At 65.7% G+C, this 55,838-nt stretch carries 54 protein-coding genes, 1 pseudogene and 1 riboswitch (1 of these 56 running past the window's edge); of the genes and pseudogenes, 39 read left to right on the top strand and 16 right to left on the bottom strand.

All coding sequences use genetic code 11. The annotated features are described in order from the left end of the window. Both F9929_RS18425 and F9929_RS18420 read left to right on the top strand, forming a co-directional pair. On the top strand, positions 1 to 449 hold the 3' end of the coding sequence (locus F9929_RS18425; RefSeq protein WP_152048021.1) for a CobW family GTP-binding protein. Its footprint begins 703 nt before the window's first position; only the last 449 of its 1,152 coding nucleotides appear in the window; the start codon falls outside the window, past its left edge; its stop codon occupies positions 447 to 449. Next, the gene (locus F9929_RS18420; RefSeq protein WP_152048114.1) at positions 449 to 1,426 is read left to right on the top strand and encodes a WD40 repeat domain-containing protein; all 978 of its coding nucleotides are present in this window, start codon (positions 449 to 451) and stop codon (positions 1,424 to 1,426) included. Before F9929_RS18425 ends, F9929_RS18420 begins: the two co-directional genes overlap by 1 nt. Positions 1,427 to 1,493: 67 nt before the next feature. Here F9929_RS18420 and F9929_RS18415 read toward each other — a convergent pair whose 3' ends face one another. Continuing rightward, entirely contained in the window at positions 1,494 to 2,081 is a 588-nt protein-coding gene (locus tag F9929_RS18415) for a GNAT family N-acetyltransferase (protein ID WP_152048020.1), read from the bottom strand. Positions 2,082 to 2,171: 90 nt separating this feature from the next. Beyond that, the gene (gene odc2, locus F9929_RS18410) at positions 2,172 to 3,305 is read right to left on the bottom strand and encodes an ornithine/lysine decarboxylase (protein ID WP_152048019.1); all 1,134 of its coding nucleotides are present in this window, start codon (positions 3,303 to 3,305) and stop codon (positions 2,172 to 2,174) included. 546 nt (positions 3,306 to 3,851) lie between these two features. Here odc2 and F9929_RS18405 point away from each other — a divergent pair. From F9929_RS18405 to F9929_RS18390, 4 genes are all read left to right on the top strand, one after another. Then, positions 3,852 to 4,787, top strand: a complete 936-nt coding sequence (locus F9929_RS18405) for a LysR family transcriptional regulator (RefSeq protein ID WP_235919417.1) — start codon at positions 3,852 to 3,854, stop codon at positions 4,785 to 4,787. A gap of 76 nt (positions 4,788 to 4,863) precedes the next feature. Further along, entirely contained in the window at positions 4,864 to 5,382 is a 519-nt protein-coding gene (locus tag F9929_RS18400) for a L,D-transpeptidase (RefSeq protein WP_152048018.1), read from the top strand. A gap of 70 nt (positions 5,383 to 5,452) precedes the next feature. After that, positions 5,453 to 6,121 (top strand): DUF1007 family protein, encoded by a 669-nt coding sequence (locus tag F9929_RS18395; RefSeq protein WP_152048017.1) that lies wholly within the window; start codon positions 5,453 to 5,455, stop codon positions 6,119 to 6,121. Continuing rightward, positions 6,112 to 7,188: a nickel/cobalt transporter gene (locus tag F9929_RS18390; RefSeq protein ID WP_193227825.1), complete on the top strand. Its 1,077-nt coding sequence runs from the start codon at positions 6,112 to 6,114 to the stop codon at positions 7,186 to 7,188. The genes F9929_RS18395 and F9929_RS18390 overlap by 10 nt, the downstream gene beginning before the upstream one ends. Here F9929_RS18390 and F9929_RS18385 read toward each other — a convergent pair. Continuing rightward, positions 7,185 to 7,943, bottom strand: coding sequence for a gamma-glutamyl-gamma-aminobutyrate hydrolase family protein (locus tag F9929_RS18385; RefSeq protein ID WP_152048015.1), 759 nt, complete (start codon positions 7,941 to 7,943; stop codon positions 7,185 to 7,187). The genes F9929_RS18390 and F9929_RS18385 overlap by 4 nt on opposite strands. Positions 7,944 to 8,203: 260 nt before the next feature. Between F9929_RS18385 and F9929_RS18380 the strand changes: the two genes are divergently transcribed. Continuing rightward, positions 8,204 to 9,319 carry a TRAP transporter substrate-binding protein gene (locus F9929_RS18380; protein ID WP_152048014.1) on the top strand — a complete coding sequence of 372 codons (1,116 nt, stop codon included), beginning with the start codon at positions 8,204 to 8,206 and terminating at the stop codon, positions 9,317 to 9,319. A 24-nt stretch (positions 9,320 to 9,343) separates the two neighbouring features. On the opposite strand, the gene F9929_RS18375 is transcribed toward F9929_RS18380, so the two are convergent. Then, on the bottom strand, positions 9,344 to 11,251 hold the full coding sequence (locus F9929_RS18375) for a methyl-accepting chemotaxis protein (protein ID WP_152048013.1): 1,908 nt from the start codon (positions 11,249 to 11,251) through the stop codon (positions 9,344 to 9,346). A gap of 275 nt (positions 11,252 to 11,526) precedes the next feature. On the opposite strand from F9929_RS18375, the gene F9929_RS18370 reads away from it, so the two are divergent. The 4 genes from F9929_RS18370 (at position 11,527) to F9929_RS18355 (ending at position 14,775) form a co-directional block, all read left to right on the top strand. Then, entirely contained in the window at positions 11,527 to 12,063 is a 537-nt protein-coding gene (locus F9929_RS18370; RefSeq protein WP_235919416.1) for a regulatory protein RecX, read from the top strand. A 118-nt stretch (positions 12,064 to 12,181) separates the two neighbouring features. After that, the gene (locus F9929_RS18365; RefSeq protein WP_152048011.1) at positions 12,182 to 12,748 is read left to right on the top strand and encodes a type 1 glutamine amidotransferase domain-containing protein; all 567 of its coding nucleotides are present in this window, start codon (positions 12,182 to 12,184) and stop codon (positions 12,746 to 12,748) included. Positions 12,749 to 12,894: 146 nt separating this feature from the next. Next, on the top strand, positions 12,895 to 13,146 hold the full coding sequence (locus tag F9929_RS18360; RefSeq protein WP_152048010.1) for an aa3-type cytochrome c oxidase subunit IV: 252 nt from the start codon (positions 12,895 to 12,897) through the stop codon (positions 13,144 to 13,146). 99 nt (positions 13,147 to 13,245) lie between these two features. Then, positions 13,246 to 13,335: riboswitch (glycine riboswitch) on the top strand. Between the two features lie 153 nt (positions 13,336 to 13,488). Continuing rightward, positions 13,489 to 14,775 carry a D-amino acid dehydrogenase gene (locus tag F9929_RS18355; protein ID WP_152048009.1) on the top strand — a complete coding sequence of 429 codons (1,287 nt, stop codon included), beginning with the start codon at positions 13,489 to 13,491 and terminating at the stop codon, positions 14,773 to 14,775. A gap of 40 nt (positions 14,776 to 14,815) precedes the next feature. On the opposite strand, the gene aroB is transcribed toward F9929_RS18355, so the two are convergent. Next, entirely contained in the window at positions 14,816 to 15,937 is a 1,122-nt protein-coding gene (aroB, locus tag F9929_RS24530; protein WP_235919415.1) for a 3-dehydroquinate synthase, read from the bottom strand. After that, positions 15,934 to 16,530 (bottom strand): shikimate kinase, encoded by a 597-nt coding sequence (locus F9929_RS24525; protein ID WP_235919413.1) that lies wholly within the window; start codon positions 16,528 to 16,530, stop codon positions 15,934 to 15,936. Before F9929_RS24525 ends, aroB begins: the two co-directional genes overlap by 4 nt. A gap of 191 nt (positions 16,531 to 16,721) precedes the next feature. On the opposite strand from F9929_RS24525, the gene F9929_RS18345 reads away from it, so the two are divergent. From F9929_RS18345 to F9929_RS18330, 4 genes are all read left to right on the top strand, one after another. Further along, positions 16,722 to 16,898 (top strand): histidine kinase, encoded by a 177-nt coding sequence (locus F9929_RS18345; RefSeq protein WP_152048007.1) that lies wholly within the window; start codon positions 16,722 to 16,724, stop codon positions 16,896 to 16,898. Beyond that, on the top strand, positions 16,895 to 17,851 hold the full coding sequence (gene xerD / locus F9929_RS18340) for a site-specific tyrosine recombinase XerD (RefSeq protein ID WP_268915671.1): 957 nt from the start codon (positions 16,895 to 16,897) through the stop codon (positions 17,849 to 17,851). The genes F9929_RS18345 and xerD overlap by 4 nt, the downstream gene beginning before the upstream one ends. 58 nt (positions 17,852 to 17,909) lie before the next feature. Beyond that, positions 17,910 to 18,863: an acetyl-CoA carboxylase carboxyltransferase subunit alpha gene (locus F9929_RS18335; RefSeq protein WP_152048006.1), complete on the top strand. Its 954-nt coding sequence runs from the start codon at positions 17,910 to 17,912 to the stop codon at positions 18,861 to 18,863. 235 nt (positions 18,864 to 19,098) lie between these two features. Then, a complete protein-coding gene (locus F9929_RS18330; RefSeq protein ID WP_152048005.1) occupies positions 19,099 to 20,085 on the top strand; it encodes a L,D-transpeptidase family protein in 987 nt (328 codons plus the stop codon). 374 nt (positions 20,086 to 20,459) lie between these two features. On the opposite strand, the gene F9929_RS18325 is transcribed toward F9929_RS18330, so the two are convergent. Both F9929_RS18325 and secA read right to left on the bottom strand, forming a co-directional pair. Then, positions 20,460 to 20,939, bottom strand: coding sequence for a copper chaperone PCu(A)C (locus tag F9929_RS18325; protein WP_193227824.1), 480 nt, complete (start codon positions 20,937 to 20,939; stop codon positions 20,460 to 20,462). Next, positions 20,936 to 23,671 (bottom strand): preprotein translocase subunit SecA, encoded by a 2,736-nt coding sequence (gene secA, locus F9929_RS18320; RefSeq protein ID WP_152048003.1) that lies wholly within the window; start codon positions 23,669 to 23,671, stop codon positions 20,936 to 20,938. The genes F9929_RS18325 and secA overlap by 4 nt, the downstream gene beginning before the upstream one ends. A 348-nt stretch (positions 23,672 to 24,019) precedes the next feature. Between secA and F9929_RS18315 the strand changes: the two genes are divergently transcribed. The 6 genes from F9929_RS18315 to F9929_RS18290 all read left to right on the top strand — a co-directional run bounded on the left by F9929_RS18315 (position 24,020) and on the right by F9929_RS18290 (position 28,011). After that, the gene (locus F9929_RS18315) at positions 24,020 to 24,928 is read left to right on the top strand and encodes a peptidylprolyl isomerase (protein ID WP_152048002.1); all 909 of its coding nucleotides are present in this window, start codon (positions 24,020 to 24,022) and stop codon (positions 24,926 to 24,928) included. A gap of 33 nt (positions 24,929 to 24,961) precedes the next feature. Next, a complete protein-coding gene (argJ, locus tag F9929_RS18310; RefSeq protein ID WP_152048001.1) occupies positions 24,962 to 26,200 on the top strand; it encodes a bifunctional glutamate N-acetyltransferase/amino-acid acetyltransferase ArgJ in 1,239 nt (412 codons plus the stop codon). Continuing rightward, positions 26,181 to 26,969 (top strand): GNAT family N-acetyltransferase, encoded by a 789-nt coding sequence (locus F9929_RS18305; RefSeq protein ID WP_235919412.1) that lies wholly within the window; start codon positions 26,181 to 26,183, stop codon positions 26,967 to 26,969. Before argJ ends, F9929_RS18305 begins: the two co-directional genes overlap by 20 nt. Before the next feature lie 13 nt (positions 26,970 to 26,982). Next, a complete protein-coding gene (locus tag F9929_RS18300) occupies positions 26,983 to 27,393 on the top strand; it encodes a (deoxy)nucleoside triphosphate pyrophosphohydrolase (RefSeq protein ID WP_407922255.1) in 411 nt (136 codons plus the stop codon). Positions 27,394 to 27,532: 139 nt separating this feature from the next. Then, complete coding sequence (locus tag F9929_RS18295; protein ID WP_152047998.1) at positions 27,533 to 27,835, top strand: hypothetical protein; 303 nt, start codon at positions 27,533 to 27,535, stop codon at positions 27,833 to 27,835. After that, positions 27,832 to 28,011, top strand: coding sequence for a Flp family type IVb pilin (locus F9929_RS18290; protein WP_152047997.1), 180 nt, complete (start codon positions 27,832 to 27,834; stop codon positions 28,009 to 28,011). Before F9929_RS18295 ends, F9929_RS18290 begins: the two co-directional genes overlap by 4 nt. 9 nt (positions 28,012 to 28,020) lie before the next feature. Here F9929_RS18290 and F9929_RS18285 read toward each other — a convergent pair whose 3' ends face one another. Next, positions 28,021 to 28,941: a methyltransferase domain-containing protein gene (locus F9929_RS18285; RefSeq protein WP_152047996.1), complete on the bottom strand. Its 921-nt coding sequence runs from the start codon at positions 28,939 to 28,941 to the stop codon at positions 28,021 to 28,023. Between the two features lie 166 nt (positions 28,942 to 29,107). Between F9929_RS18285 and F9929_RS24745 the strand changes: the two are divergent. The 7 genes and pseudogenes from F9929_RS24745 to F9929_RS18255 all read left to right on the top strand — a co-directional run. Further along, positions 29,108 to 29,179: pseudogene (locus tag F9929_RS24745) on the top strand (double zinc ribbon domain-containing protein); the annotation flags it as partial. A gap of 69 nt (positions 29,180 to 29,248) precedes the next feature. Beyond that, a complete protein-coding gene (locus tag F9929_RS18280; protein ID WP_328596007.1) occupies positions 29,249 to 29,749 on the top strand; it encodes a ComF family protein in 501 nt (166 codons plus the stop codon). 41 nt (positions 29,750 to 29,790) lie between these two features. Continuing rightward, complete coding sequence (gene grxC / locus F9929_RS18275) at positions 29,791 to 30,048, top strand: glutaredoxin 3 (protein ID WP_152047995.1); 258 nt, start codon at positions 29,791 to 29,793, stop codon at positions 30,046 to 30,048. Between the two features lie 21 nt (positions 30,049 to 30,069). Further along, positions 30,070 to 30,921 carry a carbon-nitrogen hydrolase family protein gene (locus tag F9929_RS18270; RefSeq protein WP_152047994.1) on the top strand — a complete coding sequence of 284 codons (852 nt, stop codon included), beginning with the start codon at positions 30,070 to 30,072 and terminating at the stop codon, positions 30,919 to 30,921. Further along, entirely contained in the window at positions 30,918 to 31,322 is a 405-nt protein-coding gene (locus F9929_RS18265) for a DUF1178 family protein (protein WP_152047993.1), read from the top strand. The genes F9929_RS18270 and F9929_RS18265 overlap by 4 nt, the downstream gene beginning before the upstream one ends. A 4-nt stretch (positions 31,323 to 31,326) precedes the next feature. After that, positions 31,327 to 31,617 (top strand): DUF1289 domain-containing protein, encoded by a 291-nt coding sequence (locus F9929_RS18260; protein WP_152047992.1) that lies wholly within the window; start codon positions 31,327 to 31,329, stop codon positions 31,615 to 31,617. Between the two features lie 35 nt (positions 31,618 to 31,652). Next, complete coding sequence (locus tag F9929_RS18255; protein WP_152047991.1) at positions 31,653 to 31,937, top strand: DUF1289 domain-containing protein; 285 nt, start codon at positions 31,653 to 31,655, stop codon at positions 31,935 to 31,937. A gap of 83 nt (positions 31,938 to 32,020) precedes the next feature. Here F9929_RS18255 and F9929_RS18250 read toward each other — a convergent pair whose 3' ends face one another. The 5 genes from F9929_RS18250 to F9929_RS18230 form a co-directional block, all read right to left on the bottom strand. Continuing rightward, the gene (locus tag F9929_RS18250; RefSeq protein WP_152047990.1) at positions 32,021 to 32,503 is read right to left on the bottom strand and encodes a Dps family protein; all 483 of its coding nucleotides are present in this window, start codon (positions 32,501 to 32,503) and stop codon (positions 32,021 to 32,023) included. A gap of 146 nt (positions 32,504 to 32,649) precedes the next feature. After that, the gene (locus F9929_RS18245) at positions 32,650 to 33,120 is read right to left on the bottom strand and encodes a hypothetical protein (RefSeq protein WP_152047989.1); all 471 of its coding nucleotides are present in this window, start codon (positions 33,118 to 33,120) and stop codon (positions 32,650 to 32,652) included. Positions 33,121 to 33,220: 100 nt separating this feature from the next. After that, the gene (gene ubiG / locus F9929_RS18240; RefSeq protein WP_152047988.1) at positions 33,221 to 33,967 is read right to left on the bottom strand and encodes a bifunctional 2-polyprenyl-6-hydroxyphenol methylase/3-demethylubiquinol 3-O-methyltransferase UbiG; all 747 of its coding nucleotides are present in this window, start codon (positions 33,965 to 33,967) and stop codon (positions 33,221 to 33,223) included. A 74-nt stretch (positions 33,968 to 34,041) separates the two neighbouring features. Further along, a complete protein-coding gene (locus tag F9929_RS18235; RefSeq protein WP_152047987.1) occupies positions 34,042 to 34,878 on the bottom strand; it encodes an EamA family transporter in 837 nt (278 codons plus the stop codon). Positions 34,879 to 34,887: 9 nt separating this feature from the next. Next, entirely contained in the window at positions 34,888 to 36,765 is a 1,878-nt protein-coding gene (locus F9929_RS18230) for a cation:proton antiporter domain-containing protein (RefSeq protein WP_152047986.1), read from the bottom strand. A 294-nt stretch (positions 36,766 to 37,059) separates the two neighbouring features. On the opposite strand from F9929_RS18230, the gene F9929_RS18225 reads away from it, so the two are divergent. The 6 genes from F9929_RS18225 to clpB all read left to right on the top strand — a co-directional run bounded on the left by F9929_RS18225 (position 37,060) and on the right by clpB (position 47,153). Continuing rightward, complete coding sequence (locus F9929_RS18225) at positions 37,060 to 38,319, top strand: aspartate kinase (protein ID WP_152047985.1); 1,260 nt, start codon at positions 37,060 to 37,062, stop codon at positions 38,317 to 38,319. A gap of 156 nt (positions 38,320 to 38,475) precedes the next feature. Further along, complete coding sequence (gene ptsP, locus F9929_RS18220) at positions 38,476 to 40,692, top strand: phosphoenolpyruvate--protein phosphotransferase (RefSeq protein WP_152047984.1); 2,217 nt, start codon at positions 38,476 to 38,478, stop codon at positions 40,690 to 40,692. Positions 40,693 to 40,771: 79 nt separating this feature from the next. After that, the gene (prfA, locus tag F9929_RS18215; protein ID WP_152047983.1) at positions 40,772 to 41,851 is read left to right on the top strand and encodes a peptide chain release factor 1; all 1,080 of its coding nucleotides are present in this window, start codon (positions 40,772 to 40,774) and stop codon (positions 41,849 to 41,851) included. Beyond that, positions 41,848 to 42,756 (top strand): peptide chain release factor N(5)-glutamine methyltransferase, encoded by a 909-nt coding sequence (gene prmC, locus F9929_RS18210; protein WP_235919410.1) that lies wholly within the window; start codon positions 41,848 to 41,850, stop codon positions 42,754 to 42,756. The genes prfA and prmC overlap by 4 nt, the downstream gene beginning before the upstream one ends. 287 nt (positions 42,757 to 43,043) lie before the next feature. Then, on the top strand, positions 43,044 to 44,300 hold the full coding sequence (locus F9929_RS24520; RefSeq protein WP_235919409.1) for a DUF4167 domain-containing protein: 1,257 nt from the start codon (positions 43,044 to 43,046) through the stop codon (positions 44,298 to 44,300). 237 nt (positions 44,301 to 44,537) lie between these two features. After that, positions 44,538 to 47,153 carry an ATP-dependent chaperone ClpB gene (gene clpB, locus F9929_RS18195; RefSeq protein ID WP_152047982.1) on the top strand — a complete coding sequence of 872 codons (2,616 nt, stop codon included), beginning with the start codon at positions 44,538 to 44,540 and terminating at the stop codon, positions 47,151 to 47,153. A gap of 67 nt (positions 47,154 to 47,220) precedes the next feature. Here the strand turns inward: clpB and F9929_RS18190 are convergent, their stop codons facing one another. Then, a complete protein-coding gene (locus F9929_RS18190) occupies positions 47,221 to 47,610 on the bottom strand; it encodes a PRC-barrel domain-containing protein (protein WP_235919408.1) in 390 nt (129 codons plus the stop codon). Positions 47,611 to 47,701: 91 nt separating this feature from the next. Between F9929_RS18190 and F9929_RS18185 the strand changes: the two genes are divergently transcribed. The 5 genes from F9929_RS18185 (at position 47,702) to mgrA (ending at position 53,524) form a co-directional block, all read left to right on the top strand. Continuing rightward, on the top strand, positions 47,702 to 48,538 hold the full coding sequence (locus tag F9929_RS18185) for an aldo/keto reductase (protein ID WP_152047981.1): 837 nt from the start codon (positions 47,702 to 47,704) through the stop codon (positions 48,536 to 48,538). A gap of 153 nt (positions 48,539 to 48,691) precedes the next feature. Then, positions 48,692 to 49,987: a L,D-transpeptidase family protein gene (locus F9929_RS18180; protein ID WP_407922256.1), complete on the top strand. Its 1,296-nt coding sequence runs from the start codon at positions 48,692 to 48,694 to the stop codon at positions 49,985 to 49,987. A gap of 88 nt (positions 49,988 to 50,075) precedes the next feature. Continuing rightward, complete coding sequence (locus F9929_RS18175) at positions 50,076 to 51,221, top strand: L,D-transpeptidase family protein (protein ID WP_235919406.1); 1,146 nt, start codon at positions 50,076 to 50,078, stop codon at positions 51,219 to 51,221. Next, positions 51,218 to 52,345, top strand: coding sequence for an extensin-like domain-containing protein (locus tag F9929_RS18170; protein ID WP_193227822.1), 1,128 nt, complete (start codon positions 51,218 to 51,220; stop codon positions 52,343 to 52,345). Before F9929_RS18175 ends, F9929_RS18170 begins: the two co-directional genes overlap by 4 nt. Before the next feature lie 132 nt (positions 52,346 to 52,477). Beyond that, positions 52,478 to 53,524 carry an L-glyceraldehyde 3-phosphate reductase gene (gene mgrA / locus F9929_RS18165; RefSeq protein WP_152047978.1) on the top strand — a complete coding sequence of 349 codons (1,047 nt, stop codon included), beginning with the start codon at positions 52,478 to 52,480 and terminating at the stop codon, positions 53,522 to 53,524. Positions 53,525 to 53,566: 42 nt separating this feature from the next. Here the strand turns inward: mgrA and F9929_RS18160 are convergent, their stop codons facing one another. Next, positions 53,567 to 55,492, bottom strand: coding sequence for a M23 family metallopeptidase (locus F9929_RS18160; protein WP_152047977.1), 1,926 nt, complete (start codon positions 55,490 to 55,492; stop codon positions 53,567 to 53,569). Between the last annotated feature and the right edge of the window lie 346 nt (positions 55,493 to 55,838).

Raw genomic sequence — 55,838 nt, 5'->3', positions numbered from 1 at the left:
ACTGCGACCACGACCATCACGGCCACGGCCACGGCCACGATCATCACGATCACCACCATGGTCACGACCACGCTCATCACGATCATGGCGGGCACGACCACGATCCCGCGCACGAGCATTTCGCGCCCATCCACGACGTGACGGTGAATTCGGTGTCGCTGCGCGCCGGCGAGATGGACCAGCGCAAGCTGTTCCCGTGGATTCAGAAGATCACGCAGGAGCAGGGGCCGAACATCCTGCGCCTGAAAGGGATCATCGCCTTCGCCGACGACCCGGACCGCTACGTGGTGCAGGGCGTCCACATGATCATCGAAGGCGATCATCAGCGGCCCTGGCGTGCCGACGAGAAGCGCGAAAGCCGTCTCGTCTTCATCGGCCGCGAACTGGACGCGAAGGCTCTGGAAGCCGGTTTCCTCGCTTGTCTCGCAAAGCAGCCGGCCACGGCCTGATGCCCTCGGTCGCGCCGTATGCTTTCGGCGGCTTCGTTCAGGAAGCCGCCTTTCTGAAGGATGAGCCGGTCTTCGCGCTGGCCGACGGCACCTTGCGCTTTCCCGCCGGCGGCGAGCGCGTGGTGGAAGCGCATGGCGGCGGCATCACAGCCACGTTCTTCGACGCGGGTGGCGACCGACTGCTGACGGGCGGCGAGGACGGGCGGGTGGTTGCGACCTCTTCGCCCGATCTGAGCCAGGAAGTCGGCAGTGCCGGCCGCAAATGGATCGACACCGTTTGCGCCGGCCCGAACGGCGCGGTCGGCTTTTCCACGGGCCGCAAGGCTTACGTGCGCACGACCGACAGCAAGACGCGGGAGATCGATCTGCCGCGCACGGCCGAGGATCTCGCCTTCGCGCCGAAGGGCCTGCGCCTCGCCGTGGCGCGCTACGACGGCGCGTCCTTGTTCTTCGCCGGCACGGAAAGCCCGCCGACACAGCTCGAATGGAAGGGCGCGCATATCGGCATCGCCTTCTCGCCGGACGGGCGCTTCCTCGTCACCCGGATGCAGGAAAACGCGCTGCACGGCTGGCGTCTCGACGACGGCAAGCACATGCGCATGACCGGCTATCCGGGCAAGGTGAAGAGCTGGTCCTGGTCGGCCAAAGGGCGTTTCCTCGCGACTTCCGGCGCCCCGGCCGCGATCCTCTGGCCCTTTTCCGGCAAGGACGGCCCGATGAACAAGGCGCCGTTGGAACTCGGCACGCGCGGCAATTCCATGGTCACGGCCGTGGCCTGCCATCCCGATGAAGACATGGTCGCGATCGGCTATGTCGACGGCATGATCCTCGCCGTGCGCTTCTCCGACTCCCGCGAAGCGGTGCTGAGACGGGAAGGGACGAGCGCGGTGACCACCATGGCCTGGGACCGGGCGGGCCGACGCCTCGCCTTCGGCACGGAAGAAGGCGAAGCCGGTCTCGTGGATCTGGCTGGTTAGAACAACGAGGCCCTCTAGAATCGAGGGCCTCGCCTGACATCGTGGCTTGATAGGTGGGTCTGCCGCCTCAGGCGACGAGAGCCGCGTTTTCCTCGACCGCATCGATGAGCCGGCCGGTGGGGCGGATCATCCCGCTCGCACCTTTCAACGTATTGTCGGCAAGTTCCAGGCCGAGCATCCGGTGGCGTTCGAAGGGACCCGGCATCGCGAGGCCGGAAGCCTTCGCCGCCGAGAAGCCGAAGCGCTCGTAATAATCGGGGTCGCCGACGAGCAGCACCGCCCGGTGGCCGCGCCAAGCGGCTTCCGCGATCGCGCGGCGCATGAGGCGGGTGCCGAGGCCGAGCCCTTCCGAGCCCTTGGCGACGGCGAGCGGTCCGAGCAGCAGAGCCGGCCGATCGTCGTCACCGGCCGCGACGCTCCACAGCCGCACCGTTCCGACCAGCGTCCCGTTCTCGTCCTTGGCGACGAAGGCGAGGCCCTGCGCCGGCAGGCGATCGCGGCGGATCGCTTCCGACGACTTGCGACGGCGCATCGGACCCATCGCCGCATCGAGAAGAGCCTCGCGTGCGGGCATGTCCGAGGGCGTTTCCTCCATGATGGAGACGAGCGAAGAAACCGGCACGGGGCCGGAAAGAAGAAGAGCTTCCGCGAGCATGGAAATTCAACCCCGAAATGGGAGCCGAAGAAGGATGCGCCGGCAGTCGAGCTCCGGCGCAGGCGAAAGGCCCGGCGCCGGAGCGTCGGGTCAGATCACGTAGGCTCTGAGCGGTTCGAAGCCGTTGAAGGCGACGGCCGAATAGGTCGTCGTGTAGGCTCCGGTGCCCTCGATCAGGATCTCGTCGCCCACCGTCAGCGACACGGGAAGCGGGTAGGGCTTCTTCTCGTAAAGGACGTCGGCCGAATCGCAGGTCGGGCCGGCGAGAACGCAGAGGCTCTTGGCGTCCGCGTCGCGCTCCGTCACGATCGGGTAGCGGATGGCCTCGTCCATGGTTTCGGCGAGACCGCCGAACTTGCCGATGTCGAGGAACACCCAGCGGTTTTCGTCCGCCGCCGACTTCTTCGACACGAGCACGACCTCGGCCTTGATGACGCCCGCGTCGCCGACCATGCCGCGGCCCGGCTCGATGATCGTCTCGGGGATGCGGTTGCCGAAATGGCGTCGCAGCGCTTCGAAGATCGAGCGGCCGTATTCGGCAGCCGAGGGCACGTCCTTCAGGTAACGGGTCGGAAAACCGCCGCCCATGTTGACGAGGGTGAGCTGGATGCCGCGATCGGCCAAGGCGTCGAACACGAAGGCGGCGTCGGCGACGGCGCTATCCCACGCATCGACGTTGCACTGCTGCGAGCCGACATGGAAGGACACGCCGGTCGCCTTCAGGCCGAGCGTTTCGGCATGGGCCAGAACGTCGATCGCCATGGCCGGCACGCAGCCGAACTTGCGCGACAAGGGCCATTCGGCGCCCTTGCCGTCGGTCAGGACGCGGCAGAACACGCGGGCGCCGGGAGCGGCGCGGGCGACCTTCTCGACTTCTTCCACGCAGTCCACGGCGAAGAGCGACACGCCGAGCTCGAAGGCGCGGGCGACGTCGCGCTCCTTCTTGATCGTGTTGCCGTAGGAAATGCGGGACGCGGTCGCGCCGGCATCCATCGCCATCTCGATCTCGGCCACCGACGCGCAGTCGAAGGACGAGCCGAGCGAGGCGAGGAGGCGCAGGATCTCGGGGGCCGGGTTGGCCTTCACGGCGTAGTAGATCAAGGAATCCGGCAGGGCGCGCCGGAAGGCGTTGAAGTTCGCCTCGACCACGTCGAGGTCCACCACGAGGCAGGGGCCTGCGGGACGGCGGGTGGCGAGGAAGTCGATGATGCGCTGCGTGGCCATGGCGTCGATCCTTGGAATCGGCGTTCAAAAGGGTGCGGACAGCCGCGTGCCTTCGCTTGGCGCCGAAAGGGCGCGCGCGAATTCATGCGTCATACCGCGACGACTTGGTGGCTTCACGCAAGGGAATGCGCGTCGCCGTTCAGGTTGTCTGCCTTGGCGTGGAGGGCTTGAACCCGCCGCACTTGGGCAAGGAAGGTGTGCCTCTTCAGAATTCCCGGCTTTGGAGACCGGGAGAGACCAAAAAAGCCCGCACCGTCGTTGCTTTAAGGCGTCCTCGACTTCGCATTGGCTGCGAGGTCGACTGGAGGCGATCTCCAGGACCGGCCCGATTGCCCTCGCATTTGAGGATCGGGGGACGCCCACAGGCTCGTGCGACTTTGGGCAAGCGGCGATATATGCGGGGCGACCGTCACAAACAACAGGTAAAAAGCCTTTCCGTTGATTTTTGCCGCCCAGCGTCGGATGGAGAAAAGGCACTGTTCCGTCCGCGCAACAATCGGCAAGCTTCGGCACAGTTTCGCTCCCTTCGCCAACCTCGGAGACGTCGTGGACACGCTCACCCGAATGCGCGCTTTCATCGCCGTGGTCGAGAACGAGGGCTTCTCGGCGGCGGCGCGCAAGACCGGCCGCTCCAAGGCGCTTCTTTCCAAATATGTGCGCGAACTGGAGGACGAACTCGGCGTTCTCCTCGTCAACCGCACGACGCGCCAGATCGCGCTGACGGCGGCGGGGGAGGTTTATTTCTCGCGCGCGTCCGCCGTGCTCGCCGAACTCGACAACCTGAACGAGGAAGCCCGCGAAGCGACCGGCGAGGCGAAGGGGCGCATCCGGGTCAGCGCGGCGCGCACCTTCGGCGATGCCGAGCTTGGCCGCTGCCTCGTGGATTTCGCCGTCGACCACCCGAACATCTCGCTCGACATCCATCTCGACGACAACTTCGTGGACCTTCTGAACGAAGGCTTCGATGTCGCCATCCGCATGACGCGGCTTGCCGATTCGGCGATGATCGCCCGCCGGCTGGCGGACCTGACCCTTCGCCTTTGCGTCAGTCCCGACGCGCTGGCGCGGCTCGGGAGCCCGGCTCATCCGCAGGATCTGGCGGCGCTTCCCGCCGTAATCGATTCCAATTCGCGCATGTTCTCGAACTGGGCGTTTCGCGATCCGCGAAGCGGTGCGCCGCTCGCCGTCGCTGTATCAGGACAGTTCACGGCCAACAGCCCGGTGACGGTTCGGGCCGCCGTTCGCGCCGGGCTCGGCTTCGGTTTGATCCCCGAATTCGTGGTGCGCGAGGATCTGCGCTCCGGCCGGCTCGCCAGCGTTCTCGACGAGTTCCTGCCGCAGGATGCCGGCATCTATGCCGTTTTCCCGCATCGCCGCCATCTGCCGACGCGCGTCCGGCTGCTGGTGGACTATCTGGCCGCCTGGTTCCGTCGCAATTCCTGCGATGCGGTGGAGAGTGAAGCAGAACTCACGAATCGCTAACCAGTATCGCGGACAATTCGCGGCTCCGGCCGTCGGGACTTTTCGGTTCGGAACACGGGAATGCGAGGAGTGGACCATGCGGCACTGGGCGGTTCTGGGCGTCGGCCTTCTGGGGCTTCTCCTGCCGGGCGGCGCGGAGGCCGCCACGCCGTCTCGCGCGCGTTCTAAGGAAACCACGATCGACGAGCGCTTCGAGCCCGGAACCATCGTGATCCGCACGAGCGAGCGCCGGCTATACCTCGTCACCGGGCCGGCGACGGCCTTGCGCTACGACATTGCCGTCGGGCGGCCGGAAGAGCAATGGTTCGGCAAAAGCTGGGTGTCGAAGAAACGCCTCGACCCGATCTGGATTCCGACGCCCGACATGCGCGCCAAGAAGCCGGAACTGCCGCAATCGGTGGGGCCTGGCCCGAAGAACCCGCTCGGCGTCAGAGCGATGAATCTCGGCTGGGGCATGTATCGCATCCACGGCACCAATTCGCCCAATTCCATCGGCAGCGCCGCTTCGGCCGGCTGCTTCCGCATGCGCAACGCCGACGTTCTCGATCTCTTCGAGCGCGTCAATGTCGGCGCGCAGGTGGTGGTCGAAGAGTAGCCACCCTTCCCGATTTCGGCCATGCTTGTGCGCGACAGCTCCGCGCGTCGAGGGGCCGGCGATCGGGGAAATGGCATTGTTGAAGCATCTGGCGCGTCCCGTCATCGCGCTTGGCGTCATCGCGCTCGCAACAAGCATCGCGAATGCCCATCCGCATGTCTTCGCGGACGCGCGCATGGAGATCGTCGGCAATAGCGACGGCACGCTTCAGGCGGTGCGCAACATCTGGCGGATGGACGAGATGTTCTCGACCTCCGTGGTTCTCGACTACGACAAGAACAAGAACTCCAATCTCGATGACGACGAGTTGCAGGCGGTCGCCGACACGGTGAAGGAATCGATCGCCGAATATTCCTTCTACACCTTCGTGCAGAAGGCGGACGGCGGGCAGGTGAAGATGCAGCCGCCGGAGGAGATTCGCGCGCTCTACCAGGACGGCCAGCTTCTGATCTTCTTCGAGATGAAACCCGCCGAGCCGGTAGACCTGAAATCCACGCCAATCAGCGTCGCCAATTTCGACGAGACATTCTTCACCGCCTTCGAGTTCGCCGACGACGGCTTCCAGCTCATCGGCCTGCCTGCCGCTTGCACGAAGGAGGTCACCGTGCCGGACGAGGACGAGGCGGCGCAGCAATGGATGGCGTCCATCGCCTCCATTCCCGCCGATGGCGAAGTGCCGGAAGACGGCGCGAAATTTGCGCAGGTGCTGGCCACGAAGGCGTCGATCAAATGCGGCTGAAGCCTTTCCACCTCCTCGCCTTCGCGGCGCTCGTCTCCGTTCTGACGGTCGCCGAGCCCGCTCTCGCGCGCTCCTCGCTCGGCATCGGCACGGCCGAGTCGGGCGGGATGCCGACCGGTCCGTTCGCCGGCATGTTTCTTCAGATCAACGCCTGGCAGCGTGAATTCCTGATGGCGCTGAACAAGTCGCTGGTGGGCTTGAAGTCGGGCACCGGCGGCGCGACGCTGCTCGTCGGCATGTCCTTCGCCTATGGCGTCTTCCACGCGGCCGGCCCCGGCCACGGCAAGGCGGTGATTTCCTCCTATCTTCTGGCCGACAAGGTGCAGCTTCGGCGCGGCATCCTCCTGTCCTTCGCCTCGTCTCTGCTTCAGGCCTTCGTGGCGCTCGGCGTCGCCTGTGCCGGGTGGTTCGTCCTGCGCGGTTCGGGCGTGTCGATGACCGACGTGTCGCAATGGCTGGAGGTCGGCTCCTTCGCGCTCGTCGCGGCCTTCGGCGGCTGGCTTCTCTCGCGTAAAGTCGTTCAGATCGCGCGGCGGCCGCGACGGGTGCGGATGAAGGCCTTGTTCGGGCGCAATGACGGTTTCGCCGGCAGCGCGCTGGCTTTCGCCGCGCCGGGAAGCGCGCCGGCCATGCCGATCATGCGGCCCGCTTCCGGGGCCTTCGCGGCGGACGTCTGCGAATCCAGCGACGAGGACGATTGCGGCTGCGGCCGGCCCCACATCGCCGATCCTTCGCGCTTGTCCGGCGAGCGCCTGTCCTTTTCCGGCGCCGTATCGGCGGTTCTGGCCATCGGCATCCGGCCCTGCTGGGGCGCGGTCAGCGTGATGGCCTTCGCGCTGGTGAACGGCCTTGCCTGGGCGGGCGTCGCATCCGTCTTCGCCGTCGCCTTCGGCACCGCGCTGACCGTATCCGCCATCGCGGCGCTGACGGTGCTCGCCAAGGGCGTCGCCTTGCGCCTCGGGCGTGCCGGCGGGCGCTCGCGGCTCGTGATCGACGCGCTGGAGATCACCGGCGCGTCGTTCGTGCTTCTTCTCGGCCTGCTTCTTCTGGGCGGCGCTCTGGCTTAAGCCTGCCGGTTCTTCGCATATTTTCGGCATTCGTCGCCGAAGGCGCGGAAGATCGCGGCAGAGGGCGCGTCGCTCGTCGCGAAATATTCCGGGTGCCATTGCACGCCGAGGGCGAAGCCCTTCGCGCCATCCACCGAGATGGCCTCCACGGTTCCGTCCGGCGCAGTGGCTTCGACGCTGAGGCCTGCCCCCAGACGGTCGATGGCCTGGCGGTGAAGGGAGTTCACGCGGATCGCCGTTTCGCCGACAATGCCAGAGAGCGTTTGCCCGGAAACCGAAACGTCCTGCCGGATCGCGAAGCGTCCGTCCTGTTCGGGATGTTCCGGGGCGCGGTGGTCCATCCGACCATCCTGCTCCTGGATCTCGGTGGCGAGCGAGCCGCCATGCACGACGTTGAGTTCCTGCAGCCCCCGGCAGATCGCCAGAAGCGGCACACCCATCTCGATCGCGCCGCGCATCAGGGCGTCCGTCAGCCGGTCGCGATCGGTGTCGAAGGGCTCGTGGGCGGGGGACGGCTCGACGCCGTAGCGCGACGGGTGAACGTTGGAGGCGGAACCCGTGACGAGAACGCCGTCGACGCGGGCGAGGATGGACGCCACGTCGAACTCTTCGGCGAGAGCCGGCACGATCAGGGGCACGACCCCGCCGACGCGAAGCGCCGCCTTCAGATAGGTGTCGGGGCTCGCATGCCAGCTGTAATTGCCGAAGTCGCGGACATCGGCGGGAACGGCGACGAGCGGAGCGTCGAGCGGCATGGCCTTCTCCTTTGAACGGCGCGAGAAGCACCACGCCTGATGGTCGCCGTCAACGGTCGCGGCAGGGTGGGGCCGCCTCGATGGCGCGCGCCTTTCGCCGGGCTTTACCCGCCTCTTGTCGGCGGCTATGCCTGCCTCCGCCTTCAAAAAGCACGGTTATCCTTCGATGCAGGGCTAAGGTGCCGATTCGGCGCGTCCAGCGCGGGTCGGCGGATTTGCCGCTCGTCGTCAGATCTCGCGGATAAGGAAATCGAGGGTTGATGAACCGTCGTCGTTTCATTCGGGGTGGAGCGTCCGGCGCGTTGGGGGTGGCGGGCGTTTCCGCGCTCGCCGCGCCGGCCTTGGCGCAAAGCGCGCCGAAGGTCCGATGGCGCTGTGCCTCGTCCTTCCCAAAGTCCCTCGACGCGATCTATGGCGCGGCGGAGGATGTCGCGCGCTATGTCCGCGAGGCGAGTGACGGGGCGTTCGAGATCCAGACCTTCCCGGCCGGCGAGATCGTGCCCGGCCTTCAAACCGCCGACGCCGTTTCGGGCGGCACCGTCGAGATGTGCCATACGGCGTCCTACTATTCGGTCGCCAAGGACCCGACCTGGGCGCTCGGCGCGGCCGTGCCCTTCGGCCTCAACGCGCGCGCCCTGAATGCTTGGCTTCATGCGGGCGGGGGGCTCGACCTCCTCAACGAATTCTTCGCGACGCAGGGGCTGCATTATCTGCCGGGCGGCAATACCGGCACGCAGATGGGCGGCTGGTTCCGGCGCGAAATCAACGCCGTGCAGGACCTGAAAGGGCTGAAGATCCGCGTCGCCGGCCTTGCCGGACAGGTTCTCGCCAAGCTCGGCGCCGCGCCCCAGCAGATCGCGGGCGGGGAAATCTATCAGGCGCTGGAGCACGCCACCGTCGACGCGGCCGAGTGGATCGGCCCCTATGACGACGAGAAGCTCGGCTTCGTGAAGGTCGCGCCCTTCTACTACTATCCGGGCTGGTGGGAGGGCAGTCTGTCGCTCTGCTTCTTCGTCAACAAGGCCGAGCACGAGAAACTGCCGGCCGCTTACCGCAGCATTCTCGCCACCGCTTCGCGCGCGGTGACGCTGGAAATGCTGGCGAAATACGATCTCAAGAATCCGGCGGCGTTGAAGCGGCTCGTCGCGGCGGGCGCGCAGTTGCGTCCCTTTCCGCAGGATGTCCTCAACGCCTCCTTCGATGCCGCCAATCAGGTCTATGGCGAGATCAACGGCAAGAATGCCGCCTTCAAGAAAATCTACGATTCCATGATGGCCTTCCGGGCCGAGACCTACCTTTATCAGCAGGTGCCCGAATACACGTTCGACACCTTCATGATGATCAAGCAGCGCGAAGGCGCGCTTGGCGGGCGCTGAGGCGCCGCCGAGCCTCCAACACGCTCAGAACTCGGCCCAGTCCGCCGTTTCAGGTTTCGCCTGCGCCGTTTGGCGCATCTGCCTGACGGGAGCGGGCGCTGTGCGTGCCGTGCGCCGGGCCGGTGACGCCGGGGCTTGAACGCCGGGCGCGGCGGAGATGCGGAAGACTTCCGTGGTTCGCGCGAGCTGCTCGGTTTCGCCGGACAGCGACTGCGCGGCGGCGGTCGTTTCCTCCACCATCGCCGCGTTCTGCTGCGTGACCTTGTCCATCTGGTCGGCGGCCGTGGAGACTTCGCGCAAGCTCACGGCATGTTCGCGGGCGCCGGCCGCGATCTCCGCGATGGCTGCCGCGACACCGCCCACCTGTTCCACGATGCCGGTCAAGGCACGGCCGGAAGCGGAAACGAGTTCGACGCCCGTCCCGACCTGTACCGAGGACGCCGAGATCAGGGTCTTGATCTCCTTGGCGGCTTCCGCCGAGCGTTGCGCGAGGCCCCGCACTTCCTGCGCCACCACCGCGAAGCCGCGACCCGCCTCGCCGGCACGGGCGGCTTCCACGCCCGCATTCAGGGCGAGGAGGTTCGTTTGGAACGCGATCTCGTCGATGACGCCGATGATCTTGCCGATCTCGGCCGAAGATCGCTCGATCTCGCTCATCGCCGCGACAGCCTTGCCGACCACGGTGCCGCCGCGTTCGGCCTCGGTCTGGGCGAGCGTCGCGGCGGCGCGCACGTCGTCGGCGGCCTGCGCCGTGTGGTTCACGCCGCGCGTCACTTCGGACAGGGCGGCGACGGTTTCCTCAAGGCTCGCGGCCTGCTGCTCGGTGCGCTGCGACAGGTCACTTGCGGCGATCGTGATCTCTTCGAGGCCGACCCTGATCGATGAGATCGAACCGACGACGGAGCCGATCGCGGTCTCCAATTGGCCGACGGACGTGTTGAAGATCTGGCGGATCGGCTCGAACTCCGCCGCGACAGCGCTATCCATGCGGACCGTGAGGTCGCCGGCGGCAAGCCTTTCGAAGCCGGCCTCGACGCCATGGACGAAGGCGCGCAGGTCTTCCGCCTTGGCGTGTTCGATCGCCGTCTGCCGGTCGCGCTGCGCTTCCTGATCGCTGGCCTGGCGTGCCTTATCGGCCCGGAGGCTCTGTTGCTCGATCATGGAATGGCGCAGACTTTCGATGGCGCGGGCCATGCGGCCGATCTCGTCGCCCCGATGCTTCTGGGGAACTTCGAGATCGGTTCGGCCATCGGCCACCTCGCCGACGATCGCCGTCATGCGTTTCAACGGGGCGAGCATCCGGGCCGTGGCCCAAAGCAGCGCAGCGCCGACAAGGGTGACGAGCACAACAGAGATCACCGAAAGCGCCATGCGCAAGCGGTTCACGGACAGAAGGAACTCGGCCTTGGGGATGCCGACATAAAGCACGCCGATCGTTTCGCCCGCCGCGTTCTTGATCGGATCGTAGGCGACGAAGAAGGGCGTGCCGAGGATTTCGGCCTCGCCGCGATAGGTTCGGCCGGCGCCGAGCACCGCGTCCTGCACCGGGCCCTTGGCGAGCTTCGTGCCGACGGCGCGCGAGCCGTCCGGCTTTTGGACGTTGGTGGTGATTCGCGTGTCGCCCATGAACACGGTCGCCGTGCCGCCCACCAGTTCCTTGATCTTATCGACCGGTTCGGTGAAGCCGTTCAACGCGCGCTCACCGGCATAAAGCGTCTCGCCGTCGCGCCGGAAGCCTTGCCCGTAGCCGCTCAGGACATGCCACGCGATCCGCATGTTCGTTTCTTGTTCGCTGGCGGCGTCCTTGCCCGCTTCCTGCGTCATCACCATCCCGGCGATGACGACGACGAGCAAGGCGAAGGTCGATAGCCCGGTCAGCGCCAGTGCGACGATCTTGGCGGGGAGGGGGATATTTCCGATCCTTGTCGTCATCGTTTTACCGGGTTCTTCTCTATTGACGTTCCGCTTCACCGCTCCAGAAGGCCGGATAATTATGAAAAAATGTCTATATATCAGTTGGTTGTCCTGCTAACCAATCCGGCGTCCGACGTTTCGCTGTCCAAGCCTCGCACTTCCGAGGGCAAGTAAATGCGGGCGATGCGGCTGGTTTTCGTTCGCGTCCGACTGCCCCTCGGCGGATAATGAGCTAGCTTCATCCCGCTGCGACGAGGGCTGGATGAATGCGAGGCGCAAGGGATTCCGATAGAGTGGCGAAGCCTCCGCGCCCCAAGCCCATCAACGGCGACTGGCTGTTTCGCGCCGCCGCCCATTACCTCGAGCGCTATGCGAGCTCGGCCGATAATCTCCGCCGCGTCCTGCGCCGCAAGATCGACCGGCGTCTCGAAACGCATGACGATCCGCCGGACGATGACGCGCGGGCGGCCCATGCGCAACTGATCGAGGAAACGCTGGAGCGTTTCGCCGAACTGCGGTTGGTCGACGACAAGGCCTTCGCCGAAGCCAAGCTGCGCAGCCTTCGGCGCGTCGGCGCTTCCAGCCGGCAGGCGGCGGCGAAACTCAGCCAGAAGGGCGTCGACCGCACGACGGTCGAGGATGCGCTGCGGGACGACGAGACCAGCGACCGCGAAGCCGCGCATCGCTACGCCAAGCGCCGCCGCTTCGGGCCGCACCGGATGCGGGACCGCAAGGAAAGGCGCGAGCGCGACATCGCAGCCATGATGCGCGCCGGCTTCGCCCTGGCCGATGCGCGGGCCGCGATCGACGGCGAACCGGAGGAGGACTGACGAGAATCGCGGAACGATCCGCGCTTTCCCTCCGTTAGCGGGCCATGATGACACCGATGAACGAACCGAACGCCTTCGGGCGAAGGCTTCGTCTCGGGCGACACGGAAGGAAAGCGCAATGCCGAAGATCAACGAGGCCAAGATCGCCATTCTCGCCACGGACGGCTTCGAACAGGTCGAACTCACCGAGCCGCAGAAGAAGCTGCAGGAGGCCGGCGCCACGGTTCACGTCCTATCCGTCAAGGAAGGCTCGATCAAAGGCTGGGACGAGACCGATTGGGGCGAGGCGGTGAAGGTCGACCGTCTGGTGACGGAAGCGAAGGTTTCCGACTACGACGCGCTCGTTCTGCCGGGCGGCCAGATCAACCCGGACAAGCTGCGCACCGAAAAGGCCGCGGTCGCCTTCGTTCGAGACTTCTTCGATACGGGCAAGACGGTTGCCGCCATCTGCCATGGCCCGTGGCTCCTGATCGAGGCGGGCATCGCGAAAGGGCGGGAACTGACCTCATTCGAATCGATCAAGACGGATGTCCGCAATGCCGGCGGCAACTGGGTAGATCGCGAGGTGGTGGTCGATCAGGGGCTTGTCACTTCCCGCAAGCCGGACGATCTGCCGGCCTTTATCGGCAAGATCATCGAGGAGATCGAGGAAGGCCGCCATGAGGATCGCCGCAAGGCGGCTTGAGCGAGAAACTGTTCCGGAAAGAGGCCGGCGCATGGAGCGTCGGCTTTTTCGTCTCCATAGGCGCGTTGCCCGAAGGCTGCGATTTCGTGTAGCGTGGCGACCGGGCGGCACATGCGGCGAGAACAACCGGTGCCGGGGAGGAAGACATGGCAGAACATCCCGGCTTCGATCGGAACGCCGTCGGCGAAATGGATTATCCCGAGCACGAGCGCACCTATGCGCGCTTCCTGTGGCTGGTGAAATACGGCACGATCGGGGTGGTCGGCATCCTTGTGTTCATGCTCGTCGCGCTGATCGCCAATGGTGGTTTTATCGGCGGCATCGTCACGGCGGCTATCTTCATCGCCGTTGCTTCCTTTGTAATGCGGACGGGCGAAACCCATTCGATGAAGCATTGACGTTTCGATAGGCATTTGCCCACGCTGATCGTGGATGGAGCAATAAAACGCCGATCGAGCCTTGCCCGAGATCACCGAAGGGCGTATCTCCAAGCATCCCAGCGACGTGCGGGAGAGACTGGCCGAAAGGCCGGCGCCGAAGGAGCAACCGCCCCGGAAACTCTCAGGCAAAAGGACCGCACGCAGCATAGAACATCCGGAGAGTGGTGACCCATCCATGGGCGCCCGCCGAAGGAGAAAGCGCAGCGGAAAGAGGTTTTCCGCGCGTGAAGCTCTCAGGCTCGTGACGGAGGGGCGATTCGACAGGAAACCTTGCGTGGGTTTCCGGAACAAGGATCGCCCATGACCTCCGTTGCCGTTGTCGGTGCCGGCATCACCGGTATCACCACCGCCTACAAGCTGCGCCGCCTCGGCTTCGACGTGACGGTCTTCGACCGCCAGTCCTATGCGGCGATGGAAACCTCCTTCGCCAATGGCGGACAGCTATCCGCCTCCAATGCAGAAGTCTGGAACCATCCCTCGACCTTCCTGAAGGGCATGAAGTGGATGCTGCGCAAGGACGCGCCGCTGCTCGTCCATCCCGCGCCCACCTGGCACAAGCTGTCCTGGATGGCGGAATTCGTCGCCGCGGCCCGCAATTATCGCGAGAACACGATCGCGACCGTCCGCATGGCCATCGCCGCCCGTGAGCATCTGATCGAGATGGCGAACGAAGAGGGCGTCGACTTCGATCTCGTGAAGCGCGGCATTCTCCATGTCTACGAAAGCAAACCCGAGTTCGAGCATGGCCTCAAGGTCAACGAGATGCTGCGCGAGGGTGGCCTCGACCGCCGCGCCCTGACGCCGGACGAGATCCACGCGATCGAGCCGGCCATCAAGGGGCGCTTCCACGGCGGCTTCTTCACCGAAAGCGATTTCACCGGCGATATCCACAAATATTCGCGCGGGCTGGCGGAAGCCTGCCGCCGGCTCGGCGTGACCTTCCGTTACAATGTGCAGATCGACAAGCTGGCGGCGACGGGCGAGGGCATCCACATCGACCTGTCGGTGAAGGGGCTGCCGGAACATGCGCGCTTCGACAATGTGGTCGTCTGCGCCGGCACGCAGAGCCGCCGCTTCGCCGCGATGCTCGGCGACCGGGTGAACATCTATCCGGTGAAGGGCTATTCCGTCACCGTGGTCATGGACGACGACGAAAGCCGCGCCGCCGCGCCCTGGGTCTCGATCCTCGACGACAAGGCCAAGATCGTCACGAGCCGTCTCGGGCCGGACCGCATGCGCATCGCCGGCACGGCCGAGTTCGCCGGCGAGAACCGCGATATCCGCATGGCGCGCATCAAGCCGCTGGTGGATTGGTGCCGTCATCGCTTCCCCGACATGGGAACGGCGGCGGTTCTGCCTTGGGCGGGCCTTCGCCCGATGATGCCGAACATGATGCCGCGCGTCGGCGCGGGCAAGCGGCCGGGTGTCTTCTACAATACGGGCCACGGCCATCTCGGCTGGACGCTCTGCGGCATCACGGCGGAGATGGTGGCGAACACCGTCCAAGCTGCCTCGCGCCGCACGAGCGTGCCCGTCGGCAAGGCCGATCCGGCCAAGATCGAAGGCTTGGCGCATTCGGTTCACTGAGTGAGACGGGGCGGTCCGCGACGGGCCGCCCCTTTTCACATCAGGCGGAGAGTTCTTCGATGAGGAAGCTTTCCAAAGCGACCGGATCGACATCCTTCGCGACGAAGGCCTGACCGATGCCATGCGTCAGGATGAAGGTCAGGCGCTCGCGGCTGACCTTCTTGTCCTGGCGGATCGCGGCCATCAAATCCGGCACGGACAACGCCTCGCCCGGAATCTGATCGACCCGCGTCGGGAGGCCCGCCGCGCGAAGGTGCGCCGATGCCCGCTCCGCATCCTGGCCCCGGCAAAGCCCGAGCCGGACCGAGAAGCGATGCGCCATCGCCATGCCGATGGATACGCCCTCGCCATGGACGAGCCGCTCCGGATCGTAGCGAACGGCCTTTTCCAAGGCGTGGCCGAAGGTGTGGCCGAGATTGAGAAGGGCGCGGCGGCCTTCCTCGCGCTCGTCCTCGGCGACCACCGCCGCCTTCGCCCGGCAGCTTTCGGCAATCGCCTCGGCCCGCGCCTGTCCCCCTTCGAAGATCTCGGCGCGCTTGCGCTCCAGCCATTCGAAGAAGTCCGGCCGGTCGATCAGGCCGTATTTGGCAACCTCCGCATAGCCGGCTGCAAACTCGCGGGGCAACAAGGTGTCGAGCACCTCCGTATCGGCGAGAACGAAGCCCGGCTGGTGGAACACGCCGACGAGGTTCTTGCCCTGCGGCGAGTTGATGCCGGTCTTGCCGCCGACGGAGGAATCGACCTGCGCCAGAAGCGTGGTCGGCACCTGGATGAACTGCATGCCGCGCCGGACGATGCCGGCGACGAAGCCGGAAAGATCGCCGATCACCCCGCCGCCGAAGGCGATCACGGCGTCACCCCGCTCCAGGCGCGCATGGATCACCTTTTCCACGACTTCCTGAAGATGGGTGTAGCTCTTGGTGGTTTCGCCGGCCGGCAGGACGATCTCGGTCGCCTGGATTCCGGCCTCCGAAAGCGATCGCATGAAACGGGCGAGATGCAGGCCCGCCACCGTCGCGTCGGTGACGACGGCGGCGCGAAGTCCGGGAAAGCGCGACGCGATCTCCGCGCCCGCCCGCTCGATCAGGCCCTGACCGATCAGGATGTCGTAGCTGCGCTCCCCGAGCTCGACGCGTACCGTTTCCACCGAACCGTCCTTCACGCTCTCGCCATCTCTTCGAGGTGCCCGGTTCCCGGCAGGTGCCGGTCGAGCGCCGCGACGATCTCCTCGGCCACGACCTCGCGCTTGACGTTGCGCGAATGGACGTTGACGTCGGCCAGCCCGTAGACGGGATAGCGCTTCTCCATGAGGTCGCGCATGGTGGCGCGCGGGTCGGCCGTTTTCAGAAGCGGGCGGTTGCCGCGCCGCATGACGCGCTCCATCAAGGTGTCGAGATCGGCTTTCAGCCAGACGGTGACGGCGGAGCCGAGAAGGGCTGCGCGCGTCGCCTCCGCCATGAAGGCCCCGCCGCCGGTCGCCACGATCTGCGGGCCTTCGGCGGCGAGCCGCGTCACGACCCTGGCTTCCAGCGCACGGAACTCCGCTTCGCCATAGGCGGCGAAGAGTTCGGCCACCGTCATGCGGGACGCGGCCTCGATCTCGTTGTCGCTGTCGAAGAAAGGCAGGGACAGCCTTTGCGCCAAGCGGCGGCCGACCGTCGACTTGCCGGCGCCCATGAGCCCGACCAGCACGACGGAACGCGAGCCGAGCCGCGTCACGATATCCTCCGCCTTTGGCAGGCTGCCTTGTTTCATGGAACGAAGAACTCCTCCTCTTACCGGGGAACAGCAATTCGTGCCGAGCGTCAAGTTCTGGTGCCGCCGCGACACAGGTCTGGTCTCTCCTGACCTCGCAGGGGCGGCCATGCCTTGCGCGTTTTTCCACGGTCGGCGAAGAGGTTGCGGGAAGCCATTGAAACACCGCTGAGGGATATCCCGGCCCGCCAATGCCAACCCTCGTCCGCCTCCTCAGCACGATCGCCCTTCTCGCCGGCATTGTTCTGGCCGTGATGACCGCGCTCGTTTATTTGGTGGAGCCTGTGCCTCATCGCGTCGTCATCGACGTGCCCCTGACGCTTCCGGGCGACAGCGCGGAAGCGGTCGGCGAGAACATCACCCAGTGAGTGCCGCTTCGGGTCGCGCCGGCCTCGATATCGAGTCCTTTCTCGAGATGATGGCGGCCGAGCGGGGCGCGGCGCTCAACACGCTGTCCGCTTATCGCCGGGATCTGGAGGACGTCGCGGTCTTTCTCGCCGCCAAAAAACGGTCCTTATCGCTCGCCGATGCGGAGGACGTGCGGGCCTATGTCTCGCATCTGTCCGCCCAGGGCTTCGCTGCATCCAGCCAAGCGCGGCGGCTGTCCTCGCTCCGCCAGTTCTTCAAGTTCCTTTATGCCGAGGGAATGCGGACCGACGATCCGATGGGGACGATCGAATCGGCGAGGAAAGCGCGGCCTCTGCCCAAGATCCTGTCGGAGGAGGAGGTGGACCGGCTGCTGGGCTGCGCCGCTGCGGAGGCTGCGCGCGACGATCTTGCGCCCACCGCCGTCGCCCGTGCCCGCCGGATGAACGCGCTCGTGGAAATCCTCTACGCGACGGGCCTGCGCGTTTCGGAACTCGTCAGCCTTCCGCGCTCGGTGCTGCGCTCGAAGAGCCGGATGATCGTCGTGAACGGCAAGGGCAACAAGGAACGCATGGTGCCGATCGGCGAACGGGCGCGCGATGCGTTGGCCGCCTTCGGTGAGGCGACACGCGCGCTCGGCAAGCCGGCGACCGGCGAGGTCTGGCTGTTTCCGGCTTTGTCCGAAAGCGGACACATGACGCGGCAGGCCTTCGCGCGTGACCTGAAGGATCTGGCGGTCAAGGCCGGCATTTCCCCGGCGCGGGTGTCTCCGCATGTCCTGCGCCACGCCTTCGCCAGCCATCTCCTGCAGAACGGCGCCGATCTTCGCGCCGTGCAGGAACTTCTCGGCCATTCCGATATCTCCACGACGCAGATCTATACCCACGTCCTTGAGGAGCGCTTGATCCGCCTCGTTTCCGACCATCATCCGCTGTCGGAAGCGGCGCGGGACTGAGCCGTTTCTTGACAGCGGGGTCAGGGTCCTTCATGTGCCGGGCAACCAAGCAGGTCCGATGCACAACTATCTCGATTTCGAAAAGCCGGTCGCCGACCTCGAAAGCCAGATCCTCGCGCTGAAGGGCCTTGGCGGCGGCGGTGACAGCGTCGATGTCAGCGAAGAGATCAAGCGTCTCGAAACGCGCTCGCGCGAGGCGCTGACCGATCTCTACAAGAAGCTGACGCCCTGGCAGAAGACGCAGGTCGCGCGCCATCCCGACCGGCCGCATTGCGTCGACTACATCGCCCGGCTCATCACCGATTTCACGCCGCTGGCCGGCGACCGCTACTTCGCCGAGGATCATGCGGTGATCGCGGGCTTCGGCCGTTTCGAAGGCGAATCGGTCGCTGTGATCGGGCAGGAAAAGGGCTCGGACACCCAAACCCGCATCAAGCACAATTTCGGCATGGCGCGGCCGGAAGGCTACCGCAAGGCCGTGCGCATCATGGAACTGGCGGATCGCTTCAAGATCCCGGTCCTCACCCTCGTCGATACGGCCGGCGCTTATCCCGGCATCGGCGCGGAAGAGCGCGGACAGGCGGAAGCCATCGCGCGCTCCACCGAGGCTTGCCTCAATCTGAAGGTTCCGCTCGTATCCGTGGTGATCGGCGAGGGCGGTTCGGGCGGGGCCATCGCGCTCGCCACCGCCAATCGCGTCCTGATGCTGGAACACGCGATCTACAGCGTGATCTCGCCGGAAGCGGGTGCCTCCATTCTTTGGCGCGACGCCACGCGCTCGCGCGACGTGGCGCAGGCGATGAAGATCACGGCGCAGGACCTCAAAGGCTTCGGCGTGATCGATGAGATCGTGTCCGAGCCGATCGGCGGCGCGCATCGCGAGCCGGACGCCGTGATCGAGCAGACGGGCGAAAGGCTGCAGGCCGCGCTCGTGGACCTCGGCGGTCTCGACGGCGACGCGCTGCGGCGCCAGCGCCGCGAGAAGTTCCTGTCGATCGGGCGCGAACTTTAAGTTTTCGACCGGGCGTGGCTTTTCGGTAACGCCGTCCGACTCCTCAAATTCGCCGTCGTCGTTCACAATAGGACGCGACGGAGCCGGAGCGATCCGGTTTCACGGAACCGACCGCGAGGGGATTTGCGGGGTTAACGTTCCGTTTACGCGACGGGTGCAAAAAGGCCGAAGAACCCTGCCATCCATCCGGCAGGTCCGAGAGGGGAAGGGCATGCGGGTCGGACGCCTTGCGAGAATGGCTATGCTCGGAATGACGCTGATGGCCGTCGCTTCCTGCCAGAAGGGGGGCGCCGATCTCGGCGACCTTCTCGGCGCGGCCGCGCCCATCCCGCCCAAGCTCATGGCCGAGATCAAGGCCAAGGACATGGGCGGCAAGTCGCCCATCCTGGTGCGGCTCTACAAGGAAGAATCGCAGCTCGAAATCTGGAAGCAGAAGAGCAACGGCGAATATGCTGTTCTGAAGACCTATTCGATCTGCGCCTGGTCCGGAAAGCTCGGCCCCAAGAAGACGGCGGGCGACCGCCAGGCGCCGGAAGGTTTCTACACCGTCGCGCCGGGCCAGATGAACCCGGATTCGCAGCACCATCTCGCCTTCAACATCGGTTATCCGAACCAGTTCGATAAGGTGAATGGCGGCACCGGCGAGCATCTGATGGTGCATGGCTCGTGCAACTCGTCCGGCTGCTACGCCATGGACGACTGGCAGATGGAAGAGCTCTACGCGCTCGCCCGCGAAGCCTTCGCCGGCGGCCAGCGCTCGTTCCAGATCCAGGCCTATCCGTTCCGCATGACCCCTAAGAACATGGCGCGCCATCGCCAGTCCGAGCACTACGCTTTCTGGAAGGTGCTGAAGGAAGGCTCCGACCGCTTCGAGTTGACGAAGAAGCCGGTGACGGTGGGCGTTTGCGAAAAGCGCTACGCCTTCGATCCCAAGCTCGGCGAAGGGCAGGTGCTGCTGCCGACCGGGCCTTGCCCAACCGAAGAAGAGCCGGTGAACGTCGCCGCCAAGCGCATCGCGGACGAAGCCGAGGAGGAAAAGCTCTTCGCCACCATGAAGCCCACCGACTTCGCGACCGTCTCCACCTTCGCCTATAAGCCGGGCATGCCGATCACGGCGGAAGCCTATGCCGCCGAGCAGCATCGCCGGCCGGGTTTCGACCGCCTTGGCAAGCCGGTCGAGGAAAAGCGCCGCAGCGTCTTCGCCCCGATGACGACGCCCTAAGAAGCGTCGTCTTCCTCTTAGAACCGGGGACAGAACCTAGCGGAGGAGGGCTGATGAGGACTTTTCGTTCCTGGCGAGGCGCCGAGCGCAGTCCATGCAGCGCATGGGCGAGCATCGGCAACGGTCCGAAGGACGGGCGAGACAAGCGGCTCGCCCCGCAGGGGGCGGAAAGGCCCGTCAGACCGACCCGTTGGGTTCTGTCCCCGGTTCTTATAGGCTATCTGAAAAATCCTCGGGTCGGTTCGACGGGTCTTTTCCGCCGCCGCATCGTCACCGATCCTCGCCGATGCCGCCGGCATCGACTGCGTTCGGCTCCTTGCGGACGACGAAAAATCCCTCGTCGCCCCTCCGCCGGGGACTTCTCAGACAGCCTCTTATCGAACGGGAAGGCGAAGGCCGATAGCGCCGGCCTTCTCGAAGGTCACGGTCAGCGAGACTTCGCCGCCGGCCCGGAAGGGCTGAAGCACGTTTCTGAAATCCACGAAGACATCGTCCGGGCTCATCCGAAGGGTCTGACCGGGCGCCAGCGTCAGGTCGCCGGCGGGCGCGAGCGTCCCGTCCGGGCCCTTCCGGTAAAGCCGCGTTTCGCGGCTCGACGGGGAGGACAGAGCCGTGATGCGATCGGGCTCGGGGCCGCGATTGGTGATCGTCAGATAGGCCTGTCCGGCCGAGGTGCCGGCGGCAACGGGTTTCGCCGAACCGTCCTCGACGCGGATCGCGCCTCTAACGACGGGCTGGAAGGCCGTTCCCATCGCAGCGAGCGGGTTGCCTTCAGCCCCGGCACCAGCCGGGGCGAGGAGGGTGGCGGCAAGAATCGCCGCCGTGGCCGTGCCGAGCCGGGCAGCGTGCCTCACGCCTGAACCGCGTAGGCGCCGTGGCAGTGCTTGAACTTCTTGCCGGAACCGCAGGGGCAGGGCTCGTTGCGCCCGATATGACCCCATGTCTCCGGCTTGTCCGGATCGACCACCAGCCGCTCGGCTTCCGGCGGATTGAAGTCCGCCGACAGGATGCGGCCGCCCTCGCCGAACTCGTCCTGGCCGGTCGTGACGTCGATATGATGCGCTTCCATCGGGGGCAGGGGCGCTTGCGCCTCTTCGTCCTGGCGCATCAGTTCGACGCGGGCGAGTTGCTGCGTCACGCGCTCGCGCATCGTGCCGAGCATCGACTGGAAGAGCTCGAAGCTTTCCGACTTGTACTCGTTCAAGGGATCGCGCTGCGCGTAGCCGCGGAAGCCGATCACCGAGCGCAGGTGGTCGAGATTGACGAGATGCTCGCGCCAAAGGGCATCGATGGTCTGGAGAACGACGGAGCGCTCCACATAGGCCATGACTTCCGCGCCGAACCGCTCTCCCTTCTCGGCCGACGCCTTATCGGCGGCTTCCGTGAGGCGCTGGCGGATATCGCTTTCGTCGATGCCTTCTTCCTCCGCCCAGGCCTTGATCGGCAGGTCGAGGTTCAAAAGCTCCTGCGTTTCCGCCTGGAGTTCGGTTGTCGACCACTGTTCGGGGTAGGCGCGCTCGGGAATATGGCGCGCGACGAGACCCTCGATCGTCGCGTGGCGCATGTCGGTGATGGATTCGGTCAACCCTTCCGCATCCATCAGTTCGAGCCGCTGCTCGAAGATGACCTTGCGCTGGTCGTTCATCACGTCGTCGTATTTCAGAAGGTTCTTGCGGATGTCGAAGTTGCGCGCCTCGACCTTCTTCTGCGCCTTTTCCAGAGCCTTGTTGATCCAAGGGTGGATGATGGCCTCGTCTTCCTGCAGGCCGAGGCGCTGGAGCATCGTGTCCATGCGCTGCGATCCGAAGATGCGCATGAGATCGTCTTGGAGCGACAGGTAGAACTTCGACTGGCCGGGATCGCCCTGACGGCCGGAGCGGCCGCGAAGCTGGTTGTCGATGCGCCGCGATTCGTGGCGCTCGGTGGCCAGAACATAGAGGCCGCCGGCCGCCAGCGCTTCTTCCTTCAAGCGCTGGATGTCGGCCTCGATCTCCTTGATCCTGGCCTCGCGTTCCGGCCCTTCCGGCACCTCGGACAATTCGTGCTCGATCCGCATCTCCAGATTGCCGCCGAGCTTGATGTCGGTGCCGCGCCCGGCCATGTTGGTGGCGATCGTCACCGCGCCGGGAACGCCGGCCTGCGCGACGATATAGGCTTCCTGCTCGTGGTAGCGCGCGTTCAGAACCTGGAAGCCGGTCATGCCGTCCTTCTTCAGGCGCTCGGCGAGATATTCGGACTTCTCGATGGAGGTCGTGCCGACGAGGATCGGCTGGCGGCGCTCGGCGGCCGTTTTGATCTCCTTGACGATCGCACGGTACTTCTCTTCGGCGGTGCGATACACCTCGTCGTGGTCGTCGATGCGCTTGACGGGCAGGTTGGTCGGCACCTCGATCACGTCGAGGCCGTAGATGTCGCCGAACTCGGACGCTTCGGTGGACGCCGTGCCCGTCATGCCGGCGAGCTTGTCGTACATGCGGAAGTAGTTCTGGAACGTGATGGAGGCGAGAGTCTGGTTCTCGGGCTGGACCGTGACGCCTTCCTTGGCTTCCAGCGCCTGATGGAGGCCTTCGGAGAAGCGGCGGCCCGGCATCATGCGGCCGGTGAACTCGTCGATGATGACGATCTCGTCGCCCCGCACGATGTAGTCCTTGTCGCGCTGGAAGAGCTTGTGGGCCTTCAACGCGTTGTTGACGTGGTGGACGACGGCGACGTTCTCGATGTCGTAGAGCGACGAGCCGTGGAGATGGCCGGCGGCTTCCAGCATCCGCTCAAGCTTCTCGGTGCCGTCCTCGGTGAAGGACACCTGCCGCTGCTTCTCGTCGAGTTCGAAATCCTCCGCGCCGAGCTGCGGAATGAAGCCGTCGATGAGGCGATAAAGGTCGGAGCGGTCGTCCAGCGGGCCGGAAATGATGAGCGGCGTGCGCGCTTCGTCGATGAGGATCGAGTCCACTTCGTCGACGATGGCGAAGAAGTGTCCGCGCTGCACCATCTGGCCGCGCTCGTACTTCATGTTGTCGCGCAGGTAGTCGAAGCCGAGTTCGTTGTTGGTGGCGTAGGTGATGTCGCAGGCATAGGCCGCGCGACGCTCCTCATCGGTGAGGCCATGGACGATCACGCCGACGGACAGGCCGAGGAAGCGATAAACCTTCGCCATCCATTCGGCGTCGCGCTGGGCGAGATAGTCGTTGACGGTGACGACGTGGACGCCCTTGTCGGCCAGAGCGTTCAGATAGACCGGCAGGGTGGCGACGAGGGTCTTGCCTTCGCCGGTGCGCATTTCCGCGATGGCGCGCGAATTCAGAACGATGCCGCCGATCATCTGAACGTCGAAGTGACGCATGCCGAGCGCGCGTCTTGCGCCTTCGCGCACGGTGGCGAAGGCGGGAATCAGAAGGTCGTCGAGGGACGTTCCCGCCGCGACCTTCGCCTTGAACTCGGCCGTGCGGGCGCGAAGCTGGTCGTCGGTCAGCTTTTCGAGCTCGGGCTCGAGCGCGGCGATCGCCTTGATCGCGGCTTCGTGGCGACGCACCACCCGGTCGTTGGACGAGCCGAAGATCGCGCGCGCGATGGAGCCGAAACTGACCATGAATTGGCCTTTCCAAAGAGAGCTCGGATGGAGCCCAGGCATGCCGGATGCCGAAAGACCGCGCCTCGCGTCGCCTGGGCCGTCGCGGCGACAAGGGCAACGACGGTCTCCCGATAAACGGGACCGACGGCCTGTCGATGCCTCTCCTTCGACGGGCACCGCGCGGCGCAAGGGCGGCTGGACTTCGGCGGCGCCGGAGAGATAAGAGGGGGTCAAAGCGATGTCAATCTCGCGCGAAGGCATGGTCGTGGCCTCGAAAAGACCGTAATGGCGGCACTTCCAGCCTTTCTTGAGGTTCGGCACCCGGCCGTGACCTCCCGATCGTTTCCCCAAAGGAACCACTTCTTCATGACCCGTTCGCTTGCCCACCTTCTCGCAGCCTCGGCGCTCGCCCTCGTCGGTTTTGGTGGAACCGCCTTCGCCGCCGATGGCGACGTGGTCGCCAAGGTGGGCCCGTCCGCCATCACCGAGAAGGATCTCAGCCTCGCGGAAAGCGATCTCGGCGAGCAGTTCGCGCAGATGCCGCCCGAGCAGAAGCGGCTCGCCGTTCTGTCCGCGCTGATCGACATCAAGGCGCTGGCGCAGGAAGCCGAGAAGGCCAAGCTTCAGGACGACGCCGAGGTGAAGGAGCGCATCGCGTTCCTGCGCGAGCGCGCGCTTCACAACGCCTATTTCCAGAAGCAGGGCGTCGACGGCATCACCGACAACGAGTTGAAGGCGCGCTACGACGCCGAGGTGGCGAAGGTGAAGCCCGTGGACGAGATCCACGCCAAGCACATTCTGGTCAAGACCAAGGAAGAAGCTGACGCCGCCATCAAGGAACTCGACGCCGGCAAGAGCTTCGACGAGGTCGCCAAGGAGAAGTCTTCCGGCCCGTCCGGTCCCGAAGGCGGCGATCTCGGCTTCTTCGGCCCCGGCCAGATGGTGCCGCCCTTCGAGAAGGCCGCCTTCGCGCTTCAGCCCGGCCAGTACACCAAGGAGCCGGTGCAGACCCAGTTCGGCTGGCACGTCATCCAGGTGGTCGAGAAGCGTCCGCAGGAACTGCCGAAGTTCGACGACGTGAAGGATCAGCTTCGTCAGCTCGTCATGCGCGAGAAGTACGTGGAACTGGTGAAGAAGGCCCGCGACGACGTGAAGGTCGATTACGTCGACCCGAAGCTGAAGGCGCAGGTCGAAGCGATGGAAAAGGCCGCCAAGGACGGCGCTCCCGCTCCCGGCGGCGAGGCTCCGTCTGCCGTTCCGACGCCCGCGCAGTAAGAAACCGCACACCTTCCAAGGACGACGCCGCCCATGGCCGCAAACGCCCCGATCTCGCCGCTTGCCCCCAAGACCTATCCGGAAATGCCGGAGATCCGAGGGCTTCGCATCGCGACGGCGGAAGCGGGCATCAAGTATCGGGGCCGCACCGACCTGATGCTGATGGTGCTGGACGAGGGAACGAGCGTCGCGGGCGTCTTCACGCGTTCGCGCTGCCCTTCGGCGCCGGTGGACTTCTGCCGCGGCAACCTGTCCGGCGGACGGGCGCGGGCGCTGGTGGTGAATTCCGGCAACGCCAACGCCTTCACCGGCAAGCGCGGCCGCGAGGCGACGGCGGTGACGGCCGAGGCCGCCGCCAAGGCCGTCGGCTGCGATCCGAGCGAGGTGTTTCTGGCATCCACCGGCGTCATCGGCGAGCCGCTCGACGCCGCGAAGTTCTCGGGGCTCCTCGAAGGCCTCGGGGCAGAGGCCGTGTCCAACCGGTGGCGCGACGCCGCAGAGGCCATCATGACCACCGACACCTATCCGAAGGTGGCGACCCGCCGCGTTTCGTTGGGCGGTCGGCCGGTCACGATCAACGGCATCGCCAAGGGCGCTGGCATGATCGCGCCCGACATGGCGACCATGCTCTCGTTTCTGGCGACGGACGCCGCGATCGCCCCAGCCGCTCTGCAGGACATGCTGCGCTTGGGCGTGGAGCCGAGCTTCAACTCGGTCACGGTGGATTCCGACACTTCCACCTCCGACACGCTGCTTTTCTTCGCCACGGGCGCGGCCGGCAACGACCTCGTATCCTCCGCCGACGATCCGTCGCTCGCGGAGTTCAAGACGGCGCTGTCTGAACTCCTCCTCGATCTCGCGCGGCAGGTCGCTCGCGACGGCGAGGGTGCGCGCAAGGAAATCCAAGTGAGCGTGCGCGGCGCGGAAAGCGATGCCTCCGCCAAGCGCATCGCGCTCTCCATTGCCAATTCGCCGCTGGTGAAGACGGCGGTGGCGGGCGAGGACGCCAATTGGGGCCGCGTCGTCATGGCAGTCGGCAAGTCCGGCGAGCCGGCCGACCGCGATCTCCTGACGATCTCCTTCGGGGATATCCGCGTCGCCCATCACGGCGAGCGCGATCCCAGCTACGACGAGGCTGCCGCCTCCGCCGCCATGAGGCAAGAAGAAATTCGCATCGGCGTCGATCTCGGATTGGGCGGGGGCGCCTGGACCGTTTATAGCTGCGATCTCACCAAGGCCTATGTCGAGATCAATGGCGATTACCGAAGCTGAGGCGCTGCACCGGCTCGCCATCATCCGCCGCCTGGAAGCCGCGAGCTTTCGCGCCTTTCCCGCGACGAGCACGGTTTACGACGGCACCTGGGCGGTGCGGCTGACGGGCAGCTACGGGGCCAAGCGGCTGAATTCCGTCAACCCGCTCGACCCGTCGGACCATCTCGACGTCGCGGCCCGCATCGAGCGGGCGCGGGCGCGCTTCGACGCGGCCGGCCGGCCGCTCCTGTTCCGCTTGTCGCCGCTCGCGCCGCAGGCACTGGTGGACCATCTCGATGCGGAAGGCTGGTCGGCCTTCGACCATTCGGTGGTCTTCATGGCGGAACTGGCCGAAGCGGCCCTCGACGTACGGGTGGAGCGCATTCCGATGCGCGATCTTCCCCGCTATGTCGCGGCGAGCCTTTCCGTTCACGACAAGCCTCTCGACCAGAGCGAGGGCTTGTCGGAGGTGCTGACGGCCATCAAGCCGCCGGCGGCCTTCTTCGTGCAGGAATGCCCGCGCGGCGAGCCGATCGCCGTCGCCATGGCGATCCACGACAACGACTTGGCCGGCGTTCTCGACGTCGCGGTCTCGCCCGACTGGCGACGCCAGGGCATTGCCCGCGATCTCGTCGCCAACGCCCTGCGCTATACGGCGCTCAAGGGCGCGCGGATCGGCTGGCTTCAGGTGGAAGCGGCGAACGAGGCGGGCATCGCGCTTTATCGCGGGCTCGGCTTCCGCGAGGCCTATCGCTATGTCTACCGGGCTCCGCCGGGCGATGCGCGTTGAGAAACGGTTGACCATGACACGCAAGAAACTCGTGCTCGTCGTCGCCTGCGCGCTGATCGACGCGGACAACCGCGTGCTCGTCGCCGAGCGGCCGGCCGGCAAATCGCTGGCGGGCCTGTGGGAGTTTCCGGGAGGCAAGGTGGAGCCCGGCGAAGTGCCGGAGGCTTCGCTGATTCGCGAACTCAACGAGGAACTCGGCATCGTGACGCAGGTCGCCTGTCTCGCGCCGCTGACCTTCGCGAGCCACGAATACGAGACGTTTCATCTACTTATGCCGCTCTACGTCTGCCGACGCTTCGAAGGCATACCGCAGGCGCGGGAAGGGCAGCGCCTGCGCTGGGTCCGCGCGGGCGCGTTGCGCGATCTGCCGATGCCGCCGGCCGACGCGCCGCTGATCCCGTTCCTGACTGATCTCCTGGGGTAAACGCGCCCGCCCGCGAATGCGGCAAAAAGGCCGTAAACGCCCGCGCCCATGCTTAAAGCCTTCTTCACCGCTCCGGCGCAATTGTCCGTACCCAAGCGAAGCCTTGAGGCGGACAAGGCGGTGGACGAGGGTTCAAGACATGAAACGACCGGCCAGACCAAGAAGGGGGCGTCGTGGCACGCTCGCCGAAGCGCGGCGCGGGTTGACGCGCGCGCTTCTTCTTTTCGGCTCCATCGGCGCGGCCTTGATCCTCATCGTCGTGCCTGACAGCGCCCGCCATGGGCGCGACGAGGGCGACGCAGAGCCGGTGCTGGACCGCACGATGACGGGTTCCGTCGATACCGCAAAGGACCACGATCCCCAGGAATGGGCCGATGCACGGAGCGATGCCGGCCCTTGTCTCATGTTCCCTGACGGGACGCAGCGCGGAGCCTGCCAATGAGAATCGCCACCAAGGAAAAACTGCGCCGCTTCGCGGGGTCCGAAACGGCGGCGGTCGCCATGGAATACGGGCTGATCGTTGGATCGATCTCCTTCGCCGTTCTGGCGGGCTTCGGCGCGGTGAACACCGAACTCACCCGCCTTCTCGCCGCGCTCGCGGCCGTTTTCCACGGCTGAGCGGAAGGTTCAGCCGAGGTCCTCGGATCGGTCGCGCAGGGCATCGGCGAGGCTCGCCTTCGCCGATCCGGGCTTCAAGGGCTTCTGCTGGCTTTCGTGCGGCTTCCAGCCGGACAGGTAGACAACGTCGAAGGTGGCGCGCACCCGCCCGTCGCGGTCCGAAAAGCGCTCCGCATAGATGGCGGCCGCGCGCAGGAAAAGCGCGCGGGACGGGGGACGGCGGCTTCGCTCCACCAGCATGTTGGTGGAGCCGATCGCGCGAAGGTCGCGCATCAGCGCGAACATGGAATCGTAGCGCACCGTCAAGCGGTCCTGGTCGGCGACGGGCAACGCGAAGCCGGCCCGCTGCAGAAGGGCTCCTGCGTCCCGGACATCGATAAAGGGTGCGACGCGCGGGGACGCGCCGCCGGTGAGTTCGGTTTCCGCGGCCAGAAGCGAGGCGCGCAATTCGCCGAGCGTTTCGCCGCCGAGCGTCGCGCCGAGGAATAGGCCGTCCGGCTTCAAGGCCCGCCGGATCTGGATCAGGGCGCCGGGCGTGTCGTTGGTGAAATGGAGGGCCAGGGGCGAGACGACGAGATCGAGGCTGTCGCCTTCGAGCGGCAGGAATTCGTCGTCGGCGACGAGCGCGTTCGGCCAGCCGCTCAGGAGTGCCGGGTCGCGCTCGATGCGCAGAAGCTCGTCGGTTTGCCCGCTGTTGCGGATCAACGCCGCCGTTTCGCCCGTATGACCGCCGATCTCCGCAGCCTTGGCGAAACGGCGCTCCACCAGCGACAAGCGTTCGGCCAACTCCGAGGCGACCGCGCGAAGAAGATAGCGCGCGCCTTCGTCATTGTTCTTCAGCGCCCTGAGACGTCGGCGGTCGAGAAGCGCGCGGTCGAAGACATGGGCGGCGCCGCTCGTGCGGCTTTGGTCGGATGAGGTCGTCGGCATGGGATTGTAGCTGCAGGGAAAGCTTGTATCGTCAAGTCCGATATGGGGAGCGTGAAGCGGGCGAATGGGCGGAGATTGGCGCTTGGGTCCTATCATGGCGGGGCTGGCGGACGCGATCTTTCCCCCGGCCTGCGCTCTTTGCCGCTAGGCGGTTTCTCGGACCCATGCGCTTTGTGGGCCCTGCTGGGGCCGGATGCGCTTCATCGAACGCCCCTTCTGCGAGCGTCTCGGCACGCCTTTCGCCCGCGATCCGGGGGAGGGCGCGGTGTCGCCGGAAGCCATCGCCGATCCGCCGCGCTTCGAGCGGATGCGCGCCGCTCTTCTTTACGACGAAGCGGCGGGGCGGATGGCATCGGCCCTCAAATACGGCGATCGGGGCGAACTCGCTCCCTTGATGGCCGGTTGGATGGGGCGTGCCGGGGCCGAGCTTCTCATCGACGCCGATTGCGTCCTGCCCGTGCCGCTTCACCGCTTCCGCCTTCTCCGCCGACGCTTCAACCAGTCGGCCGAGCTTGCCCGGCGCATCGCGAAGGCGGACGGTCGCCCTTATCGACCGCTCGCTCTCGTGCGCACCCGGCACACGCGCCGGCAGGTCGGGCTCGGCTCCACGCAGCGGCGCGACAATGTGCGCGGAGCTTTCCTCGTCCCCGAGAAGCACCGCGCCGCGATCCGCGACAAGCGCGTGCTTCTGGTGGACGACGTGTTCACCACCGGCGCAACGATCGATGCGGCGACGCTGGCGCTTCTTCGCGGCGGGGCCAAGGCGGTGGACGTCCTCGTCTTCGCCAGGGTTGCAGGCCCTTCATGAACCGTCCATATCCCGCTCGATCGATCACCGAAGTGAACACCATGGCCGAAGTCACCATCTATACGCGCGAGTTCTGCGGCTACTGCGCCCGTGCCATCCAGCTTCTGAAGAAGAAGGGCGTCGAGTTCGACCAGAAGGACGCGACCTATTCGCCGGAACTGCGCGAAGAGATGATCCAGCGCTCCAAGGGCGGCAGCACCTTCCCGCAGATATTCGTGGGCGCCACGCATGTCGGCGGCTGCGACGATCTCTACGCCCTGGACCGTGCCGGCAAGCTCGATCCGCTTCTCGCAGCTTGATCCTTTCGGAGCGCTCGCACCATGACCGTTCTCACCGCAGCCGTTCTTCAGATGCGTTCGGGCACCGACCCCCGGCGCAACGTTTCGGCCATGCGCGAGCTGGTAGCCGAGGCGGCTGGGCAGGGCGCGACCTATCTCCAAACGCCGGAAATGACGGGCATGGTGCAGCGGGACCGGGACGGGCTGATGGCCGAGATCCGCGCGGAAGGGGAGGACCCCGTCCTCCTCGCCGCGTCCGAGCTTGCCGCCACGCACAGCGTCCATATCCATGTCGGCTCGGTCGCCGTGCTTCTGCCCGACGGCCGCGTGGCGAACCGCTCCGTCCTGTTCGGCCGGGACGGCGCGGCGCTCGCGTCCTACGACAAGATCCATATGTTCGACGTCGATCTGGCGAACGGCGAAAGCTGGCGCGAATCGCGCACCTATCGACCGGGCGAGGCGGCGGTGGTCACCGACCTCGATCTTGGCGATGGCGCGGCGCGTCTCGGCTTCGGCGTTTGCTACGACATGCGCTTTCCACAGCTCTTCCAGGCAGAGGCTCTGGCGGGGGCGGAGATCCTGACCGCGCCGGCCGCCTTTACGCGCCAGACCGGCGAAGCGCATTGGCACGTGCTCCTGCGCGCCCGTGCGATCGAGAACGGCGCCTTTGTCGTCGCCGCAGCGCAAGGCGGCGTCCACGAGGACGGGCGCGAGACGTACGGGCATTCGATCGTGATCAATCCCTGGGGCCGGATCGTCGCGGAGGTCGTGGGAAGCGAGCCGGGGATCGCGCTGGCGCGCATCGACACGTCCGAAGTGGCCGCCGCGCGTCAGCGCATTCCGAACCTGAAGAATGCGCGGCCCTTCGAGCGACCGCCGGAGGCGGCTGCGTGATCACCTATGCCCTGCGCTGCACGCCCAGTGAGCACGGCTTCGACGGCTGGTTTCGCTCCAGCGACGATTTCGAGCGCCAGCGGGGTCTCGGCCTCGTCCTCTGCCCCGTCTGCGGTTCGGCGAAAATCGAAAAGGGGCTGATGGCGCCGGCCGTTTCCGGGACGCGCGAAACGCCGGATGCGGCCGCGACGTTCGCCAAGCTCCAGGCGATGTCGCGGGAATTGCGCTCGAAGTCCGAATATGTCGGCAACCGCTTCGCCGAAGAAGCGCGCCGCATCCATTACGGCGAGAGCGAGGTGCGCGGCATTTATGGCGAGGCGAGCGGACCGGAAGTGAAGAGCCTCGCACAGGAAGGCATTTCCGCCATTCCGTTGCCCCCGCTGCCCGAAGACAAGAACTGACATCATGGCCAAGATCTGGGCGAAGGCCCCGTCTCCCTGCATCGACGTGTGCAAGTTCCGGGATGAAGGGCACTGCATCGGCTGCCTGATGACCAAGCCGGAAAAGAAGCGGTTCAAGCGCCTGAAAGGCAAGGCGGAGCGTCGCCCGTTCTTCGAGATGCTGCGCGACCGGCTCGTCGCCAAGGACCGCTACGCTTATTGGTCGCGGATGTATCGGCGGCGCTGCGCGAAAAAAGGCGCCGAATGTCCGCTCGACAAGCTCGAAGGGGTGGAAGAACAGAATCAAGCAGCCTAGATCGGAATCATTCCAATCTGTCTGAGAGAAGCACCATGGGCGATCGTTTCGCCGATGCGCCATCCCCCTGCATCGACATCTGCAAGTACAAGCGGCAAGGCCGCTGCGTCGGCTGTTCGATGACCAAGATGGAGAAGGATTCCTTCCCCCGCTCGGGAAGCGGCGAGGCCAAGAAGCGCTTCTTCGAGACCTTGCTCGCCCGGCTCGAAGCCGAGCACAAGAATCCGGCCTTTTGGATCATGAGCTATCGCCGCAAGTGCGAACTCGAAGGCGTGCCTTGTCCGCTCGATCTCAGCGAAGCGGTCGACGGGGAGGCTTGAAGGGGGCTCGGCGCCATCCTTCAAAACGACAACGCCCGCCGGGGAGGACCGGCGGGCGTCATATCTGTAAACCGTCCGTCCGATCAGGCGGCGGTGGACTTCAGGTGGGCGCGAAGCATCCAGGCGAACTTGTCGTGCTTTTCGATGCGGCCGGTCGCCAGATCGTTGGTCGCCCAGTCGCCATGCTGTTCGGCGACCTGCGCGAGGGAGGACAAGGTCGAGGACAGGGTTTCCTGATCCTTCATCAGCGCTTCGACCATGCCGCGAGCATCGGTCTTGCCGTCATGCTCCTCGATGGCGCTGCGCTGGAGAAACACGGAATAACGGCCTTCCGCATGGGCGTCGAAGGCCTTGATGCGCTCGGCCAGAAGGTCCTGCGCCTCGAAATGATCCTCGTAGATTTCCTGGAAAAGCTCGTGCAGCGAGCCGAAGCTCATGCCCGTCACGTTCCAATGGAAGTTCTGCGCCTTCATCGTCTCGACCGATGTTTCGGCCACGGCCTGCGTCAAGCCGTTGACGATCTCTTCCTTCGCCGTCGGCTCGATCTTCGCGGCAACCAGTCCCATCGTGAACTCCTCAAGCTTCGTTCGATCGTTTGGAATGATTCCAAACTAATCGCGTCGAACGCGCTTCGCAAGACCCTTTGGAATTATTCTAAACTAGGTCTCGGCGCGTCCCGGTGAGGGAGAACCAACGAAAGGCCGTCGTGGTTTCAGGCTTCTCCCATGGCGCGAACCATGCCTGCCGACAGGAAGCGCAGCCAGCGACGCGACATCGGTTCGATGCGCCAGGAGATCAGCGCGGCGGCGGCCTTTTCCTCGCCGCGACGCCACGCGGAAACGAGGCGAAGCAGCCAAACCTCGTCGTCGCTGAGATCGCGCGCACCGGGGCGATAGGTCACCATGGCGCCGCTTGCCCGGCTGTCCAGCCCGCGAAAGAAGGCGATGGCGAAACGTTCGAAGGAAACGCCGGTTTCGCCTGCCAGAAGGAAGCAGGCGCGCTCCAGATCGGGTTTGGGCGCGAGCCGACTGCGAAGCGCCATCCAGCGAAGCCGTTCGAGATCGATCCGCTCCGCTTCGCTCGGGTCCACCCGCTCGGCCAGACGCGCCGACGTCGGACAGCGAGGGAAGGCAAGCACCCGGCGAGGCTCGCCGGGATAGATGGCTGCTGGGGATGCGCTCATGCGGCTTTCCGAACCGGACCGCCAGTCGACGGTCCGTAAACTTGAGTGAGTTTGGCAGCTTCTACCAAGGTCGGCGTCGAAAGGAAACGCCCTTCGCGATTCAGGCCGGGCGGCGGGAAAGGGTCATGTAGTTGACGCTCGTGTCGCGCGAGCGGCGCCATTCGTCGGCGAGCGGATGGTACACCACGCCGACTTCCTCCAGCACCTGGAGGCCGGCCGCTTCCACCGGACGGCGGATCTCCTCCGGCCGCACGAGCTTCTCATAGGTGTGGGTGCCCTTCGGCAACCAGCCGAGGATGTTCTCCGCCGCGAAGATCGCGAGGCCATAGGCCTTCATCGTGCGGTTGATGGTGGCCAGAAGCAGGAGGCCGCCGGGCTTCACCATGGAGGTGCAGGACGACAGGAAGAGATCGACATCGGCGACGTGTTCCACGATCTCTAGCGCCAGCACAACGTCGAACCGCTCGCCGCCCGCTTCGATGGCTTCCGCCGTCGTGGCGCGGTAGTCCACCGGGACGCCGCTTTCAGCCGCATGGAGCCGGGCGACCTCGATATTGGTCGCGGAAGCATCGGCCGCGACCACTTTCGCGCCGAGCCGGGCCATGGGTTCGGAGATCAGGCCTCCGCCGCAGCCGATATCGAGAAGCGACAGGCCGTCGAACGGCGTCAGCGACTGTGGATCGCGGCCGAAATGGAGGCAGACCTGTTCGCGGATATAGCCGAGCCGCACCGGATTGAACTTGTGAAGCGGCTTGAACTTGCCCTTCGGGTTCCACCATTCGGCCGCAAGGCGCGAGAAGCGGTCGATTTCGCTCTGGTCGATCGTGCTTCCCGCAGACTCGTTCATTCCGATCTTTCCGCCTCGTTCCCTTGATGGGCGCTAAGGTTCGCTCGCGCCGCCCCAAGTCAAGCGGCAAAGCGTCACCCGAGGCGAATGAGACCGGCCCCGAGCGTCACGAGCGCGGCGGCGAAGAAGCGCCGCGCGCCGACGGGCTCCTTCAGAACGAGCGTCGCGATGGCGATGCCGAAGAGGATCGCGGTTTCCCGCAGGGCCGCGACGGAGGCGACGGGCGCCTGCGTCATCGCCCAAAGGGCAAGGCCGTAGGAGGCCAGCGTTCCAAAGCCGCCGAACAGCGCGGAGCGCCATTCGCGGCTGAGATGCCGGGCGAGATCGCGCCCCCGCAACAGCGCCATGCCCCCGACGAAGACGAGCGCGTTCAAGGTGAAGAGCCACAGGATGTAGCCGACCGGCGCTTGCGACACGCGCACGCCCGCGCCGTCCACCAGCGTATAGCCCGCGATCACGAACGCGTTCGACAAGGCGACGCCGCGTCCGGCCGTGGAGGCCTTGCCCCGCGCCTCCAAACTCAAGGACAGGACGCCGAGGCCGATCAGGGCGATTCCTGCGCCCATGCCGAGGGAGGGATGCTCGCCGAGGAAAAGCGCGCCGAACCCGGCGACCAGGAGCGGCGCCACACCCCGCATCAGTGGGTAGGTCCGGCTCATATCGGCGAGATGGTAGGCCTTGGCGAGAAGCGCGAGGTAGACGCATTGCAGCGCCGTCGACGCTGCCAGAAAAGGCCAGCTTGCCATTGCCGGAACGGGCGCGAAGGGGAGGGCGAGGGCGGAAAGGAGGCCCGCCGCGCCGACCACCCCGGTTGCCGACAGAAGCTTGTCGCCGGACGCCTTCACCACCGCGTTCCATGCCGCATGGAGCGCCGCCGCCAGAAGAACGATCCCGAAGACGGTGGTGGACATGGGCGAGGGTCAGGCGAGGCCGGGTGTCGGTTCGGGCCCTGGCGCGGGCGCAACGGACGGCGCGCGGGTCGCCGTGCCGACCTCGCGGATCATACTGTTGGCGAGTTCCCGCTCGCCCATCACCACGCGGTCGGCGCCAAGGCGCGCCAGATGCTCGACCTCGGCGTCGGAATGGGCTCTGGCGAGGATCAGGATGTTCGGATTGGCGTTGCGCGCTTGTTCCACGATCTGACCGGCCTCGAAGCCATTGGGAACGGCGACCACGATGGCGCGGGCGTGGGCGAGATTGGCGAGTTGCAGGACGTGCGGCGACGCCGCATTGCCCGCGATCGTCTCGATGCCCTCGTTGCGCAGGAGGCCGATGCGATCTTCCGAGTCCTCGATCACCAGGAAGGAACTGCCGGCGTCGCGAAGGCCGAAGCCGACGATGCTGCCGACGCGGCCGAAGCCGACCACCGCGATGTGATCCGTGAGCGTCGTCGGCACCACTGGCTGGTCCTCGGGTTCGGCAACGGGATGCACCTCCGGCGCCGGGGCCTCGGCGACGGGCGTTTCGGACGGGGGCAGGGTGCGATCAATGGAAAGTTCGGGATGCTCGGCATCGGCCGGACGCTCGGCCTCGGCCGTCGCAGCCTGCGGGCGCGCCCTGAGCATGCGCGCTTCGATACGCGGCTTTAGGCGTTCGCAAACAAAGAACACCATCGGGTTGAGGATGATGGAGATGATCGCGCCGGCCAGGATCAGGTCGCGGCCGGCTTCCGGCAGAAGGTTCAGCCCGACGCCGAGTTCGGCGAGAATGAAGGAGAATTCGCCGATCTGCGCGAGGCTCGCCGAGATGGTGAGGGCAGTGCCGATCGTCTTGCGGAAGGCAAGCACGATCACGAAGGCGGCGATCGACTTGCCGAGAACGATGATGAACACGGTGCCGAGCACCGGCAGCGGCTCGCGCAGGATGATCCACGGGTCGAACAGCATGCCGACCGACACGAAGAACAGAACCGCGAAGGCGTCGCGCAGCGGCAGGCTTTCCTGCGCGGCGCGGTGGCTGAGTTCGCTTTCGGCCAGCACCATGCCGGCGAAGAAGGCCCCGAGCGCGAGGCTGACGCCGAAGAGCTTCGCCGCCCCGAAGGCGACGCCGAGCGCGATGGCGAGGACGCCGAGGCGGAACAGTTCGCGCGACCCCGAATGGGCGATGTGGTGCAGCACCCAAGGGATGAAGCGCCGGCCCACCACGAGCATGAGGCCGACGAATACGGCGACCTTGGCAAGCGTGATCAGGATGGTGCCGACAAGACCGAGTTCGAGGCCGATCGAGCGGCTGACGAGGGTGACAAGCGGATCGCGCACACCGGTATCGCCGCCGGAGATGCTGGCCGCCGCCGGGATGAGGACGAGCGCCAGCACCATCGCGAGGTCCTCGACGATGAGCCAGCCGACCGCGATCTTGCCGCGCTCGCTTTCCACCAAACGCCGATCCTGCAGGGCTTTGAGAAGAACCACCGTGGAGGCGACGGAAAGCGCGAGGCCGAAAACCAAGCTGCCGCCCGTCGGCCAGCCGAGCAGCCAGCCGAGGCCCCAGCCGAGAAGCGTGGCGAAGGCGATCTGCGCGAGTGCCCCCGGCACGGCGATGCCGCGCACCGACAGGAGGTCCTTCAACGAGAAATGCAGGCCGACACCGAACATCAGAAGGATGACGCCGATTTCGGCAAGTTCGGAGGCGAGCTTCTGGTCGGCCACGAAGCTCGGCGTGTGCGGGCCGACGAGAACGCCGGCGATCAGGTAGCCGACGAGCGGCGGCAGGCGGAAGCGATTGGCCAGCGTGCCCAGAATGAATGCCAGTCCAAGGCCCGCCACGATCGTCGAGATCAAAGGGGTCGCGTGCGGCATTCGGGCATCTCCGGGATCGGCGGCGGAAGTGTCGGCGCATGTCGCGCGGCGGGCTTCTTCTCTATGGTATGCGCGGGCGAGCATGCCAACCGCCGAAGGCAAAACTTCTTCGCGGGGCGAGGCTCGTTCGGCCCGTGATGAGGACCGCCGGACGGCCTTGTCTCATGTCGTTCTTGCGACAAGGCGGCATATGGGCTATCCGGCGCCCGCCCGGAACGGCGTCGGGCGCTCGGCATATTCCTCAAGCCCCGGCTCTTTGATTCGCGGGCAGGCTCTCGGACCGATTTCGACCAGATGGCGCGTCTCGTACTCAAATTCGGCGGAACCTCGGTCGCCGACATCGATCGCATCAGAAACGTCGCGCGGCATGTGAAGCGCGAAGTCGATGCGGGCCATGACGTGGCCGTGGTGGTATCCGCCATGTCGGGCAAGACCAACGAACTGGTGGAGTGGTGCCGGCAGGCTTCGCCGATGCACGACGCGCGCGAATACGATGCGGTGGTTGCGTCCGGCGAGCTCGTGACCGCCGGCCTTCTGGCGATCGCGCTGCAGGCCATGGGCATCAACGCGCGTTCCTGGGCCGGATGGCAGATCCCGATCCGCACGGACGGCTCGCACGGCGCGGCGCGCATCGAATCGATCGATGGCTCGGAAATCGTCCGCCGCTTCGGCGAGGGCCAGGTGGCGGTGGTCGCCGGCTTTCAAGGGCTCGCCCCCGACAATCGCGTCGCGACGCTCGGGCGCGGCGGTTCCGACACCTCGGCGGTGGCGATCGCCGCCGCATTGAAGGCCGACCGCTGCGACATCTATACCGACGTCGACGGCGTCTACACGACCGATCCGCGCATCGAGCCGAAAGCGCGCCGCATGGGCAAGGTCGCCTTCGAGGAGATGCTGGAAATGGCGTCTCTCGGCGCCAAGGTGCTGCAGGTGCGCTCGGTGGAACTCGCCATGGTCCACAAGGTCCGCCTTTTCGTGCGTTCCTCCTTCGAGGACCCGGACGCCCCCGGCATGGGCGATCTCTTGAACCCGCCCGGAACGCTTATTTGCGACGAGGATGAAATCGTGGAAGCCCAGGTCGTCACCGGCATCGCCTACGCCAAGGACGAGGCGCAGATCTCGCTGCGGCGCGTCGAGGATCGTCCAGGCGTCGCCGCCGCCATCTTCGCGCCGCTGGCCGATGCCGGCGTCAACGTGGACATGATCGTCCAGAACATTTCCGAGGACGGCACGCGCACGGACATGACCTTCACGGTCCCGTCCGGCGATCTTCAGAAGGCGAACCTTCTTCTGGAAAAGGCCAAGCCCGAGATGCGCTTCGACACGCTTCAGTCGGAAACGGGTCTTACCAAGGTGTCGGTAATCGGCATCGGCATGCGCTCGCATACGGGCGTTGCGGCCACGGCCTTCCGCGCGCTCGCCAGCCGCGGCATCAATATCCGCGCGATCACCACGTCGGAGATCAAGATCTCGATCCTGATCGACGGCGAATTCACCGAGCTCGCGGTCCGCACGCTTCATTCGGCCTACGGTCTCGACAAAGCCGAGGGTTGAGCGTCTATAGGCTGATCGGACCGCGCGGCGCCTGAGGGCGCCCCGCGCGATCCGGCCGGGTCGACGGCCCGTTCCGACCGTTGCTTGGACTTTGCGCCTTTGCCGAGAAGCGATTCGTCCGGACCTCGGGTCCTTCTGCGCCGCATACGGGAGCTCATGGCCGAGCCTCTCGACGCGCAAGCGCGTCTCGACGCCATCGTGCGCCAGATCGCCGCCAACATGGTGGCGGAGGTTTGCTCCCTTTACGTCCTGCGCGCCGACGGGGTGCTCGAACTCTACGCCACCGAGGGCCTCAATCCCGGCTCCGTCCACCATGCGCAGTTGAAGCTCGGCGACGGGCTCGTCGGCACGATCGCCGCGACCGCGCGCCCGCTCAATCTCGCCGAAGCGCAGAAGCATCCCGCCTTCACCTTCATTCCCGGCACCGACGAGGAAGGTTTCAACGCCTTTCTCGGCGTGCCGGTCCTGCGCGCAGGGCGAACGCTCGGCGTTCTCGACGTGCAGAACCGCGCCACCCGCACCTATCGCGAGGAGGAAGTCGAGGCGCTCGAAACCGTCGCGATGGTGGTCGCCGAACTGATCGCGGCCGGCAGCCTCGAAGGCTTGTCGCGGCCGGGCGTCGTTCTCGATCTGTCGCGGCCGGTGAGCTTCAAGGGCATTCCGCTCGCCGACGGCATCGGGCTCGGCCACGTGGTTCTCCACGAGCCGCGCGTCGTGGTCACCAACCTCTTCAACGAGGATGCCGAGACCGAGATCGGCCGGCTGGAGGACGCGCTGGGTTCCTTGCGCATCTCCATCGAGGACATGCTGGCGCGGCGCGAGATGGCGGCGGAAGGCGAGCATCGGGCGGTCCTGGAGGCCTATCGCATGTTCGCCCACGACCGGGGCTGGGCGCGGCGGCTGGAAGAAGCGATCCGCAACGGCCTGACGGCCGAAGCTGCGGTGGAGAAGGTGCAGAGCGACATGCGCGCGCGCATGATGCACACGCCCGACCCCTATATCCGCGAGCGGATGCACGATTTCGACGACCTCGCCAATCGTCTTCTGCGCCAGCTTATCGGCTCAAAGGGCGAGCTTCTCGACGGCGACGGGCCGAAGGACGCGATCATCGTCGCGCGCTCCATGGGCGCGGCCGAGCTTCTGGATTATCGCCGCGAGCAGATCCGCGGCCTGATCCTGGAGGAAGGCACGCAAACGAGCCACGTCGTGATCGTGGCCCGCGCGCTCGGCATTCCCGTCATCGGGCAGGCGATGGGCGCCGTGTCGATGTCGGAAAACAACGACGCGATCATCGTGGACGGCGACGACGGTTCGGCGCACCTGCGCCCACCGGCCGATGTCGAGCGGACCTATGTGGAAAAGGTCCAGTTCCGCGCGCGGCGGCAGGAGCAATATCGCGCGCTGCGCGAGCGGCCGGCCGAAACGAGCGACGGCACGCCGATCTGGCTGAACATCAATGCCGGCCTGATGGTGGACCTGCCGCAGCTTCGCGATTCGGGCGCGGCGGGCATCGGCCTGTTCCGCACCGAACTTCAGTTCATGATCGCTTCCTCCATGCCGAGGGCGAGCGAGCAGCAGAGCCTTTATTCGGCGGTTCTGGATGCGGCCGGCGACAAGCCCGTGACCTTCCGCACGCTCGATATCGGCGGCGACAAGGTTCTGCCCTATCTCAGCCAAACGCCGGAAGAGAACCCGGCGCTCGGCTATCGCGCGATCCGCCTGGCGCTCGACCGGCCTGGCCTGATGCGCACGCAGCTTCGCGCGCTTTTGAAGGCGGCGGCGGGCCGGGAACTGCGCGTCATGTTCCCTATGATCACCGAACTCGACGAGTTGCGGCAGGCGCGCGACCTCATCAACCGCGAGTTCCAGTATCTGACGAAGTTCGGCCACGTGATGCCGCGCCGCTTGAAGATCGGCGCGATGATCGAGGTGCCTTCGCTCCTGTTCCAACTGGACGAGTTGATGGGGCTCGTGGATTTCGTGTCCATCGGCTCGAACGACCTGTTCCAGTTCTTCACGGCGACCGATCGCGGCAATGCGCGGATCGCCTCGCGCTTCGATCCCTTGTCCGTGCCGTTCTTCCTGGCGCTGAAGCAAATCCTCGACGCAGGTGCGCGCCACGGCGTTTCCGTCACGCTTTGCGGGGAACTCGCCGGCAAGCCGCTGTCCGCCATGGCCTTGATCGGCCTCGGCTTCCGGTCCATCTCCATGACGCCCTCGGCCATCGGCCCGGTGAAGGCGATGATCGTCGCCGTGGACCTCGTTCGGTTGGAGGAAGCCATGGCCGAGATCATCAAGGCGGGGAGCCGTCCCGGCTCGTCCGTGCGTGAGCGGCTCGAAGCCTTCGCCGAAAGCAACGGCATCCCGCTTTAGCGACGGTTTTCGCCGAACCCTCGCTGCTTCACCCGGTTGTGCCGGGACTCAACTCTTCAGAAGAATCGTCAAGACGCACATGGCAGGCCTGCCGCAGGATCGCATGAACGAAATCGCCCGCCGCTTCGCCTATCTGGAGGCGGAGATGGCGAAGGGCGGCGGGCGCGACGATTTCGCCGCGCTTTCCAGCGAATATTCCTCGCTGGAAGACATCGCGCGCGCCATCGAACGGCACGCCGTTCTGAGGCGCGAGATCGCGGATGCGGAAGCCATGGCGGCCGAGGCCGGCACGGACAAGGAGATGCGGGAACTCGCGCAGGCCGAACTCGCCGACCTCAACGAGCGCGAGGAAGCGTTGACGGAGGAGATCCGCATTCTCCTTCTTCCCAAGGACGCCGACGACGACAAGAGCGCAATCCTCGAAATCCGCGCCGGCACCGGCGGCTCGGAAGCGGGACTTTTCGCGGGTGACCTGTTCCGCATGTACCAGCGCTATGCCGAAACCAATGGCTGGAAGGTCGAGATTCTGTCGGCCAGCGAAGGCGAAGTCGGCGGCTACAAGGAAGTCGTCGCTTCCGTGAACGGCAAGGGCGTCTTTTCGCGACTGAAGTTCGAGTCCGGTGTTCACCGCGTGCAGCGCGTTCCCGCCACCGAGTCGGGCGGGCGCATCCACACCTCGGCGGCGACCGTCGCAGTGCTGCCGGAAGCCGAGGACATCGATATCGAGGTGCGGGCGGAGGATATCCGCATCGACACGATGCGCTCCTCCGGCGCGGGCGGGCAGCATGTGAACACCACCGACTCGGCCGTGCGCATCACCCATTTGCCGACCGGGATCGTCGTCACCTCATCGGAAAAGTCGCAGCACCAGAACCGGGCGCGGGCGATGCAGGTGCTCAAAGCCCGCCTTTACGACATGGAACGCCAGCGCGCTTCCGACGAGCGCTCCGAGTCGCGCCGCTCCCAGGTCGGCTCCGGCGATCGTTCGGAGCGCATCCGCACCTACAACTTTCCGCAAGGGCGGGTGACAGACCACCGCATCAATCTGACGCTCTACAAGCTGGACAAGGTGGTGGAAGGCGATCTCGGCGAACTCCTCGACGCGCTCGGTGCCGACCATCGCGCCCAGCTTCTAGCGGCGGCCGGCGAGCCGGCGTGAGCGAGGACATCCGCCTTTCGGCGGTCCTGAGCGACGCGCGCCGGCGTTTCGCCGAGGCCGGGCTGGAAACGCCCGATCTCGACGCCCGCATCCTGGTTGCCGACGCGCTCGGCCTCGACCGTGCCGCCTTGTTTCTGCGCGAACGCGAGCCCGTGGATGCCGCGACCCGCGCGTTGGTGGACGCCCGGATCGAGCGGCGCCTTGCGGGCGAGCCGGTTTATCGCATTCTCGGGCGGCGCTCCTTTTTCGATCACGAGTTTCGCCTGTCGCCCGCGACGCTGGAGCCGCGGCCCGATACCGAAGCGCTCGTGGAACTCTGCCGCGCGCCGATCGCCGAGCGAATCGAGCGGGAAGGGCGGTGCGTTTTGGTGGATGTCGGAACGGGCACAGGCGCGATCGCGGTCTCGCTTCTCGCCTTGTTCCCCGAAGCCCACGCGATCGCCACGGACATATCGGCTGAAGCGCTGGAAACGGCGGCAATGAACGCCCGGGAAGCCGGCGTCGGCGAAAGGTTCCGGCCCGTTCTTTGCGATCATCTGGCCGGGGTCGAAGAACCGGTCGGGCTCATTGTGTCCAACCCACCTTATATCCCGACCGCCGAGATCGCCGCACTTTCGCGCGAGGTGCGCGACCACGATCCCATCCTGGCGCTCGACGGCGGCGCGGATGGCCTGCAGTCCTATCGCAGAATCGCAAAGGATTCGGGCCGAGTTCTGGCGACAGATGGCGAGATCGCGCTGGAAATCGGGGCCGGCCAGGGCGCGGATGTCGAAAACATCTTCGCCGCGCAAGGTTTCGAACTGATCCGCCGCGCCAGCGACCTTGGCGGGGTGGAACGGGCGCTTCTGTTTCGACCTGTGCTTGGGTCTGCCGCCGCAAACGCGCCGAAATCCCGGGATACCTAAGAAAAAGGGCTTGTGAGAGCCGGCTCGACACACTAAATCTTGAGATGTCACGGAATTCGATGGGGCACACTTCAAAGCTGGTCGCAGAAGCGACGCGGCGAAGTGATCGAAGCGGCTGGGCCGTCCGGGACGAGGGCGATTGGGGAATCGCTCAGGCTCAATAGATTGGACAGGTTCGTGAACGGTCGCGATTGCTTCGCTGAGCCGCTTTCGGCAAGGCGACGTTCCGTTGCAACGCCTCCGAACCTCACCGGCCGCTGGCCGGCCGACCCGAAGACAGGATGAGCATGAGGCCAGGACAGCAGAACAAGCAGCGCATGCGGGGACGGGGCCGCAAGGGTCCGAACCCGATGTCGCGGAGCTACGAGTCGAACGGTCCGGACGTCAAGATCAGGGGAACGGCTCAACACGTCGCGGAAAAGTATATCGCGCTGGCGCGTGATGCGAACGCTTCCGGCGACCGCGTGATGGCCGAGAACTATCTCCAGCACGCCGAACATTACGGCCGTATCGTCGCGGCCGCGCAGGGCATCTTCCAGTTGCAGCGCGAAGAGCCGGACGTCATGGACGGCGAATACGAGGACGGCGACGACGAGGGCTTCGTCGAAGGCGTCGCCACCACCAACGGCCATCCCTATCCGGTGCCAGAGCGCGTGCAGGGCGGTGATCGGCAGCAGCCCATGCAGGGCCGCGATAACCGCGATTACCAGAACCGCGACGGCAACCGCGACGGCCAGAACAACCGCGACAACAATCGCGATGGCCAGAACAACCGGGACGGTCAGAACAACCGCGAAGGCCGCGAGCAGCGTTTCGATCGAAACCGCAACCGGGATCGCGACTTCAACCGGGACAACCAGAACCGCGACGGCCAAAATCGGGACGGCCAAAATCGCGAAGGGCAGAACCGGGACGGTCAGAACCGGGACCGTAATCGCGATTTCAACCGTCAGAACGGCGAGGAGCGTCGCTCCTACGAGGGCCGCGAGCGGCAGAACTGGCAGGACCGCCAGGTTCCGAACGGTCTCGGACCTCAGCCGAATGTTGGCGAATCGTCTCACGAAGACGCCCGCCCGGTGGCCGCCTATGGCGAGAACGAGGCTGTTGCGGAAAACCGTTCAACCGAACGCCGCTACGAGGACGCGGCCAGCACCGCGCCCGTGACGGAACAGGAAAGCGGTTTCGGGCAGGCGCCCGCGACGCAGGATGCGGTGTCCGCGCCGGAAGGCTCGATCTACACGGAAGAAACCGCAGCGGAAGTGCGCGAACCGCGCCGCCGTGGTCGCCCGCGCCGCCCGCTTTTCGGCGAAAGCGAGATCGGTTCCGACGAGGCTCCCGCGATGGACACGAGCGCAGCCGCGCCGGTCACCGCTCCGGTGGAAGCTCCTTCTGTCGAGCCGGTCGCGGCTGACCCTGTGGAAGCTGCCGGCGATGCGCCCGTGAAGCGTCGCCCCGGCCGTCCGCGCAAGAAGAAGGTCGAGGACGGAACCGCGGAAGGCGAGGAAAGCCATCTGCCGGACTTCCTTCTGGCTTCCAACGGCTGACCACCGAACTCATCGAAAACAGGAGGGCGTCGGAGCGATCCGGCGCCCTTTTTTCATGGGCGTCCTTCGGCTTTCGAAGACCGCGCTTGCTTCGGCAAAAATGCTCCGATCGGCGTCTTTCGCCGATGGTGATGCCATCCCATATTGCTTCTCGTGCGGCTCGCCTGTCGAAAAGGGTGCCGGTTTCCCATCATCGCGTCGCATGCCTTTCGGGTGGGCGCGGCAAGGAGGCAATATATGGATATGGAACGCTATACCGAGCGCGTGCGCGGGTTTCTGCAGGCCGCCCAGACGGCCGCCGTTTCGCGCGATCACCAGCAGCTTTCCCCCGAACATCTTCTGAAGGTTCTGATCGACGACCGCGAAGGCTTAGCCTCGGGGTTGATCGACAAGGCCGGCGGGCGCTCGGCCGATGTGCGCCTGGGGCTCGATGCGACTCTCGAGGCGATGCCGAAGGTTTCCGGCGGTCAGGGCCTTTACATGGCGCAGCCGCTCCAGAAGGTTCTGGCGACCGCCGAGGAGATCGCCAAGAAGGCCGGCGACTCCTACGTCACCGTGGAGCGGCTCCTTCTCGCATTCGCGATGGAGAAGAGCGCGAAGACCGCCAAGATTCTGGCCGACGCCGGCGTGACGCCGCAGGGGCTGAACGCGGCGATCGAGGATTTGCGCAAAGGCCGCACGGCCGACACGGCTTCCGCCGAGCAGGGCTATGACGCCCTGAAGAAATATGCCCGCGACCTGACGAAGGATGCGCGCGAAGGCAAGCTCGATCCGGTGATCGGCCGCGACGACGAGATCCGTCGCACGATCCAAGTCCTGTCGCGCCGCACCAAGAACAACCCCGTTCTGATCGGCGAGCCGGGCGTCGGCAAGACCGCCATCGCCGAAGGTCTGGCGCTCCGGATCGTCAACGGCGACGTGCCGGAATCCTTGCGCGACAAGCGCCTTCTGGCGCTCGACATGGGCGCTTTGATCGCGGGCGCGAAATATCGCGGTGAGTTCGAGGAGCGCTTGAAGGCGGTTCTGTCGGAGGTGACCTCGGCCGCCGGCCAGATCGTGCTCTTCATCGACGAGATGCACACGCTTGTCGGGGCCGGCAAGGCGGACGGGGCGATGGATGCTTCCAACCTTCTGAAGCCCGCGCTGGCGCGCGGCGAGTTGCATTGCGTCGGCGCCACCACGCTCGACGAGTATCGCAAGCATGTCGAGAAGGACCCGGCGCTCGCCCGTCGCTTCCAGCCCGTTTTCGTCAACGAGCCGACGGTGGAGGACACGATCTCCATCCTTCGCGGCATCAAGGAGAAGTACGAGCAGCACCATCAGGTGCGGATTTCGGACTCGGCCCTTGTCGCCGCGACGACCCTGTCGAACCGCTACATCACCGACCGTTTCCTCCCCGACAAGGCGATCGACCTCGTGGACGAAAGCGCGGCGCGCCTTCGCATGCAGGTCGATTCCAAGCCGGAGGAACTCGACGAAGTCGATCGCCGCATCATGCAGCTCAAGATCGAGCGCGAGGCCTTGAAGCGCGAGAACGACGACGGCGCGCGCGACCGGCTCGGGCGGCTGGAAGCCGAACTCGGCGACCTCGAAGAGGAGTCCGACCGGATCACGCAGGCCTGGGCGGCCGAAAAGGACAAGCTCGGGCTCGCCGCCGACCTGAAGAAGCGGCTGGAAGAGGCGCGCAACGAACTCGCCATCGCGCAGCGCAAGGGCGAGTACCAGCGCGCGGGCGAGCTTGCCTATGGCGCGATCCCGAAGCTCGAACAGGATCTGGCCGCCGCCGAAGCCAATGACGGGCAGGGCGGGTCGATGGTCGAGGAAACGGTGACGCCGGACCACATCGCGCAGATCGTTTCGCGTTGGACCGGTATTCCCGTCGACCGGATGATGGAAGGCGAGCGCGATAAGCTCCTGCGCATGGAAGATGCGCTGGGCGAGCGCGTCGTCGGGCAGGGCGAGGCGGTTCAGGCCGTGTCGCGCGCCATTCGCCGCGCCCGCGCCGGGCTGCAGGACCCGAACCGGCCGATCGGCTCGTTCATCTTCCTCGGGCCGACGGGCGTCGGCAAGACGGAGCTGACGAAGGCGCTGGCGCGCTTCCTGTTCGACGATGAGACCGCGATGGTGCGGCTCGATATGTCGGAGTTCATGGAGAAGCACTCCGTGGCTCGCCTGATCGGCGCACCTCCCGGCTATGTCGGCTACGAGGAAGGCGGCTCGCTGACCGAAGCGGTGCGCCGCCGGCCCTATCAGGTCGTTCTGTTCGATGAGATCGAAAAGGCGCATCCCGACGTCTTCAACGTCCTTCTCCAGGTTCTGGACGACGGGCGGCTGACGGACGGGCAGGGCCGGACGGTGGATTTCCGCAACACGGTCATCATCATGACGTCCAATATTGGCGCCGAATATCTGACGACGCTGACGGACGAGCAGGATGTGGACGTGGTGCGCCCGCAGGTTCTGGATGCGTTGCGCGCATCGTTCAGGCCGGAATTCCTGAACCGCGTAGACGAGACGATCCTGTTCCATCGCCTGCGGCGCTCGGAGATGGGCGCGATCGTGGATATCCAGATGAAGCGGCTCGGCGCGCTTCTGGCGGATCGCAAGATCGTGGTGCAGCTCGACGCCTCGGCCCGCGACTGGCTGAGCGCCAAGGGCTACGATCCGGCCTATGGTGCGCGGCCCTTGAAGCGCGTGATCCAGCGCGAGGTGCAGGACCCGTTGGCGGAGAAGATCCTTCTCGGCGAGGTGCGCGACGAAAGCCGCGTGAACGTCACCGGCGGCGGCGATCACTTGATCTTCCACGTGGTCGGCTCGAAGCTCGGCGCTGCGGGAGACCGCGTCGCCGCCTGAGGAAAGCCGGTGCATAGGACAAGGGCGGCCGACAGGGCCGCCCTTTTTCGTTGCCGGGTCCGCCGGATCAATAGGCCGGGAAAGGCCCGTAATAGTCGTCGATCCCGCGGCCGTAAGCCGGATCGTTCCAGGACGGCCGCGCCTCGCCGGCAAATTTCGGACCGTTCTGCAACTGGTCGATCGTGATGCCGATCACGTAGCCGCCCTGCCGCTCGTCGTATTTCAGGACCTGCCAGGGCAGCGGGTAGTAGTCTTCCCCGATGCCGAGAAAGCCGCCCGAGGCGAGGATGGCGTATTTCACCTGCCCGTCCCGCTTGCCGAGCACGATGTCGTCCACCGTGCCGAGCTTGTCGCCGTCCGTGGAATAAACCGAAGTGCCGGCCACCCGGCTCGCCTCGATATTGTCGCCGGACGCATGGGCGGGGGTCATTTCCTGCGTGCCGATCGTGGATGACATGGCTGTTACCTCCAATTTCTCCAATCTCGGAGGGCAACGCCACCGGCATGCGCGCGTTCCGGTCGAAGGCGTCAGGATGGGGAGGACAGGAATGAAGACCGCGACTCTACCGGATGGAACTCCGGTGCCGGCCCTGGGGCAGGGAACGTGGATGATGGCCGAGGGCCGCCACGCCCGCGAGGACGAGATCGCGGCTCTGCGCGCCGGCATGGATGCCGGCATGACGCTGATCGACACGGCAGAAATCTACGCGCATGGCAAGTCGGAGGAACTTGTCGGCGAGGCGATCGACGGCCGGCGGGACGAGGTGTTCCTCGTGTCCAAGGTCGCGCCTCACCACGCCTCGCGCGAGGGAACGCGGCGGGCCTGCGAGGCGTCGCTGAAGCGCCTTCGCACCGATCGGCTGGACCTCTATCTTCTCCACTGGCCCGGCAGCATCCCCTTGAGTGAGACGGTGGATGCGCTGACGCAACTGAAGCGCGACGGGCTCATCCGCTATTGGGGCGTTTCCAATTTCGACGTGGAGGAAATGGAGGCGGTCTTCGCGCTGCCCGGCGGATCGGACTGCGCCGCCAATCAGATCCTCTACAACTTGGAGGAGCGCGGCCCCGAATTCGATCTCCTCCCCTGGCTTTCGGAGCGGATGGTGACGCCGATGGCTTATTCGCCGGCGGGGCAGGGCGGCGATCTTCTCGACCACCCGACGCTGGTGAAGATCGCGCGGCACCACAAGGCGACGCCCGCCCAGATCGCGCTGGCATTCCTCGTGGATTGCGACGACGTGATCGCGATCCCGAAGGCCGGTTCGATCGAGCATGTTCGCCAGAACGCGGCCTCCGCGAAGATCACCCTGACGCGCGAGGATCGTCACGCGCTGGACGCGGCTTTTCCTCCGCCGCAGGAGAAGCAGCCGCTCGCGGTGATCTGACCTCGGGTCGGTCGGCAAGTTTCGGACCATGCGTATGGGAGAAAATGGCCCGTCATCGCTCGGCCATCGTGATGCCGGGTTCTTCCCGCACCGAAGAGCCGGCGACGCCGATTCTCGAGGCGGTTGGAAGGTACGGAGTTGGTGATGACGAGGATGTCGCGCGATCGAGTGAAACGCGCCCTTCTGGCCGTTTCCGGCATCGCGCTTCTCATGGGTGTGCCCGATCGGGCGTCCGCGCAGTTCTACGACGACCCCTTCTATGACGACGCGCCGTCGGGCCGCGGCCAGACCGAAACCTTCGTGGACGAGTTCGGCCGGCGTGTGACGGTGGACGCCTATGGCCGGGTCATCGGCGTGGAGCAGCCCCGTGCCGAGCGGCGGCGCGACGCGTCGCGCCGTTATCTGGACGACCAGTCGGCGGAAGCGGTGCCTTTGGACGACGGTTTTTCCGGTCTCGACGCGTATCCCGATCCTTCGCGCCCTTCCGGTCGCTCGGACGGGTTCGGCGATCTGCCGAACGCCGATGCGCCGATCGTTTCGCCGAACGAGACCACCGCGCCTGAATCGCGTCCTGCACCCAAGGTCGAAGGACCGAAGGGACCGAACGCGAAGGCGCAGGTCGCGGCTTTCCAGATCCTGATGGACCGCGCAGGCATTTCCCCCGGCGTGATCGACGGGCGCATGGGCACCAATGTCGACAAGGCCGTCGCGGCCTACGAGGAAAAGTACGGCGACCACATCGACCCGACCAACGTGCAGGCCATGGTGGAGCAGCTCGACGCGACGGGCGGTCCGGCGATCGTGTCCTATACGATCACCGACAAGGACGTGGCCGGCCCCTATCTTGCGGCGATCCCGGACGATTACAGCGAGAAGGCCAAGCTGCCGGCCATGTCCTATACGCGCGTGTCGGAAATGCTGGCCGAGCGCTTCCACATGGACGAAAACTATCTCATGGAGATCAATCCCGGCGCGGATTTCAACCGGCAGGGGACGATCCTGAAAGTCGCTTCGACGGGCGAGCCGGCCACGGGCGAAGTGGCGAAGATCATCGCCGACAAGGGGCGCGAGCAGGTTCGCGTCTACGATGCCAGCGGCGCGCTGATCGTCGCCTATCCCTCCACCATCGGTTCGCGCGACACCCCGTCCCCGAGCGGCACGGTGCAGGTGGCGCGCATCGCCTTCGATCCGGGCTACACCTACAACCCGAAGATCAACTTCACCCAAGGGCAGAACAAGTCGATCCTGAACATTCCGCCGGGGCCGAACGGGCCGGTCGGCTCGATCTGGATCGCGCTTTCCAAGCCGACCTACGGCATTCATGGAACGCCCGAGCCTTCCAAGATCGGCAAAACCAACAGCCACGGCTGCGTGCGTCTGGCCAACTGGGATGCGGCGGAACTGGCTCGAATGGTGAAGCCGGGCACGACCGTGGAATTCGTGGAATAGCAATCCCTTAAAACTTGAGGCACCTTCCGGGGAGCGGAAACGCCGGAGCGGCGTTTCCCGCAGCGATCTTCGTTCGGACGGCGCCTTCATGAAAACTCGCTCGACCCTTGCGGCTCTCGCCGGACTGCTTTTCGCTTCCGCTGCCTTCGCAGCGCCACCCGTCGCGCCGGCTGCCGAGCAAGCTACGGCGGCTCCCGCTGCGGCTGCGGCTGCGGCTGCGACGGTTCCGGCTCCCGATCTGTCGGAAGCCGCGATCAACGGGGCGGATTTGGCTTCCTATCAGGAGCGGCTGAAGGCGAAGGATGAGGCGGCGAAGGCGTCGGCCGAGAATCCGCCCGCCGATCCCGCCGCAAACTCGGGCGAGACCGAGAAGCCGAAAGCCGACCCCGATCCTTTCCTGATCAGGATGCAGGTGCTTCTGGATCGCGCCCATGCTTCGCCGGGCGTGATCGACGGTTTGGCCGGAGGCAATACCGACAAGGCGATCCGCTCCTTTACCGATCTCCATGGCCTCGACGCCACGGACAAGCCGGATCAGGCGATCTGGGACGCGCTTTCGAAGGACGGTGGTGCGGCCGTGAAATCCTACGAGATCACGCAGGAAGATGTGGATGCCCGCTACATCCCCGATCTGCCGACCGACTATGCCAAGCTCGCCGAACTCGACAGCATCGCTTATCGCGATGTGCCTGAGATGCTGGCTGAGCGTTTTCACATGGATGAAGACCTGCTGAAGCGGCTCAATCCGGATGCTGATTTCGGCAAGGCCGGCACGCGCCTCTTGGTTGCCGATCCGGGTCCCGATCCCGATCCGGCGGTGAAGGTGGAGCGCATCGTCATCGACAAGAGCCGGGGCGAGCTTTTCGCCTATGACGAGAACAAGAAGCTGATCCTCGCCTATCCCGCGACGATCGGGTCTTCCGACACGCCGTCGCCATCCGGCACCATGAAGGTCAACGGCAGCAAGGCCGATCCGGAATATGCCTATGATCCGAAGAACTTCGTGCAAGGCAAGAACAAGAAGAAGCTGACCCTGCCCGCCGGGCCGAACGGCCCCGTCGGCAATATGTGGATCGACCTCTCCAAGCCGACCTACGGCATCCACGGCACGCCGGAGCCGTCCGAGATCGACAAGACGGCCAGCCATGGCTGCGTGCGCCTGACGAACTGGGACGCGCGGGCGCTCGCCAAGCTGGTTCAGCCGGCCAAGACGGTCGTGGAGTTCAAGCAGTGAAGGTTCTGCGCGCGGTTGTCGCGAGCGGGGCTCTCGCCTGCACGGTTCTGGCCCCGATCCCTTCCTGGGCGGCTTCGGACCTGCCGTGGAGCGACGCCAATCCATTGGAAGGCTCAAGCCAGCAGAAGGCCAAGCCGAAGCCTGAGCGCAAGGCCGATCCCGCCAAGCAGGCGGTGCAGGCCGAGACCACCGGTACGCCGGCTCCCGAAGCGCCCGTGCCGAAACCTTCGCCCGAACCGACTCCGGTGAAGGCGGCAAGCCCTATTCCGGAGCCATCGACGGTTCCGGTGCCCGAGCCCGATCCGCGCCCGGAAGCAAAAGAGGCTCCGCCGGAAGCGGCACCCACACCGGCGCCGAGCCCGCCCGCTCCCCCCGCTGCCGAAACGAAACCGGTCGACGAAATTCCGGTGCCGGAAAAGCGTCCCGACGAGGGAAAGCCTGTGCCGCCGGAGGCCAAGCCCGTCGAAGGGCAGGGCGGCGTCGAGCCCGCCAAGCCGGAAGATGCTCCCAACTCGACGGAGAAGCTGAAGTCGCGTGAGCCGGTGATCGACCCGGCGACGAGCGTCGTTGCGGCTGCCGCGATCGAAGACGCGGAGGAATGCGAGGCGGAGCTGAAGAAACGCGGCGTAGAGTTCACCGTCGGCGAGAGCATCAGCGAGGGCGAATGCGGCGTGTTGCGGCCCGTTGCCGTGTCCCGCCTGTCGTCAGGCGTGAAGGTCGGCCCCGACACGAAGCTTCTTTGCCGGGCGGCGCTCGCGCTCGACGTCTGGATGTCGGACGCCGTCGCCCCGGCCGCGAAAAAGGAGTTTCCGGACCGAAAGCTCACCGAGTTTCGGCAGGCTTCGACCTATGTATGCCGGCCACGCGCGAGCGAAACCGGCATTTCCGAGCATTCGCGCGGCAGCGCCGTCGATATCGGCTCCTTCGTCTTCGACAAGGGTTCCGAGATCGGCATCGCGGCGCAGGCGCCCGATACGCCGGAAGAGCGATTTCTCGCCGCCGTCCGGCAAGGCGCCTGCGGCCCGTTCAAGACTGTGCTCGGCCCGGGAACGGACGCCGACCACGCGACGCACTTCCACCTCGACATCGCCGCGCGAAAAAACGGCTCGACCTACTGCAAGTGATCCGCACCCAAACGGTGGAAAACACCTCCGGCTCTCGAATCGTCGGATGGAAAGCGGCGATCCTCCGCTAGTTGAGGGTCGTCGCGTGTGCCGGTCCGATCGGCCGCGCCGAGCCAAATCGAGGGGAGAGCCATGCCGCTTGCCGAAACCTATATCGCCGCTGCCGATCGCTACGGCCCGATGCCCTATCGCCGGAGCGGTCGCTCGGGCCTGCAGCTTCCGGCCATCTCGCTCGGCCTTTGGCAGAATTTCGGCGGCACGGACGTGTTCGAAACGGGCCGGGCGATCCTGCGACGCGCCTTCGACCGGGGCGTGACCCATTTCGATCTCGCGAATAATTACGGGCCGCCCTACGGCTCGGCCGAAGATAATTTCGGCCGCTGGATGGACCTCGACTTCCGTGCCTATCGCGACGAACTGATCATCTCGTCCAAGGCTGGTTGGGATATGTGGCCCGGCCCCTATGGGAACCTCGGATCGCGCAAGTATCTCGTCGCCAGTCTCGACCAGAGCCTGAAGCGCATGGGTCTCGACTATGTGGACATCTTCTACCATCACCGGCCCGACCCCGACACGCCGCTGGAAGAAACCATGCTGGCGCTCGACCAGATCGTGCGTTCCGGCAAGGCGCTTTATGTCGGCGTCTCGTCCTATTCGGCGGAACTGACGCGCGAGGCCCATCGCATCCTCAAGGAGTTGCGCACCCCCTTCGTGATCCACCAGCCGTCCTATTCCATGCTGAATCGCTGGGTGGAGGAAGGTCTTCTCCAAACCCTGGACGAAACCGGCCTTGGCTGCATCGCCTTCTCGCCACTGGCGCAGGGCCTTTTGACGAAGCGCTACCTTTCCGGCGTGCCCGACGATTCCCGCGCTTCCAAGGGCGGGTCCTTTTCCGCATCCCTGGTGACACCGGAGAATGTCGAGCGGCTGCGCGGGCTGAACGCGATCGCGGAGCGTCGCGGTCAGTCGCTGGCCCAGATGGCGATCGCCTGGGTGCTGCGCGATCCCCGCGTCACCTCCGCCCTGATCGGCGCGCGCACGGTGGCGCAGTTGGACGATTCCCTGGACAGCTTGAAGACGCCAAGCTTCACGTCGGAGGAGCTTTCCGAGATCGACGGCTTCGCCACCGAAGGCGGCATCGATCTCTGGCGCAGCCAGTCCAAGATCAAGCCGAGCTGAGAAAGACTTCGCAGACGCCTCGGCCAAACCCGGTCCGAGGCGTCAGCGACCCGCGACGCGCTGCGCTTCGGCGCGGTCTTTCAGGAGATTGTCGATCCGGTCGCGTTCCTTGCGGAAGGTTTCTAGTTCTTCTCCTTGAAGAACATGACCGGACGGGAACTTGATGCGCATCGGATCGACCTTCTGGCCGTTCACGATGACCTCGTAATGGAGATGGCTGCCGGTCGACAGGCCGCTCGAGCCGACCGCGCCGATGACCTGCCCCTGCCGCACCGTCGAGCCGGGCTGAACGCCGCGCGCGATCGAACTTTGATGCGAATAGGACGTCTCGTAGCCGTTGGCATGCTTGATGATGGTCTGGCGACCGTAACCGCTGGTATTGCCTGCCGATTCCACCACGCCGTCGCCCGAAGCCAGGATCGGCGTGCCCGTCGGAGCCGCCCAGTCGACGCCCCAATGGGGGCGGGCATATCCAAGGATAGGATGGACGCGTGATCCGAAGGGCGAGGTGAAGCGGCCGTTTGGAACGGGCGTGCGCAGAAGGAACTGCTTCGCGCTTCTTCCGTCCTGATCGTAGTAATCGTAGCGCTCATCCCCACCGCTGCGAAAGCGATAATAGCGCTTGGTCTTTCCGCCGAATGTCGCTTCGACGTAGAGAACCTGCGAATTGTCGGTCGCTTCTTCCTTCCCCTCGTCCATCGAGAAGAACACGACAAGGCGGTCGTCCGGCGAAACACGGGCCTGGAAGTCGACATCCGTCGACAGCATCCTGACCAGTTGCTGGCACATGCGCTCATTCAGGCCATAGCCGAGCGCGGCCTGATAAATGCCGTCGTAGATGGTCGGCATCTCGGTGCGCAGCGGCGCTTCCGTCGCGGTCTCGTCGAAGGCCTCGGCCACCGCCTCGTTGTCGTCCGGAGCGGTGGCGGGTTCGAACTCGCCGTCGTCATCCCGTTTGGCGACGGTCGCGACATGGTCCCTGCCGCGGTAAACCGACAACCGGACGATCCGCTTCCCGTCCTGCGACATCTGCGTTCCGACGCGCAGCACGCTGCCGGTGTCGAGGCGTTCGGAGCCAAGCACGCTCTCGATCGCACGAGTGGCCGCTTCGATATCGTCCTTCCCGTAGCCGCTTTCACCGAGCGTCCCGGCAATGGGAGCGGCTTCGCGAAACGGAATGATCTCCTCGGCGTAACGCGAGGGAGCGGGCGCCGTATCGCGCGGAGCGATCGACACGTTCTCCGCAACGACGCGGAAGGCGGAGCCCGGTTCGTACACTGCGATATCGGCGTCGTCGGAAAAACGCGAGGAGTCGAAGGGTTCGACGGACGCGACCTGAACCGGTGCATAGGACAAGGTGGGCGAGGCGGCGCGCACGACGGCTTCCGCTTCCTCGGCCGAGGTCTGGCCACCGAACTTCATGTTGGCGAAGGAAAAGTCCTCCACTTTGAGGCTCATCTCGCTTTCGACCTTGGCGCCGTAAATCTGCGCATCTTCCGGCGCGCTCGCCTCGTCCCGGTCATCGCCGCTGCCAAGCACCTTCATCGCATCGAAGGGGGGATAGGACACCGAACTGCGGCTGAGAGCGGCAAGCGTCATGCTGACATAACCGAAGGGCAAGGTGCGGATCACCTCGCGGTCACCTTCGCGGCTCATGGTGGAAAGCTCGATCGTTTCCCGGTTGCGCACGCTCGGCAGCGTCGTTTCAACCAGCCGCTCACCCTTGTCCTCCGGCAGGTCCTTCGCGGGCGCTGTGATCAGCACACGTCGCGGGCTGGACAGGTCGCGATGACCGTCAAGCGCCGCCGCAAGCGCGATCCCCATCAACGCCCCCGAGGTCAGACCGGTCAAAAGCGTGCCGGACAGCCAGCGAGCCGATACCTGACGCCGGTCCGGCCGGCGTCGCCGGTCGGCGACAAGCGCCGGTTCGTTGCCGAAGTTCACGCGGTGCCGCAAATGCTGACCCAAGCGATGTGCTTCATCCTGGCTGCGCCCTTCGGCGAACAAGGTGGCGGAATAGGGACCGAAACGGTTCGTCCCCGTGCTGTCACGAACGATAAGGGTCCGGGGGAGCGCCTATGTCAATTGCCGCAGAGCGGTTTGAGGGAAGGGGAGGGGGCGAGGCTGCGGCAGCCGGGCGCATCCGCCAAGTTTTTCAATAAGGGTCGTTGACATCGCTGATTCGTTGCCCGTATAAGCCGGTCATCGACGGACGGGGCGTCGCCGGCGGGTTGTATGCTCGTCTCTGGGAACTGGTTTTGGCTAGTTTCTGGTATGGCGTTCCGGTTTGTTTTTTCGGGTTTGGCGGTTTTGG

Origin of the sequence: Aureimonas psammosilenae, assembly GCF_009176975.1 — a bacterium.
In the GTDB taxonomy this organism is placed as follows: domain Bacteria; phylum Pseudomonadota; class Alphaproteobacteria; order Rhizobiales; family Rhizobiaceae; genus Plantimonas; species Plantimonas psammosilenae.
Note: the sequence above shows the minus strand (reverse complement) of the source record. Positions and strands in the feature narration are given on the sequence as shown.

Bases quoted from the DNA above. Each gene is read 5' to 3' on its own strand.
- odc2 (WP_152048019.1), bottom strand. From the start codon at position 3,305: ATGGCCACGCAGCGCATCATCGACTTCCTCGCCACCCGCCGTCCCGCA.
- F9929_RS18400 (WP_152048018.1), top strand. From the start codon at position 4,864: ATGCGGCACTGGGCGGTTCTGGGCGTCGGCCTTCTGGGGCTTCTCCTG.
- F9929_RS18290 (WP_152047997.1), top strand. From the start codon at position 27,832: ATGAGAATCGCCACCAAGGAAAAACTGCGCCGCTTCGCGGGGTCCGAA.
- F9929_RS18190 (WP_235919408.1), bottom strand. From the start codon at position 47,610: ATGTCATCCACGATCGGCACGCAGGAAATGACCCCCGCCCATGCGTCC.
- F9929_RS18270 (WP_152047994.1), top strand. From the start codon at position 30,070: ATGACCGTTCTCACCGCAGCCGTTCTTCAGATGCGTTCGGGCACCGAC.
- F9929_RS18225 (WP_152047985.1), top strand. From the start codon at position 37,060: ATGGCGCGTCTCGTACTCAAATTCGGCGGAACCTCGGTCGCCGACATC.
- F9929_RS18245 (WP_152047989.1), bottom strand. From the start codon at position 33,120: ATGAGCGCATCCCCAGCAGCCATCTATCCCGGCGAGCCTCGCCGGGTG.
- F9929_RS18335 (WP_152048006.1), top strand. From the start codon at position 17,910: ATGCACAACTATCTCGATTTCGAAAAGCCGGTCGCCGACCTCGAAAGC.
- F9929_RS18315 (WP_152048002.1), top strand. From the start codon at position 24,020: ATGACCCGTTCGCTTGCCCACCTTCTCGCAGCCTCGGCGCTCGCCCTC.
- F9929_RS18365 (WP_152048011.1), top strand. From the start codon at position 12,182: ATGCCGAAGATCAACGAGGCCAAGATCGCCATTCTCGCCACGGACGGC.
- mgrA (WP_152047978.1), top strand. From the start codon at position 52,478: ATGCCGCTTGCCGAAACCTATATCGCCGCTGCCGATCGCTACGGCCCG.
- F9929_RS18355 (WP_152048009.1), top strand. From the start codon at position 13,489: ATGACCTCCGTTGCCGTTGTCGGTGCCGGCATCACCGGTATCACCACC.
- grxC (WP_152047995.1), top strand. From the start codon at position 29,791: ATGGCCGAAGTCACCATCTATACGCGCGAGTTCTGCGGCTACTGCGCC.
- F9929_RS18235 (WP_152047987.1), bottom strand. From the start codon at position 34,878: ATGTCCACCACCGTCTTCGGGATCGTTCTTCTGGCGGCGGCGCTCCAT.
- F9929_RS18380 (WP_152048014.1), top strand. From the start codon at position 8,204: ATGAACCGTCGTCGTTTCATTCGGGGTGGAGCGTCCGGCGCGTTGGGG.
- F9929_RS18345 (WP_152048007.1), top strand. From the start codon at position 16,722: ATGCCAACCCTCGTCCGCCTCCTCAGCACGATCGCCCTTCTCGCCGGC.
- ptsP (WP_152047984.1), top strand. From the start codon at position 38,476: ATGGCCGAGCCTCTCGACGCGCAAGCGCGTCTCGACGCCATCGTGCGC.
- F9929_RS18185 (WP_152047981.1), top strand. From the start codon at position 47,702: ATGAAGACCGCGACTCTACCGGATGGAACTCCGGTGCCGGCCCTGGGG.
- F9929_RS18395 (WP_152048017.1), top strand. From the start codon at position 5,453: ATGGCATTGTTGAAGCATCTGGCGCGTCCCGTCATCGCGCTTGGCGTC.
- F9929_RS18230 (WP_152047986.1), bottom strand. From the start codon at position 36,765: ATGCCGCACGCGACCCCTTTGATCTCGACGATCGTGGCGGGCCTTGGA.
- F9929_RS24520 (WP_235919409.1), top strand. From the start codon at position 43,044: ATGAGGCCAGGACAGCAGAACAAGCAGCGCATGCGGGGACGGGGCCGC.
- prfA (WP_152047983.1), top strand. From the start codon at position 40,772: ATGGCAGGCCTGCCGCAGGATCGCATGAACGAAATCGCCCGCCGCTTC.
- F9929_RS18330 (WP_152048005.1), top strand. From the start codon at position 19,099: ATGGCTATGCTCGGAATGACGCTGATGGCCGTCGCTTCCTGCCAGAAG.
- F9929_RS18305 (WP_235919412.1), top strand. From the start codon at position 26,181: ATGGCGATTACCGAAGCTGAGGCGCTGCACCGGCTCGCCATCATCCGC.
- F9929_RS18360 (WP_152048010.1), top strand. From the start codon at position 12,895: ATGGCAGAACATCCCGGCTTCGATCGGAACGCCGTCGGCGAAATGGAT.
- F9929_RS18385 (WP_152048015.1), bottom strand. From the start codon at position 7,943: ATGCCGCTCGACGCTCCGCTCGTCGCCGTTCCCGCCGATGTCCGCGAC.
- secA (WP_152048003.1), bottom strand. From the start codon at position 23,671: ATGGTCAGTTTCGGCTCCATCGCGCGCGCGATCTTCGGCTCGTCCAAC.
- F9929_RS18175 (WP_235919406.1), top strand. From the start codon at position 50,076: ATGAAAACTCGCTCGACCCTTGCGGCTCTCGCCGGACTGCTTTTCGCT.
- F9929_RS18295 (WP_152047998.1), top strand. From the start codon at position 27,533: ATGAAACGACCGGCCAGACCAAGAAGGGGGCGTCGTGGCACGCTCGCC.
- ubiG (WP_152047988.1), bottom strand. From the start codon at position 33,967: ATGAACGAGTCTGCGGGAAGCACGATCGACCAGAGCGAAATCGACCGC.
- F9929_RS18260 (WP_152047992.1), top strand. From the start codon at position 31,327: ATGGCCAAGATCTGGGCGAAGGCCCCGTCTCCCTGCATCGACGTGTGC.
- F9929_RS18285 (WP_152047996.1), bottom strand. From the start codon at position 28,941: ATGCCGACGACCTCATCCGACCAAAGCCGCACGAGCGGCGCCGCCCAT.
- F9929_RS18375 (WP_152048013.1), bottom strand. From the start codon at position 11,251: ATGACGACAAGGATCGGAAATATCCCCCTCCCCGCCAAGATCGTCGCA.
- argJ (WP_152048001.1), top strand. From the start codon at position 24,962: ATGGCCGCAAACGCCCCGATCTCGCCGCTTGCCCCCAAGACCTATCCG.
- F9929_RS24525 (WP_235919413.1), bottom strand. From the start codon at position 16,530: ATGAAACAAGGCAGCCTGCCAAAGGCGGAGGATATCGTGACGCGGCTC.
- F9929_RS18420 (WP_152048114.1), top strand. From the start codon at position 449: ATGCCCTCGGTCGCGCCGTATGCTTTCGGCGGCTTCGTTCAGGAAGCC.
- F9929_RS18250 (WP_152047990.1), bottom strand. From the start codon at position 32,503: ATGGGACTGGTTGCCGCGAAGATCGAGCCGACGGCGAAGGAAGAGATC.
- F9929_RS18415 (WP_152048020.1), bottom strand. From the start codon at position 2,081: ATGCTCGCGGAAGCTCTTCTTCTTTCCGGCCCCGTGCCGGTTTCTTCG.
- clpB (WP_152047982.1), top strand. From the start codon at position 44,538: ATGGATATGGAACGCTATACCGAGCGCGTGCGCGGGTTTCTGCAGGCC.
- F9929_RS18180 (WP_407922256.1), top strand. From the start codon at position 48,692: ATGTCGCGCGATCGAGTGAAACGCGCCCTTCTGGCCGTTTCCGGCATC.
- F9929_RS18280 (WP_328596007.1), top strand. From the start codon at position 29,249: ATGCGCGCCGCTCTTCTTTACGACGAAGCGGCGGGGCGGATGGCATCG.
- F9929_RS18390 (WP_193227825.1), top strand. From the start codon at position 6,112: ATGCGGCTGAAGCCTTTCCACCTCCTCGCCTTCGCGGCGCTCGTCTCC.
- F9929_RS18300 (WP_407922255.1), top strand. From the start codon at position 26,983: ATGACACGCAAGAAACTCGTGCTCGTCGTCGCCTGCGCGCTGATCGAC.
- F9929_RS18255 (WP_152047991.1), top strand. From the start codon at position 31,653: ATGGGCGATCGTTTCGCCGATGCGCCATCCCCCTGCATCGACATCTGC.